The 55920-nt window shown below is 72.2% G+C and carries 51 protein-coding genes and 2 pseudogenes (2 of these 53 only partly in view); 27 read left to right on the top strand and 26 right to left on the bottom strand.

Going from position 1 to position 55920, the window contains the following annotated elements; genetic code table 11:
* Both purN and purH read left to right on the top strand, forming a co-directional pair.
* A protein-coding gene (gene purN / locus ACZ5WK_RS27505; RefSeq protein WP_465551083.1) for a phosphoribosylglycinamide formyltransferase crosses the window boundary here: on the top strand, positions 1-632 show its 3' portion. It extends 28 nt beyond the left edge of the window; 632 of the gene's 660 nt are visible here — the last part of the coding sequence; its start codon lies off the left edge, out of view; it ends in the stop codon at positions 630-632.
* Positions 629-2206: a bifunctional phosphoribosylaminoimidazolecarboxamide formyltransferase/IMP cyclohydrolase gene (gene purH, locus ACZ5WK_RS27500; protein ID WP_465551081.1), complete on the top strand. Its 1578-nt coding sequence runs from the start codon at positions 629-631 to the stop codon at positions 2204-2206. Before purN ends, purH begins: the two co-directional genes overlap by 4 nt.
* A gap of 74 nt (positions 2207-2280) precedes the next feature.
* Here the strand turns inward: purH and ACZ5WK_RS27495 are convergent, their stop codons facing one another.
* Positions 2281-3033 (bottom strand): RDD family protein, encoded by a 753-nt coding sequence (locus ACZ5WK_RS27495; RefSeq protein WP_465551079.1) that lies wholly within the window; start codon positions 3031-3033, stop codon positions 2281-2283.
* Between the two features lie 551 nt (positions 3034-3584).
* Between ACZ5WK_RS27495 and ACZ5WK_RS27490 the strand changes: the two genes are divergently transcribed.
* The 6 genes from ACZ5WK_RS27490 to ACZ5WK_RS27465 all read left to right on the top strand — a co-directional run bounded on the left by ACZ5WK_RS27490 (position 3585) and on the right by ACZ5WK_RS27465 (position 9106).
* Positions 3585-4439 carry a bifunctional methylenetetrahydrofolate dehydrogenase/methenyltetrahydrofolate cyclohydrolase gene (locus ACZ5WK_RS27490; RefSeq protein ID WP_396321401.1) on the top strand — a complete coding sequence of 285 codons (855 nt, stop codon included), beginning with the start codon at positions 3585-3587 and terminating at the stop codon, positions 4437-4439.
* 20 nt (positions 4440-4459) lie between these two features.
* Positions 4460-4882 (top strand): DUF3017 domain-containing protein, encoded by a 423-nt coding sequence (locus ACZ5WK_RS27485; protein WP_465551076.1) that lies wholly within the window; start codon positions 4460-4462, stop codon positions 4880-4882.
* 213 nt (positions 4883-5095) lie between these two features.
* Entirely contained in the window at positions 5096-6088 is a 993-nt protein-coding gene (locus ACZ5WK_RS27480) for a malate dehydrogenase (RefSeq protein WP_465551074.1), read from the top strand.
* 73 nt (positions 6089-6161) lie between these two features.
* Entirely contained in the window at positions 6162-7484 is a 1323-nt protein-coding gene (locus ACZ5WK_RS27475; RefSeq protein ID WP_396321398.1) for a hemolysin family protein, read from the top strand.
* A gap of 30 nt (positions 7485-7514) precedes the next feature.
* Positions 7515-8555, top strand: coding sequence for a tryptophan--tRNA ligase (trpS, locus tag ACZ5WK_RS27470; protein WP_465551072.1), 1041 nt, complete (start codon positions 7515-7517; stop codon positions 8553-8555).
* Positions 8552-9106 (top strand): 2'-5' RNA ligase family protein, encoded by a 555-nt coding sequence (locus tag ACZ5WK_RS27465; protein ID WP_396321396.1) that lies wholly within the window; start codon positions 8552-8554, stop codon positions 9104-9106. The genes trpS and ACZ5WK_RS27465 overlap by 4 nt, the downstream gene beginning before the upstream one ends.
* 7 nt (positions 9107-9113) lie before the next feature.
* Here the strand turns inward: ACZ5WK_RS27465 and ACZ5WK_RS27460 are convergent, their stop codons facing one another.
* Both ACZ5WK_RS27460 and ACZ5WK_RS27455 read right to left on the bottom strand, forming a co-directional pair.
* Positions 9114-11612, bottom strand: coding sequence for a CDP-glycerol glycerophosphotransferase family protein (locus tag ACZ5WK_RS27460; RefSeq protein ID WP_465551069.1), 2499 nt, complete (start codon positions 11610-11612; stop codon positions 9114-9116).
* A gap of 285 nt (positions 11613-11897) precedes the next feature.
* A complete protein-coding gene (locus ACZ5WK_RS27455; RefSeq protein WP_465551067.1) occupies positions 11898-15470 on the bottom strand; it encodes a bifunctional glycosyltransferase/CDP-glycerol:glycerophosphate glycerophosphotransferase in 3573 nt (1190 codons plus the stop codon).
* Between the two features lie 195 nt (positions 15471-15665).
* Between ACZ5WK_RS27455 and ACZ5WK_RS27450 the strand changes: the two genes are divergently transcribed.
* Positions 15666-16664, top strand: coding sequence for a glycosyltransferase family 2 protein (locus ACZ5WK_RS27450; RefSeq protein ID WP_465551064.1), 999 nt, complete (start codon positions 15666-15668; stop codon positions 16662-16664).
* Between the two features lie 68 nt (positions 16665-16732).
* Positions 16733-17731 (top strand): YihY/virulence factor BrkB family protein, encoded by a 999-nt coding sequence (locus ACZ5WK_RS27445; RefSeq protein WP_465551062.1) that lies wholly within the window; start codon positions 16733-16735, stop codon positions 17729-17731.
* Positions 17732-17753: 22 nt separating this feature from the next.
* Here ACZ5WK_RS27445 and ACZ5WK_RS27440 read toward each other — a convergent pair whose 3' ends face one another.
* Positions 17754-18983, bottom strand: a complete 1230-nt coding sequence (locus ACZ5WK_RS27440; protein WP_465551060.1) for a D-alanyl-D-alanine carboxypeptidase family protein — start codon at positions 18981-18983, stop codon at positions 17754-17756.
* Positions 18984-19127: 144 nt separating this feature from the next.
* Between ACZ5WK_RS27440 and ACZ5WK_RS27435 the strand changes: the two genes are divergently transcribed.
* A complete protein-coding gene (locus ACZ5WK_RS27435) occupies positions 19128-19385 on the top strand; it encodes an SCO4848 family membrane protein (RefSeq protein ID WP_396321389.1) in 258 nt (85 codons plus the stop codon).
* Positions 19386-19458: 73 nt separating this feature from the next.
* Here ACZ5WK_RS27435 and ACZ5WK_RS27430 read toward each other — a convergent pair whose 3' ends face one another.
* The 4 genes from ACZ5WK_RS27430 to sdhC are packed head-to-tail and all read right to left on the bottom strand — an operon-like array spanning position 19459 to position 22887.
* Positions 19459-20232: a succinate dehydrogenase iron-sulfur subunit gene (locus ACZ5WK_RS27430; RefSeq protein ID WP_396321388.1), complete on the bottom strand. Its 774-nt coding sequence runs from the start codon at positions 20230-20232 to the stop codon at positions 19459-19461.
* Positions 20232-21974 carry a succinate dehydrogenase flavoprotein subunit gene (gene sdhA, locus ACZ5WK_RS27425; protein ID WP_465551057.1) on the bottom strand — a complete coding sequence of 581 codons (1743 nt, stop codon included), beginning with the start codon at positions 21972-21974 and terminating at the stop codon, positions 20232-20234. The genes ACZ5WK_RS27430 and sdhA overlap by 1 nt, the downstream gene beginning before the upstream one ends.
* 32 nt (positions 21975-22006) lie before the next feature.
* Positions 22007-22498 (bottom strand): succinate dehydrogenase hydrophobic membrane anchor subunit, encoded by a 492-nt coding sequence (locus ACZ5WK_RS27420; protein WP_465551055.1) that lies wholly within the window; start codon positions 22496-22498, stop codon positions 22007-22009.
* Positions 22499-22506: 8 nt separating this feature from the next.
* Positions 22507-22887 carry a succinate dehydrogenase, cytochrome b556 subunit gene (gene sdhC / locus ACZ5WK_RS27415; RefSeq protein WP_360631421.1) on the bottom strand — a complete coding sequence of 127 codons (381 nt, stop codon included), beginning with the start codon at positions 22885-22887 and terminating at the stop codon, positions 22507-22509.
* A gap of 254 nt (positions 22888-23141) precedes the next feature.
* Between sdhC and ACZ5WK_RS27410 the strand changes: the two genes are divergently transcribed.
* Positions 23142-23906: a hypothetical protein gene (locus ACZ5WK_RS27410; RefSeq protein ID WP_465551053.1), complete on the top strand. Its 765-nt coding sequence runs from the start codon at positions 23142-23144 to the stop codon at positions 23904-23906.
* A gap of 7 nt (positions 23907-23913) precedes the next feature.
* Here ACZ5WK_RS27410 and ACZ5WK_RS27405 read toward each other — a convergent pair whose 3' ends face one another.
* The 3 genes from ACZ5WK_RS27405 to ACZ5WK_RS27395 form a co-directional block, all read right to left on the bottom strand.
* Entirely contained in the window at positions 23914-24399 is a 486-nt protein-coding gene (locus ACZ5WK_RS27405; RefSeq protein WP_396321384.1) for a 2-oxo-4-hydroxy-4-carboxy-5-ureidoimidazoline decarboxylase, read from the bottom strand.
* A gap of 293 nt (positions 24400-24692) precedes the next feature.
* On the bottom strand, positions 24693-26345 hold the full coding sequence (locus ACZ5WK_RS27400; protein ID WP_465551050.1) for an alpha/beta hydrolase: 1653 nt from the start codon (positions 26343-26345) through the stop codon (positions 24693-24695).
* A 65-nt stretch (positions 26346-26410) separates the two neighbouring features.
* The gene (locus ACZ5WK_RS27395) at positions 26411-27151 is read right to left on the bottom strand and encodes an SDR family oxidoreductase (protein ID WP_405360095.1); all 741 of its coding nucleotides are present in this window, start codon (positions 27149-27151) and stop codon (positions 26411-26413) included.
* 138 nt (positions 27152-27289) lie between these two features.
* Here ACZ5WK_RS27395 and ACZ5WK_RS27390 point away from each other — a divergent pair, with 138 nt between their 5' ends.
* The 8 genes from ACZ5WK_RS27390 to ACZ5WK_RS27355 all read left to right on the top strand — a co-directional run bounded on the left by ACZ5WK_RS27390 (position 27290) and on the right by ACZ5WK_RS27355 (position 37774).
* Positions 27290-28879, top strand: coding sequence for an acyl-CoA mutase large subunit family protein (locus tag ACZ5WK_RS27390; RefSeq protein WP_465551048.1), 1590 nt, complete (start codon positions 27290-27292; stop codon positions 28877-28879).
* A 191-nt stretch (positions 28880-29070) separates the two neighbouring features.
* Positions 29071-30345: an amidohydrolase gene (locus tag ACZ5WK_RS27385; protein ID WP_465551046.1), complete on the top strand. Its 1275-nt coding sequence runs from the start codon at positions 29071-29073 to the stop codon at positions 30343-30345.
* A 257-nt stretch (positions 30346-30602) separates the two neighbouring features.
* A complete protein-coding gene (locus ACZ5WK_RS27380) occupies positions 30603-31664 on the top strand; it encodes a BMP family lipoprotein (RefSeq protein WP_465551044.1) in 1062 nt (353 codons plus the stop codon).
* Between the two features lie 339 nt (positions 31665-32003).
* Positions 32004-33545: an ABC transporter ATP-binding protein gene (locus ACZ5WK_RS27375; protein ID WP_465551097.1), complete on the top strand. Its 1542-nt coding sequence runs from the start codon at positions 32004-32006 to the stop codon at positions 33543-33545.
* A gap of 4 nt (positions 33546-33549) precedes the next feature.
* Positions 33550-34704 (top strand): ABC transporter permease, encoded by a 1155-nt coding sequence (locus ACZ5WK_RS27370; RefSeq protein ID WP_465551042.1) that lies wholly within the window; start codon positions 33550-33552, stop codon positions 34702-34704.
* Complete coding sequence (locus ACZ5WK_RS27365; protein ID WP_465551040.1) at positions 34701-35966, top strand: ABC transporter permease; 1266 nt, start codon at positions 34701-34703, stop codon at positions 35964-35966. Before ACZ5WK_RS27370 ends, ACZ5WK_RS27365 begins: the two co-directional genes overlap by 4 nt.
* Entirely contained in the window at positions 35963-36361 is a 399-nt protein-coding gene (locus tag ACZ5WK_RS27360; protein WP_396321376.1) for a cytidine deaminase, read from the top strand. Before ACZ5WK_RS27365 ends, ACZ5WK_RS27360 begins: the two co-directional genes overlap by 4 nt.
* Positions 36362-36496: 135 nt before the next feature.
* Entirely contained in the window at positions 36497-37774 is a 1278-nt protein-coding gene (locus ACZ5WK_RS27355) for a thymidine phosphorylase (RefSeq protein WP_396321375.1), read from the top strand.
* 216 nt (positions 37775-37990) lie between these two features.
* Here ACZ5WK_RS27355 and ACZ5WK_RS27350 read toward each other — a convergent pair whose 3' ends face one another.
* Together ACZ5WK_RS27350 and ACZ5WK_RS27345 are read right to left on the bottom strand one after the other, a co-directional pair.
* Positions 37991-38665, bottom strand: coding sequence for an alpha/beta fold hydrolase (locus ACZ5WK_RS27350; protein ID WP_465551037.1), 675 nt, complete (start codon positions 38663-38665; stop codon positions 37991-37993).
* Between the two features lie 90 nt (positions 38666-38755).
* The gene (locus ACZ5WK_RS27345; protein ID WP_465551035.1) at positions 38756-40060 is read right to left on the bottom strand and encodes an MFS transporter; all 1305 of its coding nucleotides are present in this window, start codon (positions 40058-40060) and stop codon (positions 38756-38758) included.
* Positions 40061-40189: 129 nt separating this feature from the next.
* Here ACZ5WK_RS27345 and ACZ5WK_RS27340 point away from each other — a divergent pair, with 129 nt between their 5' ends.
* From ACZ5WK_RS27340 to ACZ5WK_RS27330, 3 genes are all read left to right on the top strand, one after another.
* Positions 40190-41140 carry a LysR family transcriptional regulator gene (locus tag ACZ5WK_RS27340; RefSeq protein WP_465551033.1) on the top strand — a complete coding sequence of 317 codons (951 nt, stop codon included), beginning with the start codon at positions 40190-40192 and terminating at the stop codon, positions 41138-41140.
* Positions 41141-41391: 251 nt separating this feature from the next.
* Positions 41392-42540 (top strand): adenosine deaminase, encoded by a 1149-nt coding sequence (locus tag ACZ5WK_RS27335; protein ID WP_465551031.1) that lies wholly within the window; start codon positions 41392-41394, stop codon positions 42538-42540.
* Positions 42541-42744: 204 nt separating this feature from the next.
* Complete coding sequence (locus ACZ5WK_RS27330; protein ID WP_465551029.1) at positions 42745-43095, top strand: hypothetical protein; 351 nt, start codon at positions 42745-42747, stop codon at positions 43093-43095.
* 82 nt (positions 43096-43177) lie between these two features.
* Here ACZ5WK_RS27330 and ACZ5WK_RS27325 read toward each other — a convergent pair whose 3' ends face one another.
* From ACZ5WK_RS27325 to ACZ5WK_RS27315, 3 genes are all read right to left on the bottom strand, one after another.
* Positions 43178-43360, bottom strand: coding sequence for a PspC domain-containing protein (locus tag ACZ5WK_RS27325; protein ID WP_396321369.1), 183 nt, complete (start codon positions 43358-43360; stop codon positions 43178-43180).
* 222 nt (positions 43361-43582) lie between these two features.
* A complete protein-coding gene (locus tag ACZ5WK_RS27320; RefSeq protein ID WP_465551027.1) occupies positions 43583-44176 on the bottom strand; it encodes a PASTA domain-containing protein in 594 nt (197 codons plus the stop codon).
* Positions 44173-44670 carry a SigE family RNA polymerase sigma factor gene (locus tag ACZ5WK_RS27315; protein WP_465551095.1) on the bottom strand — a complete coding sequence of 166 codons (498 nt, stop codon included), beginning with the start codon at positions 44668-44670 and terminating at the stop codon, positions 44173-44175. Before ACZ5WK_RS27315 ends, ACZ5WK_RS27320 begins: the two co-directional genes overlap by 4 nt.
* Between ACZ5WK_RS27315 and ACZ5WK_RS27310 the strand changes: the two are divergent.
* A pseudogene (locus ACZ5WK_RS27310) lies at positions 44621-45109 on the top strand (amino acid--tRNA ligase-related protein); the annotation flags it as partial. The gene ACZ5WK_RS27315 and the pseudogene ACZ5WK_RS27310 overlap by 50 nt on opposite strands.
* Positions 45110-45176: 67 nt before the next feature.
* Positions 45177-45745: pseudogene (locus ACZ5WK_RS27305) on the top strand (amino acid--tRNA ligase-related protein).
* A 114-nt stretch (positions 45746-45859) separates the two neighbouring features.
* On the opposite strand, the gene ACZ5WK_RS27300 reads toward ACZ5WK_RS27305, so the two are convergent.
* Positions 45860-46384: a hypothetical protein gene (locus ACZ5WK_RS27300; protein ID WP_465551025.1), complete on the bottom strand. Its 525-nt coding sequence runs from the start codon at positions 46382-46384 to the stop codon at positions 45860-45862.
* A 141-nt stretch (positions 46385-46525) separates the two neighbouring features.
* Here ACZ5WK_RS27300 and ACZ5WK_RS27295 point away from each other — a divergent pair, with 141 nt between their 5' ends.
* The gene (locus tag ACZ5WK_RS27295; protein WP_465551023.1) at positions 46526-47185 is read left to right on the top strand and encodes a PhzF family phenazine biosynthesis protein; all 660 of its coding nucleotides are present in this window, start codon (positions 46526-46528) and stop codon (positions 47183-47185) included.
* A 62-nt stretch (positions 47186-47247) separates the two neighbouring features.
* On the opposite strand, the gene ACZ5WK_RS27290 is transcribed toward ACZ5WK_RS27295, so the two are convergent.
* The 4 genes from ACZ5WK_RS27290 to ACZ5WK_RS27275 all read right to left on the bottom strand — a co-directional run bounded on the left by ACZ5WK_RS27290 (position 47248) and on the right by ACZ5WK_RS27275 (position 50518).
* Positions 47248-47787 (bottom strand): VanZ family protein, encoded by a 540-nt coding sequence (locus ACZ5WK_RS27290; RefSeq protein ID WP_465551021.1) that lies wholly within the window; start codon positions 47785-47787, stop codon positions 47248-47250.
* A gap of 138 nt (positions 47788-47925) precedes the next feature.
* The gene (locus ACZ5WK_RS27285) at positions 47926-48258 is read right to left on the bottom strand and encodes a hypothetical protein (protein ID WP_465551019.1); all 333 of its coding nucleotides are present in this window, start codon (positions 48256-48258) and stop codon (positions 47926-47928) included.
* Positions 48255-49766, bottom strand: a complete 1512-nt coding sequence (locus ACZ5WK_RS27280; RefSeq protein ID WP_465551017.1) for an ATP-binding protein — start codon at positions 49764-49766, stop codon at positions 48255-48257. The genes ACZ5WK_RS27285 and ACZ5WK_RS27280 overlap by 4 nt, the downstream gene beginning before the upstream one ends.
* Positions 49767-49840: 74 nt before the next feature.
* Positions 49841-50518 carry a response regulator transcription factor gene (locus ACZ5WK_RS27275; protein ID WP_148644494.1) on the bottom strand — a complete coding sequence of 226 codons (678 nt, stop codon included), beginning with the start codon at positions 50516-50518 and terminating at the stop codon, positions 49841-49843.
* 492 nt (positions 50519-51010) lie between these two features.
* On the opposite strand from ACZ5WK_RS27275, the gene ACZ5WK_RS27270 reads away from it, so the two are divergent.
* Complete coding sequence (locus ACZ5WK_RS27270; protein ID WP_465551015.1) at positions 51011-51793, top strand: SigE family RNA polymerase sigma factor; 783 nt, start codon at positions 51011-51013, stop codon at positions 51791-51793.
* Positions 51794-52032: 239 nt separating this feature from the next.
* Here ACZ5WK_RS27270 and ACZ5WK_RS27265 read toward each other — a convergent pair whose 3' ends face one another.
* The 5 genes from ACZ5WK_RS27265 to deoC all read right to left on the bottom strand — a co-directional run.
* Positions 52033-52668 (bottom strand): ATP-binding protein, encoded by a 636-nt coding sequence (locus tag ACZ5WK_RS27265; RefSeq protein WP_396321360.1) that lies wholly within the window; start codon positions 52666-52668, stop codon positions 52033-52035.
* 70 nt (positions 52669-52738) lie between these two features.
* The gene (locus tag ACZ5WK_RS27260; RefSeq protein WP_465551013.1) at positions 52739-53164 is read right to left on the bottom strand and encodes a hypothetical protein; all 426 of its coding nucleotides are present in this window, start codon (positions 53162-53164) and stop codon (positions 52739-52741) included.
* A gap of 217 nt (positions 53165-53381) precedes the next feature.
* On the bottom strand, positions 53382-54284 hold the full coding sequence (locus ACZ5WK_RS27255; RefSeq protein WP_396321358.1) for an aldehyde dehydrogenase family protein: 903 nt from the start codon (positions 54282-54284) through the stop codon (positions 53382-53384).
* Positions 54277-55758, bottom strand: a complete 1482-nt coding sequence (locus ACZ5WK_RS27250; RefSeq protein WP_465551011.1) for an aldehyde dehydrogenase family protein — start codon at positions 55756-55758, stop codon at positions 54277-54279. The genes ACZ5WK_RS27255 and ACZ5WK_RS27250 overlap by 8 nt, the downstream gene beginning before the upstream one ends.
* A 5-nt stretch (positions 55759-55763) precedes the next feature.
* A protein-coding gene (gene deoC, locus ACZ5WK_RS27245; protein ID WP_465551009.1) for a deoxyribose-phosphate aldolase crosses the window boundary here: on the bottom strand, positions 55764-55920 show its 3' end. It continues 830 nt past the right edge of the window; 157 of the gene's 987 nt are visible here — the last part of the coding sequence; its start codon lies off the right edge, out of view — the gene reads right to left on this strand; its stop codon occupies positions 55764-55766.

Raw genomic sequence — 55920 nt, 5'->3', positions numbered from 1 at the left:
CGCCCCGCACGCCCGGACCGGCCCGCCTGGTGGTGCTGGTCTCCGGCTCCGGCACCAACCTGCAGGCGCTGATCGACGCCGCCGCCGACCCGGCCTTCGGCGCCGAGATCGTCGCCGTCGGTGCCGACCGCGACGGGATCGCCGGCCTGGAGCGCGCCGAGCGCGCCGGCCTGCCGGTCTTCGTGCACCGGGTGAAGGACTTCCCCGACCGGGCCGGCTGGGACGGCGCGCTGACCGCCTCCGTCGCCGCGTACGAGCCGGACCTCGTGGTCACGGCCGGCTTCATGAAGATCCTCGGTCCCGGCTTCATCGAAGCCTTCTCCGGGCGGATCGTCAACACCCACCCCGCACTGCTGCCCGCCTTCCCCGGCGCCCACGGCGTCACCGACGCGCTCGCGTACGGGGTCAAGGTCACCGGCTGCACCGTCCACCTGGTCGACGCCGGTGTGGACACCGGGCCGATCATCGCGCAGGGCGTCGTCGAGGTCGCCGACGCCGATCACGCCGATGGCGGCGAAGCGCTGCACGAGCGCATCAAGACAGTCGAGCGCAAGCTGCTCGTCGACATCGTGGGCCGGCTGGCCCGCGAAGGTCACCGCATCGAGGACCGAAAGGTATGGATCCCGGCATGAGTGCCAGCTCCACCACCCCCCCTGTCTCCGAGAACGTCCGTCCGATCCGTCGCGCGCTGATCAGCGTGTACGACAAGACCGGTCTGGAGGAGCTGGCCCAGGGCCTGCACGCCGCCGGGGTCGCCATCGTCTCCACCGGCTCCACCGCCGGCCGGATCGCCGCCGCCGGCGTGCCGGTGACCGAGGTCTCCGAGCTGACCGGCTTCCCGGAGTGCCTGGACGGGCGCGTGAAGACGCTGCACCCCCGTGTGCACGCCGGCGTGCTCGCCGACCTGCGCCTGGAGTCGCACCGCGCGCAGCTGGCCGAGCTGGGCGTCGAGCCCTTCGACCTGGTCGTCGTGAACCTCTACCCGTTCAAGGCCACCGTCGCCTCCGGCGCCACCCCCGACGAGTGCGTCGAGCAGATCGACATCGGCGGCCCGAGCATGGTCCGCGCCGCCGCCAAGAACCACCCGTCGGTCGCCGTCGTGGTCGACCCGGCCCGCTACGGCGACGTGCTGAAGGCCGCTCAGGAGGGCGGCTTCGACCTGGCCACCCGCAAGCGCCTGGCCGGCGCCGCGTTCGCGCACACCGCCGCGTACGACGTCGCGGTCGCCTCCTGGTTCGAGGCCGGCTACGCGCCCAGCGACGAGCGCTTCCCCGAGTTCCTCGGCGCCACCTGGGAGCGGCAGAACGTGCTGCGCTACGGCGAGAACCCGCACCAGGGCGCCGCGCTGTACGTGGACGGCACCGGTGGCCTGGCCGGCGCCGAGCAGCTGCACGGCAAGGAGATGTCGTACAACAACTACGTCGACACCGATGCCGCCCGCCGCGCCGCCTACGACCACGCCGAGCCGGCCGTCGCGATCATCAAGCACGCCAACCCGTGCGGCATCGGGACCGGTGCGGACGTCGCCGAGGCGCACCGCAAGGCGCACGAGTGCGACCCGGTCTCCGCGTACGGCGGCGTGATCGCGGTCAACCGCCCGGTCACCGTCGAGCTGGCCGAGCAGATCGCGCCGATCTTCACCGAGGTCGTGGTGGCCCCGGGTTACGAGGAGGGCGCCGTCGAGGTGCTCGCCCGCAAGAAGAATCTGCGCGTGCTGCTCGCCCCCGAGGCGCCGGCCAACCGCCAGGAGGTGCGCCCGATCTCCGGCGGCGTGCTGCTCCAGGAGACCGACCGGGTGCACGCCGAGGGCGACGACCCGGCGACCTGGACGCTGGCCACCGGTGAGGCGCTCGGCGAGGCCGAGCTGGCCGAGCTGGCCTTCGCCTGGCGGGCCTGCCGGGCCGTCAAGTCCAACGCGATCCTGCTGGCCAAGGACGGCGCCTCGGTCGGCGTCGGCATGGGCCAGGTCAACCGGGTCGACTCCTGCAAGCTCGCGGTCGAGCGGGCCGGCGAGCGGGCCAAGGGCTCGTACGCGGCCTCCGACGCGTTCTTCCCGTTCGCGGACGGGCCGGCGATCCTGATCGCCGCCGGCGTCAGGGCCATCGTCCAGCCCGGCGGTTCGATCCGCGACGAAGAGGTGATCGCGGCCGCCGCCGAGGCCGGCGTGACCATGTACCTCACCGGCACCCGTCACTTCTTCCACTGATGACGGTGTGACAGACGGAGCGGCCCGGCTCCCCCTCGCGGGGAGCCGGGCCGCTCTGCTGCGTCCGGTGGGCGCTACTTCTTGATCACCACGGTGCCGGCGGCACGGTCGTGCCAGCCCTGCAGCTTCCCGGTGTTGTCGAAGAACGGGGACAGGTAGACCAGCAGCTGGCCGATGCCGCACAGCAGCGCGCCGACGCTCGGGATGATGAAGCGGATGAAGCCGCCGCCCACGCCGGGGTTCTGGCCGGTGTTCTCCTTCACGACCCGCAGGCCCATGGCGAACTTGCCGAGCGTCGCGCCCGTGAAGGCCACCAGCAGCCACTCGTAGAGCAGGCCGACCGCCATGAACAGGCCGAACAGCACCATCAGCGTGACGAACCAGCCGGCCGCCGCCTGCGAGTTCTGGTGCACGCAGTCGTAGTAGGCGGAGTTGGAGCCGCTGTAGGACGAGCCGTAGTCGAGCTTCGAGCTGCAGTCCTGCTGGTCCTTGGCCACGCCCATCGCGCCGACGACGCCGAACAGCGTGAAGAGCGCGTACAGCGCGCCGAAGAACAGGCCGTCGATCAGCCGGGCGGCGAACCGCTGACCCATGGTGGCGATCTTCACCGTGCCCAGCTGGGCGATGTTGATGTAGCCGTTGTTCGCCTGGATGGTGCCCGGCATCGGCGCGTACCCGTACGCCTGCTGCTGCGGCACGCCGTAGCCCGGGGCCGGGGGCTGCTGGGGGTAGCCGTAGCCGGCGGCCGGCGGGGCCTGCTGCGGGTAGCCGTAACCGGGCTGCTGCGGCTGGCCGTACGGGTTGTTCGGGTCGGGCGGGTAACTCATCGATGCCTCCGGGCAGGATGTGGGGACAGGGACGGGACGGCGGGGCACCCGGACCGGACCGGCGGTGTGGGGCACGCCGGACGGACGGGACGATAGCGGAGCGCGGTGACATCGGGGGCGCGCGGATTCGGGCGCCCGCCGTCGCGGCTCAGGACCGCGAGGACGGTGGGAGTCGGGGCGACGGTGTGAACGGGAGCATCGACGGCTGCGGTCCTGGCAACATGCGGCCGTAGTGGTCGGGCGGCACGGCGTGGTGTGGTCGGCTCACTCTGTTCTTCCCCCGGGTACGCCCCCGCCGGTGTGTGTCCGTCGGCCCGTCACCGGGCCGGAGGCGGCAGGGAATGCCCGCTCATCGTCAACCGGACGGCCCGGTGCTGTCCAGCCGCGCCCGCGCACCGGACCGGACTGTGGCGCAACCGCAACGTGGCCCGCACGTTCCGTACCGGAGCGGGGCCGTCGCGGCGGGGAGCAGGACGGGGAGCACGGCGCTGAGCGCGGCGGCGGCGCCGGGGCTGGCGCAGCAGGTTGCCGCGATCCGGGAGAATGGGGTCATGACTGCCCAGATTCTCGATGGCAAGGCCACCGCGGCCGCGATCAAGTCCGAACTCGCCGCCCGCGTGGCGGCCCTCAAGGCCAAGGGTGTCACGCCCGGCCTCGGCACCGTCCTGGTCGGCGACGACCCGGGCAGCCGCTGGTACGTCAACGGCAAGCACAAGGACTGCGCCGAGGTCGGCATCGCCTCGATCCAGCGCGAACTGCCCGCCACCGCCACCCAGGAGGACGTCGAGAACGTCGTCCGCGAGCTCAACGCCGACCCGGCCTGCACCGGCTACATCGTCCAGCTCCCGCTGCCCAAGGGTCTCGACCAGAACCCGGTCCTGGAGCTGATGGACCCGGACAAGGACGCCGACGGCCTGCACCCCACCTCGCTCGGCCGCCTCGCGCTGGGCATCCAGGGCCCGCTGCCGTGCACCCCGCTCGGCATCGTCGAGCTGCTGCGCCGCCACGACGTCGAGATCGACGGCGCCGAGGTGGTCGTGATCGGCCGCGGCGTCACCGTCGGCCGCTCGATCGGCCTGCTGCTCACCCGGCGCAGCGAGAACGCCACCGTCACCCTCTGCCACACCGGCACCCGTGACCTCGGCTACCACCTGCGCAAGGCCGACATCGTCGTGGCCGCCGCGGGCGTGCCGCACCTGGTCAAGCCGGAGGACGTCAAGGCCGGCGCGGCCGTCCTGGACGTCGGCGTCAGCCGCAGCGAGGGCAAGATCGTCGGCGACGTGCACCCGGGCGTGGCCGAGGTGGCCGGCTGGATCTCCCCGAACCCCGGCGGCGTCGGTCCGATGACCCGCGCCATGCTGCTGAACAACATCGTCGAGGCGGCCGAGCGCCGCGCCGGCATCTGACACCGGAGGGACGGCGAGCCATGAGCAATCGACCGGCGAGGTCTCGGCGCAGGCCGGTCAAGACCACCGGCACCCTGCCCCCCGAGGGCTCGGCCGCGGCGCTGGGGCGTGAGCACGCCCTGCCGGTGCGCCAGTGGCCGATAACGCTGGTCCTGCTGGTGGTCGGCGCCGGGCTCGCCGTGACCTGGTTCGCCGACTTCAAGGACGGCTTCAAGTACGGGCTGCTGATCCTCGGCGGCGGCGTGCTGCTCGGTGCCCTGCTCCGGCTGGTCCTGCCCGAGGTCGGCATGCTGGCGGTGCGCAGCCGGTTCACCGACGTGATCGTCCTGTCCTTCCTGGGCCTGTCGATCGTGCTGCTGACGCTGGTGGCCCAGCCCAACCCGTGGCTGGAGATGCCGCTGCTCGACAACATCGGCCAGCTGATCGGACGTCCGCGCCGCTGACGGCCGGACCGCGGCCGACCGGACCCTGACGGCCCCCGCCCGGAGACTCCCGGCGGGGGCCGTCCGCTGTGACCTATCAGCCACGACCGCACACGCGGCGTACGCTTCGCTTTGCGATAACCTGACGCGGGTCTCTCGATGTCGAGAGACCGTCCTCGGCTCCAGTGCGCCGGTGTGCCTGGGGCACCTGGCGATTTGCTGGAGAAGGTAGAAATGACCCGCACCCCCGTCAACGTCACCATCACCGGAGCGGCCGGCCAGATCGGCTACGCGCTGCTCTTCCGCATCGCCTCGGGCCACCTGCTCGGCGCCGACGTGCCGGTGAACCTGCGCCTCCTGGAGATCCCGCAGGGCGTCAAGGCCGCCGAGGGCACCGCGATGGAGCTCGTCGACTGCGCGTTCCCGCTGCTGCGCGACATCACGATCACCGACAACGCCAACGAGGCCTTCGACGGCGCCAACGTCGCGCTGCTGGTCGGCGCCCGTCCGCGCACCGCGGGCATGGAGCGCGGCGACCTGCTGCAGGCCAACGGCGGCATCTTCGGCCCGCAGGGCAAGGCCATCAACGACCACGCCGCGGACGACATCAAGGTCCTGGTCGTCGGCAACCCGGCCAACACCAACGCCCTGATCGCCCAGCGCAACGCCCCGGACGTCCCGGCCGAGCGCTTCACCGCGATGACCCGCCTCGACCACAACCGCGCCGTCGGCCAGCTGGCCCTGAGGACCGGCGCCGCCGTGTCCGACATCAAGCGCGTCACCATCTGGGGCAACCACTCGGCCACCCAGTACCCGGACATCTTCCAGGCCGAGATCGCCGGCAAGCCGGCCTTCGAGGCCGTCGGCGCCGACCAGGCCTGGCTGGAGGGCGACTTCATCCCGACCGTCGCCAAGCGCGGTGCGGCGATCATCGAGGCCCGTGGCGCCTCCTCGGCCGCCTCCGCCGCCAACGCCGCCATCGACCACGTCCACACCTGGGTCAACGGCACCGCCGAGGGCGACTGGACCTCCATGGGTGTCGTCTCCGACGGCTCCTACGGCGTTCCGGCCGGCCTGATCTCCTCCTTCCCGGTCACCACCAAGGACGGCAAGTTCGAGATCGTCCAGGGCCTGGAGATCTCCGACTTCTCCCGCGGCCGCATCGACGCCTCGGTCAACGAGCTGGTCGAGGAGCGCGACGCGGTCCAGGCCCTCGGCCTGATCTGAGCGAAGCCACGCTGACGCACCGGCCCGTCGCCTCCCCGGGAGGCGGCGGGCCGCGTGCGTAGGATGACCCCCCGTGAGCGAAACCATCGAGGACGCGGCGCTCGTCCTCGTCTTCATCATGCTGGGCGGCCTGTTCAACGTCGCGGAGATCTCGCTGATCTCGCTGCGCGAGGGCCAGATCCGGTCGCTGGAGGCACGCGGCACCCGGCGGGCCGCCCGCGCGGCGCACCTGGCGGCCGACCCGAACCGCTTCCTGGCCGCCGTCCAGGTCGGGGTGACCTGCATGGGCTTCCTGTCCGCGGCCTTCGGCGCGGACACCCTGGCGGGAAAGCTGGCCCCCGTGTTCGTCCGGGCCGGGCTCTCCGAGGGCGTCGCCGACGCGGTCTCGCTGGTCGGGCTGACCCTGGTGATCAGCTACGTCTCGCTGGTGCTCGGCGAGCTCACCCCCAAGCGGATCGGCCTGCAGCGCGCCGACTCCATCGCGCTGCTCGCCGCCCCGGTGGTGGACGTGATGTCGGTGGTGCTGCGCCCGGTGATCTGGCTGCTCGGCCACTCCACCAACCTGATGGTCCGCCTGTTCGGCGGGGACCCGGCCGCCGGGCGCGGTTCGATGAGCTCCGAGGAGCTGCGCGGGCTGGTCGCCGCCAACACCGAACTCGGCAGCGACGAACGGGCGTTGATCGCCGACGTGTTCTCCGCCGGGGAGCGCCAGCTGCGCGAGGTGATGGTCCCGCGCACCGAGGTGACCTTCCTGGACGCCGAGCGCCCGCTCGCCGAGGTGCGCGAACAGGCGAGCTCCTCGCCGCACTCGCGCTACCCGGTGGTCGAGGGCAGCTACGACGCGGTGACCGGCTTCGTCCACGTCCGCGACCTGTACGGGGCCCGCGCCGAGCAGGCCGTGAAGGTCCGCGACCTGGCCCGGCCGGTCAAGCTGCTGCCGGGCACCAAGCGGGTGCTGGAGGCGATGGGCGAGATGCGCCGGGAGGGCCACCACCTGGCGATCGTGGTCGACGAGTACGGCGGCACCGCCGGCATCGTCACCCTGGAGGACCTGGTCGAGGAGGTGATCGGCGAGATCCGCGACGAGTACGACTCCCAGGAGCCCAGCACCACCCGGCAGCTGGCCGGCGGCGGCATGGAGCTGGACGGCCTGCTGAACCTCGGCGACTTCACCGAGGAGACCGGCGTCACCCTGCCCGAGGGGCCGTACGAGACGGTGGCCGGCTGCCTGGTCGCCGCGCTGGGCCGGCTGCCGGCCGACGGCGACCAGGTCAGGATCCCGGTCGGTGCCGAGGAGGTCCGGCTGACGGTGGCCAAGCTGGAGGGCCGGCGGATCGCCCGGGTCAGGGTGAGTGCGGTCACACTGGCAGAACCTCCAGGCGAAGACGTTTCCTGACCGGTCGCTGTAACTGGAACAATGGCCCCCATGGTCAACGCAGCGGTCACTGGTCCGGTCAAGGACCGTCCCCGGGTTCTCTCCGGCATCCAGCCCACCTCCGGCTCGTTCCACCTCGGCAACTACCTCGGCGCGGTCCGCCAGTGGGTCGACCTGCAGAAGGAGAACGACGCCTTCTACATGGTCGTCGACCTGCACGCGATCACCGTGGCGCAGGACCCGAAGGAGCTGCGCGAGAACACCCGGATCTCCGCCGCCCAGCTGCTGGGCGGCGGCCTGGACCCGGACCACTGCACGCTCTTCGTCCAGTCGCACGTGCCCGAGCACGCGCAGCTCGGCTGGGTGATGAACTGCCTCACCGGCTTCGGCGAGGCCTCCCGGATGACCCAGTTCAAGGACAAGTCCAGCCGGCACGGTGCCGACAGCACCACGGTCGGCCTGTTCACCTACCCGGTCCTCATGGTCGCGGACGTCCTGCTCTACCAGGCGGACGCCGTCCCGGTCGGCGAGGACCAGCGCCAGCACCTGGAGCTCACCCGGGACCTCGCCGAGCGCTTCAACACCCGCTACAGCCCGACCTTCACGGTGCCGAAGCCGTACATCCTCAAGGAGACGGCGAAGATCCAGGACCTCCAGGACCCGGGCGCCAAGATGAGCAAGTCCGCCGCCTCGGACAAGGGCCTGGTCAACCTGCTCGACGACCCGAAGAAGAGCGCCAAGAAGTTCAAGAGCGCCGTCACCGACACCGGCACCGTCGTCTCCTACGACGAGGCGGAGAAGCCCGGCGTCTCCAACCTGCTGCGCATCCACTCCGCGCTCAGCGGCCAGTCGATCGACCAGCTGGTCGAGCACTTCGAGGGCAAGATGTACGGCGCCCTGAAGACCGAGCTGGCCGAGCTGTTCACCGAGTGGGTCACCCCCTTCCAGGAGCGCACCCGAACCTTCCTCGACGACCCGGCCGAGCTGGACCGGCTGCTGGCGATCGGCGCCGAGAAGGCCCGGGAGGTGGCGTCGCAGACGCTGGAGACGGTGTACGACCGGATCGGCTTCCTTCCGGCCGCCAAGCGGTGACGCAGCTGACGAGCCTGCCCGATGGTGGCGACCTCCCGGAGGTCGTCACCATCGGCGTGTCCGTGAGCGTCCCGGATCCGTACGGCTCGGCGATCCAGGACGCGCGGGCCGGGCACGGCGATCCGCTGGCCCGGTCGATACCCACGCACGTCACCCTGCTGCCGCCGACCGAGGTGGCGGCCGCGGAGCTGCCGAAGATCGAGGAGCACCTGGCGTCGGTGGCCGGCGCGCACCGGCCGTTCCGGATGCTGCTGCAGGGCAGCGGCACCTTCCGCCCCGTCTCCCCGGTGGTCTTCGTCCGGGTCGAGGAGGGCGCGCAGGAGTGCCGGCTGCTGGAGGCGGACGTCCGCTCCGGCCCGCTGGCCCGGGAGCTGGCCTTCCCCTACCACCCGCACGTCACGGTGGCGCACGGCCTGCCGGAGGACGTGCTGGACCAGGCGTACGAGCAGGCCCGGGGCTTCCGGGCGGCGTTCACGGTGCCGGGCTTCAGCCTCTCCCGGTTCGACGCCGACGAGGTCTGGCGGCCCTGGCGGGCCTACGCCTTCTCCTGACGCGGCTTCAGCCCCCGCCGCCGGCGCCGAGCATCCGGTCGACCACCCGGCGGGCGGCGCCGCCGTCGTCCAGCCCGCAGTGCGTGGCCCGGAACCGGCGGTAGCGCTCCTCGTACCCGGCGGGCAGCTCGGCGCCGCCGTCGGCGAGGCCGCGCAGCGCGGCGAGCAGTTCGGGCGAGCCGGGGACGAGCGGCCCGGGGGCCTGCGACTCGAAGTCGAAGTAGAAGCCGCGCAGGGTGTCGCGGTAGTGCTCCAGGTCGTAGGTGAAGAAGAGCACCGGGCGGCCGGTGATCGCGAAGTCGAACATGATCGACGAGTAGTCGGTGACCAGCACGTCCGCGACCAGCAGCAGCTCCTGCACGTCGGGGTAGTCACCGCAGTCGTACAGGAAGCCGTCGCCGGCGCCGCTCAGCGGCTCGCGGACGTGCACGTGCGGGCGGACGAGCAGCACGTGGTCGCGGCCGAGGGTGCTCCGGGCGTGGCCGAGGTCGATCCGCAGGTCCAGCCGGAAGCCGTCGCCGTTGCCGCGCTGCTGGTCCTCGCGCCAGGTCGGGGCGTACAGCACGACCCGCTTGCCCTCCGGGATGCCGAGCCGGCGGCGGACGGCCGTGGCGTGCCCGGCGTCCGGCCGGGCCAGGACGTCGCCGCGCGGGTAGCCGGCCTCCAGGATCTCGCCGTCGTAGCGGAACGCCCGGCGCAGGATCGGGGTGGCGAAGGCGCTGGGGGAGAGCAGCAGGCTCCACTGCGGGGTCTCCCGGTCGAGCGCCTCCAGGTAGCCGTGGTCGGCCAGCCAGGGGTTGTCGACGTCGTGGGCGATCCGCTTGAGCAGCGATCCGTGCCAGGTCTGCACGACCACCTGGCCGGGGCGGCGCTCCAGGAAGTCCGGGAAGTGCGTGTTGCCGACCAGGTAGCGGCTGGTGGCCAGCGCCCGGTACCACTCGGGGCTCCAGATCCGTACCGCGCGGACGCCGGCGGGCAGTGCGGCCTGGGCGTCGTCGACCACCCAGAGGTGCTCCAACGGGGCGCCCCGGCGGGCGAGTTCGGCATGGACGGCGCGCGGCGAGTCGGAGTAGCCACGGCCGCCGAAGACGTCGTACAGCACGGCCTCGCGCAGCGGTTCGCGGCGGGCGGCGGGGTAGCCGACGGTGCGCTGGCGCTCCTGGGCCCAGGCGCTGCGCTCGGTGGCGGTGAGCACCGGCGTGGAGTCGACCAGCAGGGTGTCGTGCCAGCGGCGCTGGAGCAGGATCCGCTTGCCGCCGGCCCGGGTGACGGCCGGCAGGGCCGGGAGGACGGCGGGGGCGGCGATCAGCTGGCGCTGCGGGCCGCTGCGGCCGGCGGGGCGCAGCGTGGCCTCCCAGATGCCCTTGCGCAGCGGCAGGGCGATGCCGTCCGTGCCGGTGCGGGTGGCGGGCAGCCGGATCCGGAAGCGGTCGTCGTCGCCGCGTTCGACCGGGTGGCGGACCTCGCCGCCGGTGCCGCTGTGGCGCAGGACGAGTTCGAGCGGCCCGGCGCCGGGGCAGCGGCCGGTGAGTTCGAAGCCCTCCGCCCGGACCGCGATCCGCTCGACGTGGCCGGCGGCGCGCCGGACGCAGAACTGGAGCCGGCCGTCGGCCAGGTGCTTGAGCTGGAGCGCCCGGTCGTGCGGCCCGGGCAGCGGGTGCTGGCCGGCCACCGGGCCGCCGCGCTCGTCCAGGGTGAGCTGCTCGGCGGAGCCGTCCGGGCGCAGCAGGTCGGCGTCCCAGTGCTCCAGGTCGCCGGTGCCGCACCCGTCGGCGGTGAACGGCCGGTTCGGCAGGTGGACGGCGAAGGTGTTGCCGGTGCGGGCCACCGGGCACAGCAGGACGGCGTCGCTCTCCCGGTGGCGCAGCCGCAGGACGGTGCCGGCCGGGCAGTGGTCGGCGGTGCCGCGCAGGTCGAGGCCGTCCTGGGCCGGGGCGGCGTGGGTGAGCCGGACACCGGGGCGTTCGAGCAGCAGCCGCAGCCGGCCGTCGGCGAAGTGCGGCTGGAGCCGGACGTCGTGGTCGACCCAGTGGGCGGGCGGGTACTCGCCGGAGCCGCACCAGTGCGGGGCGAGCGCGCCGTACTGGCGGCGCAGCCGGGTCGGGCGGGGGCGGGTGAAGAGGGTGGCCCCGATCCGCCAGTCGCCGAGGAGCCACTCCTCGCCGCGGCGCAGCCGGCGCGGCTCGATCAGGGCGGTGAAGCCGGACCAGTCGTGGTTGTGGTCGGGCTGGGCGCTGTCGTCGGTGACCTCGGGCAGCCGGCGGGGTCTGGACCGCAGGTGGACGGGCGGCTCGTCCTCGTCGCGGTGCAGGGTGAGCCACGTCCAGGCGGAGCCGGGCCGGGCGGTGTCCAGGTCGTGGGGGCGGGCGAAGCCGGTGAGTTCGAGACCGCGGGCGGTCCAGCGGGCGCGCAGCAGGCCGAAGGCGGCGTCCTCGTCACCGGGCGGCGGGCCCTCGCCCGCACGGGGGGCGGCGTGCGGCAGGACGAGCCGGGTGAGGACAGGCATGTGGTGGCCCTTCGGGAGGGGATCCCGGGCCGTGGCGGTGGCCCGGGGGCCTTCGTGCCGAGCGGCTGGTCGGACGGGGCCGATTCGATATCCCATACCGAAATGACATGCGGGGTCAACTGAACTGTCCGGCGGAATTGCTGAGAGATTCGCTCGCGAAACGTGAGTTCGAATGCAATGCGGCAGTAAAGGACAGGTTCCTTCCAGATAACTCCCAGAAAAGCCCGGAGGCGCCCGACGCGTGATGCGTCGGGCGCCTCCGGGGCGCTGCCGGTTTTCGGCGGACTACTGCTGGCGGAGCATCCCGTCCACCACGCGGGCCGCGGCCTGGCCGTCGTCGAGGTCGCAGTACGCCTCGCGGAAGGCCGTGTACTTGTCGGCGTACTCCGCGGTCACCTCGTCGACCCGGGCGAGCGCGGAGAGCAGCTCCTCCGAGGTGCCCAGCAGCGGGCCGGGCGCCTCCGACTCGAAGTCGAGGCTGAAGCCGCGCAGGTTGTCGCGGTAGTGCTCCAGGTCGTGCGTGAAGAACAGCACCGGCTTGCCGGTCGCGGCGAAGTCGAACAGCGTGGCCGAGTAGTCGGTGACGAGCACGTCGGCGATCAGCAGCAGCTCGGCCATGTCGGGGTAGCTGCCGACGTCCCAGATGTAGCCGTTGCCGGCTCCGGGGATCTGGCCGCACATCACGCTGTGCCGGCGGACCAGCAGCACCTGGTCGTCGCCGAGCGCGGCCTTCGCCGCGTCCAGGTCTATCCGCAGGTCGATCTGGTAGCCGCCGTTCGGGCGGCGCCGGTCCTCACGGAAGGTCGGCGCGTAGAGCACGACCTTCTTGCCCTCGGGCAGGCCGAGCCGCTCGCGGACCTGCTCGGCGGTCTTCTCCCGGTCGGGCGCGAACAGCAGGTCGTTGCGGGGCGAACCGCTCTCCAGGATCTCGCCCTTGAAATCGAACGCGCGACGCAGCACCGGCGCGGCCCAGGTGTTCCCGGCGACCAGCATCGACCAGTTCGGGACCTCCTTGGCGACGCCCTTCAGGTAGTTGGCGTCGGTGAACCAGACCTTCTCGAAGTCGTACCCGATCTGCTTCAGCGGGGTGCCGTGCCAGGTCTGCACGACCACCTGGCCGGGACGGCGGACGAAGAAGTCGGGCAGGTGCGCACTGGTGACGATGTACTTGGCGGTCGCCAGCGCCTCGAACCACTCGGGGCTCCAGAGCCGGATCGCGCCCGCCGTCTGCGGCAGCTCGGCCTGCAGGTCGTCGCTGCCCCACAGGTGCTCCAGCGGCAGGCCGCGGCGGACCAGCTCCTCGTGGATCGCCCGCGGCGAGTCCGCGTAGAGGCCGCCGAGCGCGACGTTGTAGAGCACGGTGTCGCGCACCGGCAGCCGGCGGGCCGCCGGGTAGTCGACGGTGCGCAGCTGCCGCTGCCGGTAACCGCTGCGCTCCTCGGGCAGCAGCGCCGAGTGCGACTCCAGCGAGAGGCCGTCGTAGTGGCGGCGCTCCAGCACGATCCGCTTGCCGCGCGACTCCACCTCCAGCGGCAGGGCGCCGAAGCACTCCGGCGAGATCAGCGCGTACCGGGTGGCGATCGTCTCGGCCGGCTCCCCGACCGGGCGGAAGAAGACGTCCCAGGTGCCCTGGGCGAGCGGCACCCGACCGGCGAAGGAGGCCGTCGGCACCGGCGGCAGCGCGGCCCGGAACCGGCCGTCGGCGATCTCCACCGGGTAGACGTGCTCCTCCTCGCGCCAGTTGTGGCGCACGACGAGCTCCCAGCGGTGGTTGCCGGGCAGCGGGAAGGCACCGCTGAGCAGGAAGCCGTCGGCGCCGCGGGCGGCGACCTCGTCCACCACCGGCTGCAGCAGCTGGTCGGAGAACTGCAGGTAGCCGCCGGGGGAGGGCTTGGAGTAGAGCGCGCGGCGCTCGGCGGCCGGGGCCTGCGGGTTGAGCGCCAGGTGCAGCTGCGCCGGGGCGTTGCGGTCGTCCCAGGCCAACGGCATGGTGCTGCCGTCGGCGAGCAGCAGGGTGGTGTCCCAGCGGTCGCGGGCACGCTCGGGGGCGATCGGGTCGAGCTCGGCCCAGGCCTCGCGGACGGCGGTCAGTTCGGCCAGCGAGACGGACGCCGAGAACGGCTGCAGCGTGCCGACCGGGGAGGCGAGCTCCAGCGGGTGGAGCAGCTCGCGGTCGGACTCGACGTGGGTGAGCTTCAGCCGGGCCCCGGCGAGGTCCGGGCCGGTGCGGGCCGCGCCGGACACCTCCAGCCGCCCGTCGTGCGTGGCCAGGCCGGTCACCCGCGCCCGGACGGTCTCCACCCGGAGGTAGACGTGGCCGTCCCGGACCCACGGCACGATCCGCACGTCCGGCTCGACCCACTGCGCGGGGATGTACGCGGAGGTGTCGCTCCACCCGGCCGAGACCCGGCCCTTGTAGACGCCGCCCTTGCCGGCGCCGGCCACCAGGACGCGCCAGTTGCCGTCCTTCCACTGGCCCCGGTGCTTGAGCTTCTTGGGGTCGAGGGAGACGGTGAAGCCGGCCCAGTCGCAGTTGTACAGGTCGTGCTTGGAGCTGGCGGTGGCCTCGGGGCTGTACTGGGTCTTCATCGGCACGGCGATCACCCGGCGGCCCTTGGTCTCGCGCAGCACCAGCGTGCGGACCATGTCGAGCTTGTTGGCGGCGCCCAGCTGCTCCGGGTACGCGTGCCCGGTCAGCTCCAGCCTGCCGCCGGCCCAGGCCGACTCGTAGAGCCGGCTGCGCATCACCAGCGAGTTGTCCAGCTTGAGCACGCCGGCCGGCACGCTCTTGCGCCCGCCGCGCAGGAACGGGTAGTCGGCGTACGGGCGCAGCAGGCCGCGGGCCGCGACACCGCCGTTGCTCTCGCCCTCGTACTTGATCTGCTCGACGAACTCGTCGATCCGGCCCGCCAGGGTCAGGTGGTACTTCAGCCGCAGCGGCGCGCGCAGCTTGCGGACCTGCTCGGGGCCGATCGCCCGGAGCAGCCGGCTGACGTGCTTGAGGTAGGCGTCCCGGTACTCCTTGTCGCCGTCCACGACGGACCAGAAGAACATCGGGATCTCCTCGACGAGGGTGTTCTCGTCGTAGGAGTGCAGGTACTGCGCGAAGCGCGGGTCGGTCTGCTTCTTCAGCCAGCCGCGGACCAGCTCCACCGAGGCGACGCGGTCGATCAGGCCCTTGGGGTTGGTGCGCATCTGCGTGATCGACATCTCGCCGACCTCGCGCTCGCGCCAGTGGTAGATCGGCTCGGCGAGCACGTCCACGCTCCTGGCGAGGTAGTGGTGCGGCACGCTGACCGGGGCGTCCTCGTACAGGATGCCCTCGGGGTAGAGCAGGCCGGCCGCGTCGAAGAAGGACCGGCGGTACACCTTGTTCCACGCCGTGCGGTCGGTGACCAGCGCGGGGATCTCGGTGATGTGGGTCTTGAGCCTGGTCTCCTTGAACGGCTTCACGTGCCCGCCGGACTGGTAGTAGCCCACCGCGCGGAACCGCAGCACGTTGCCGGTGACGAAGTCCGAGCCCGTCTCGTCCAGCGTGTTGATCATCAGCTCGTACGCGCTCGGCGGCATCGAGTCGTCGCTGTCGACGAAGCAGAGGAACTCGCCCTCCGGGTCGATGTGCCGGATGCCGGTGTTGCGGGCCGCGCCGAGGCCCTTGTTCACCTGGCGGACCAGCCGGAACCGGGAGTCCTGGGCGGCATACGCCTCGGCGAGTGCCGCGCTGCCGTCCTTCGAACCGTCGTCGACCATGACGCACTCGAAGTCCGTGAACGTCTGGGCGGCGATCGAGTCGAGGCATTCCACGAGGTAGCGCTCGACGTTGTAGATCGGAACGACGATGGAGAGGCGGGGAGCCATCGGCTACGCAGGCCTTTCTTGGGAAGGAGCGTGGCAGCCCGTTCGGGGTCTGACCGCACTTTGAACCGGTGCGTACGTGCCCACCGATCCTACCGTCCGGCTCCGGAGGCCCTCCGGAGCCGCCCGGGCGGCGGACGCGGGGCCCCGGCGGGCCCTCGCCGGACCGGCCGGGCGGGCGGCCACTACTCTGTGCCCATGCCCCGCTTCAGCGTCATCGTCCCCGTTTACCAGGTCCAGGAGTACCTCCCCGAGTGCCTCGACTCGGTGCTCGGCCAGGGCGGCCCGGACTTCGAACTGATCGCGGTGGACGACCGCTCCCCGGACGGCTGCGGCGCCCTGCTGGACGAGGCCGCCGCCGGCGACCCCCGGGTGCGGGTGCTGCACCTGCCGGAGAACGTCGGCCTCGGCCGGGCCCGCAACGCCGGCCTGGAGGTCGCCACCGGCGAGTACGTGATCTTCCTCGACAGCGACGACACGCTGACCCCCGGCCTGCTCAAGGCCGTCGACGACCGGCTCACGGCCGGCGGCGACCCGGACATCCTGGTCTACGACTACGCCCGCACCTACGCGGACGGCCGGATCACCCGGGCCGCCTCTGCCCACGTCTTCGGCGCCGACTCCCCGGACGTCTTCGACCTCGACCGCCGCCCCGACCTGCTCGACCTGCTCCAGGTGGTCTGGAACAAGGCCTACCGCCGGGGCTTCATCACCGAGCAGCGCCTCACCTTCCCCGCGGGCTACTACGAGGACACCCCCTGGACCTACCCGGCGCTGCTCGCCGCCGCGAGCATCACCCTGCTCGACCAGGTCGGCGTCCACTACCGCCAGCGCCAGGAGGGCGGCAACATCCTCGCCACCGCCAGCCGCAAGCACTTCGACGTCTTCGCCCAGTACGACCTGGTCTTCGCCTTCCTGGACCGCCGCCCCGACCTCGGCCACTGGCGGCCGGTGGTCTACGGCCGGATGCTGCACCACCTCAACACCGTCGTCTCCAGGGCCGGCCGCGTCCCGCCCGGCGACCGCCGCGAGTACTTCCGCCGCGCAGCCGCGCACTGCGCCCGGCTGCGCCCGGCCGGCTACCGCCCGCCCGCCGGAGTGGACGGGGTCCGCACCGAGCTGCTCAGCCACGGCCGCTACGGCGCCTACCAGGCCGTCCGCGCCCTGGCCCGCGCCCGCAGGCTCGTCAGGCGCTGAGGCGCCGAACCTCCGGGGCGCGGGGAGTCTGACGGCCGTTCGGGCGAACGGCCGGTATAACCGGTCGGGTGGACTTCCTGACCCGCCTCCCGGTGATCGGCCCGCTCGTGGCGCGGGTGCTGCGCAGCCGCCCGTACCGCGCGTACGAGCACTTCACCGCCGCCCGCGGCAACCGGCTGGCCGGCGCGATCACCTTCTTCGGGTTCCTCGCGCTCTTCCCGCTGCTCACCGTGGCGCTGGCGATCGCGGTCGCGACCCTCAGCGACACCCGGGTCGCCGAGCTGCAGAAGCGGATCTCCGACCAGCTGCCGGGCATCTCCGACGCGCTCAACCTGCCCTCACTGGTGGCCAACGCGGGCGCCGTCGGGCTGGTCAGCGGTGTGCTGCTGCTGATCTCCGGCCTCGGCTGGGTGGACACCATGCGCACCTCGGTCCGCGACGTCTGGCAGCTGCCCGAGGACGACGGCAACCCGGTGCTGCGCAAGGCCCGGGACTGCGTGGTGCTCTGCGGGCTGGGCCTGGTCTCGCTCTTCTCGCTGGCCGCCTCCGCCGCCGGGACGACCCTGGCCGGCCGGATCGCCGAGTGGATCGGCCTGGGCACCGGCGGGCCCGGCGGCTATCTGCTGACCGGCGTCGGCCTGCTGATCGCGGTGGCCTCCGACACGGTGCTCTTCGCCTACCTGCTGGCGCCCTTCCCCGGGATTCGCGGCCAGCACCGGGGGGACGTGCTGCGGGGCGCGCTGATCGGCGGGATCGGCTTCGAGCTGCTGAAGGTCCTGCTCGCCTCCTACCTCGGCTCGGTCGCCGGCAAGAGCCTCTACGGCGCGTTCGGCGTGCCGGTGGCGTTGCTGCTCTGGATCAACTTCGTCTGCCGGCTGCTGATGTACTGCGTCGCCTGGACGGCCACGGCCGACCCGGCCGCCGCCCGTGACCGGGCCCGCGAGCGCGCCCGGGAGATGGTGGCGGCGGCCGACGAGGCGGAGGCGGAGGCGGGCAAGGCGGAGGGCAAGGCGGATGCGGGCAAGGCGGAGGCGGAGGGTACGGGGGAGGCCCGGTCCCAGGAGTGAGACCGGGCCCCGCACGACTCCGTCAGCCGGACGACGGGCGGCCGCGCCGCCGCAGCAGGACCAGCGCGCCGACGCCGCCCACCGTCAGGGCGAGCGCGACCGCCAGCCAGCCGGCCGGGCCGAGCCCGTCGTCGTCGCCGCCGTCCCCGGCCGCGGCAGGGGCTGCGGCGGTCTGCGCCGTGGGGGTGGGCGAGGGGTGCGGTGGCGGCGCGGGCACCCCGGCGGTGCCGCCCGCCTGCCCGGTCGGCGTCGGCTCGGCGCCCCCGGCCGGGGCTTCGTCCACCAGGTGTCCGACCGGCGTGACCTTGTCGGCCGCCGCGAACCCCCAGTCCAGCAGTGCCGCCGTCTCGTCGTACACCTTCTGATACGTCGACGGGTGCATCACCGTCACCAGCAGGGTGCGCCCGTCCCGTTCGGCCGCCCCGACGAAGGTCGAACCGGCCTCGGTGGTGAAACCGTTCTTCACGCCGATCAGGCCCGGGTACTTGCCCAGCAGCCGGTCGGTGTTGGCGATCCCGAAACTGCCGCGCTGGCCGGTGTTCTTGTCCACCGCGCCGGGGAACAGCGCGTCCCGGGTGGCGCAGTACATCCGGAAGTCGGGGTTGCGCAGCCCGGCCCGGGCGAACAGCGTCAGGTCGTACGCCGAGGAGAGCTGGCCGTCCATGTCGTAGCCGTCCGGCGAGATCACCTTGGTGTCCTTCGCCTGGAGCGCGTCCGCGCGGGCCTGCATCTCGGCGACGGTCTGCTGGACACCGCCGTTCATGTGCGACAGGACGTGCACCGCGTCGTTGCCCGAGCTGAGGAACACGCCGCGCCAGAGGTCCTCGACCTTGTACTCCAGGTCCTCCTTGATGCCGACCAGGCTGCTGCCGGCGCCGATCCCCTGGATCTCCGCGTCCGCGACCTTGTGCACCGCGTTGCGGTCGAACTTGGGCAGCACGGTGTCCGCGAAGAGGATCTTCAGGGTGCTGGCCGGTGCGAGCCGCAGATGCGGGTTGCTGGCCGCGAGCACGTTTCCTGACGCCGCGTCGGCGACTATCCAGGACTGTCCGGTGAGGCCCCCCGGCAGTGCCGGGGCGCCGGCCAGCGGGGCCACCTGGACCCCGGAGAGTCCCAGCCGCTCGCCGCCGATCGCGGCCGCCGGGGGTGGCGGCTCGTGCGGGGCCGCGAGGGCCGCCGGGGCGGCGAGGAGAACCGGGAGGGCCGCGACGTACGCGGCGATCAGGTGTGCGAGCTTAGGACGTTTGGGCACTCGCAGACCGTACCCAGTCGGAGCCCCCGCCGTCCGCCCCTCCGGGCCCGTCCTCCGCAGGAGGGGGCAGACGTACGCCGAACGGACGCCTGCGCATACTGGGAGGGCACAGCATCTTCACGCCACCGCCCGTTGAGGACCCTCATGAAGCTCAGCCGCCGCACCTCCTGGTTCCTGACCGCCTTCGGCGTCTGGTCCATGATCATCTGGACCACCTTCGTCAAGAACCTCTGGAAGGACTCCGGCGGCCAGGCCTTTACCGACGGCGACCACTCCCAGCCCACCGCGTTCTTCTGGATCCACCTCCTGCTCGCCGTGACCTCCTTCCTCCTCGGCATCGCCGTCGGTGCCGTCGGCGTCCGCGGCCTGCGCGCCGCCCGCCGGGAGCCGGCCGCCGGCTGACCGGAAGCCGCCGGAGAACGACCGAGGGCCCGTCCGATCACAGGATCGGACGGGCCCTCGCTTCGGCGGTGGGTCAGAAGCGGCGGGTGACCAGCGCCCGCTTCACTTCCTGGATCGCCTTGGTGACCTCGATGCCACGCGGGCAGGCCTCCGAGCAGTTGAAGGTGGTCCGGCAGCGCCAGACACCCTCACGGTCGTTCAGGATCTCCAGCCGCTGCTCCGCACCCTCGTCGCGCGAGTCGAAGATGAAGCGGTGCGCGTTGACGATCGCGGCCGGGCCGAAGTACTGGCCGTCGTTCCAGAAGACCGGGCAGGACGACGTGCACGCGGCGCACAGGATGCACTTGGTGGTGTCGTCGAAGCGCTCGCGGTCCTCGGCGGACTGCAGGCGCTCGCGGGTCGGGTCGTTCCCCTTGGTGATGAGGAACGGCATGACGTCCTTGTACGCCTGGAAGAACGGGTCCATGTCCACGACCAGGTCCTTGAGGACCGTGAGGCCCTTGATGGCCTCGATCGTGATCGGCTTGTCCGGGTTGACGTCCTTGATCAGGGTCTTGCACGCCAGCCGGTTGCGCCCGTTGATCCGCATCGCGTCGGAGCCGCAGATGCCGTGCGCGCAGGAACGGCGGTAGGTGAGGGTGCCGTCCTGCTCCCACTTGATCTTGTTGAGCGCGTCCAGGACGCGCTCCTTCGGGTCCAGGGTCAGCTGGTAGTCGACCCACACCGGGTCCGGGTGCTCCTCCGGGTTGAACCGGCGGATCCGGAAGGTGACGGTGATCAGCTCGACACCGCCCGCCTCGACCGCGTCCAGAGCGGCCGAGTGCTTCTCCACAGTCGGAGTGCTCATCAGTACTTACGCTCCATCGGCTGGTAGCGGGTCGTGACGACCGGCTTGTAGTCGAGGCGGATGGAGGTGGTGCCGTCCTCGGCAACCTCCTGGTACGCCATGGTGTGCTGCATGAACTTCACGTCGTCACGGGTCGGGAAGTCCTCGCGGTAGTGGCCGCCGCGCGACTCCTCGCGAGCCAGCGCGGAGACCGCCAGCACCTCGGCCAGGTCGAGCAGGTTGCCCAGCTCGACGGCCTCCAGCAGGTCCGTGTTGTAACGGAAGCCCTTGTCCTGGATGGCGACGTTCTTGTACCGCTCGCGCAGCGCGGCGATGTCCTCGACCGCCTGCTTCAGGGTGGCGCCGGTGCGGTAGACCATGGCGTTGGTGTCCATGGTCTCCTGCAGCTCCTTGCGGATCTGCGCCACCGACTCGGTGCCGGTGGACTCGCGCAGGCCGTCGACCAGCGCCTGCACCTTCTCGGCCGGGTTCTCGGGCAGCTCGGTGAAGTCCACCGTCTGCGCGTAGTCGGCGGCGGCGATGCCCGCGCGCTTGCCGAACACGTTGATGTCCAGCAGCGAGTTGGTGCCCAGGCGGTTGGCGCCGTGCACGGAGACGCAGGCGACCTCGCCGGCCGCGTACAGGCCCGGGACGACGTCGGTGTTGTTGCGCAGGACCTCACCCTCGACGTTGGTCGGGATGCCGCCCATGGCGTAGTGCGCGGTGGGCTGGATCGGGATCGGGTCCGTGTAGGGCTCGATGCCGAGGTAGGTGCGCGCGAACTCCGTGATGTCCGGGAGCTTGGCGTCCAGCTGCTCCGGCGGCAGGTGGGTGAGGTCCAGGTAGACGTGGTCGCCGTCCGGACCGCAGCCGCGGCCTTCGCGGATCTCGGTGTAGATCGCGCGGGAGCAGACGTCACGGGACGCGAGGTCCTTCATGACGGGGGCGTAGCGCTCCATGAAGCGCTCGCCGTCCTTGTTGCGCAGGATGCCGCCCTCGCCGCGGGCGCCTTCGGTGAGCAGGATGCCCATGCGCCAGATGCCCGTCGGGTGGAACTGGAAGAACTCCATGTCCTCCAGCGGCAGGCCGCGGCGGTAGACCAGGGCCTGGCCGTCACCGGTGAGGGTGTGGGCGTTGGAGGAGACCTTGAAGAACTTGCCGGTGCCGCCGGAGGCGAACACGACCGACTTGGCCTGGAAGACGTGGATCTCGCCGGTGGCCAGCTCGTAGGCGACGACGCCGGACGTCTTGCCCTCGTTGATCAGCAGGTCGAGGACGTAGAACTCGTTGAAGAACTCGACGCCGTGCTTGACGCAGTTCTGGAACAGCGTCTGGAGGATCATGTGACCGGTGCGGTCGGCCGCGTAGCAGGAACGGCGGACCGGGGCCTCGCCGTGGTTGCGGGAGTGGCCGCCGAAGCGGCGCTGGTCGATCCGGCCCTGCTCGGTGCGGGAGAAGGGAAGGCCCATCTTCTCCAGGTCGAGGACGGCGTCGATGGCCTCCTTGCACATGATCTCGGCGGCGTCCTGGTCGACCAGGTAGTCACCACCCTTGACCGTGTCGAAGGTGTGCCACTCCCAGTTGTCCTCCTCGACGTTGGCGAGGGCGGCGCACATGCCGCCCTGGGCCGCGCCGGTGTGGGACCGGGTGGGGTAGAGCTTGGTGAGCACCGCGGTGCGGCTGCGCTGGGTCGACTCGATGGCCGCGCGCATGCCGGCGCCGCCGGCGCCGACGATGACGGTGTCGTACTGGTGAATCTGCATGGGGGTTCTAACTCGCCTCTGGCCTCTGCCGATTAGATGTTCGGGTCGAAGGTGAAGATGACCAGGGTGCCGAGCAGCACGGTGAAGACCGTGGCGGCGCCCATGAGGCCCTTCAGCCAGAGCCGGGTGGAGTCCCTCTCGGCGTAGTCGTTGATGACCGTCCGCATGCCGTTGGCGCCGTGCAGCATGGCGAGCCAGAGCATCAGGAGGTCCCAGCCCTGCCAGAACGGCGAGGCCCAGCGGCCGGCCACGAAGGCGAAGCCGATCTTCGAGACGCCGCCGTCGAGCACCAGCATGATCAGCAGGTGGCCGAGGATCAGCACCACGAGGACGATGCCGGACAGGCGCATGAAGAGCCAGGCCAGCATCTCGAAGTTGGTGCGGGTGCGGCGCGGGGTCCTCTTGGTCCGCTGGCGGGCCGGCTCGATGACGAACTCGTCCGCCGGGTTGCCGGTGCCGAGACCCTTGCCGGTGTGCGCCTGGGCGGAGGGGACCACCAGGGCGTCGGAGATTTCCGTGGACATGTCTCAGATCACTTCCCGAACCAGGAGGTCAGCGTGTGCTGAAGGATCGGGTAGAAGGCGCCGGCCATCAGGACGACCCACACCCCGACCACGGTCCAGAGCATCTGCTTCTGGAACTTCGGGCCCTTCGACCAGAAGTCGACGGCGACGACCCGCAGGCCGTTGAGAGCGTGGAACAGGATGGCGGCCACCAGGCCGTACTCCATCAGGTTCACCAGCGGCGTCTTGTACGTCTGAATGACGGAGTCGTACGCCTCGGGCGACACCCGCACCAGTGCGGTGTCCAGGACATGAGCGAACAGGAAGAAGAAGATGAGGACGCCGGTGACTCGATGAGCCACCCAGCTCCACATGCCTTCCCGGCCGCGGTACAACGTTCCAGCCGGCACGGAAAAACCCTCCGGAAGCGATTGGGGGCTCGGCCGGCTTCGGTGTCGGTCAGCCCGGCCGGGTACGGTCCACCGGCCGCGAGCATCCTATCGACGCCGTCTCGCCAACCGCCTCCGGGGGCCCGAGGTGTGATCAATCAGGCACGACTGGCCTAGTCGGGTGGGAACCCCGCCCGAAATCGGCACGCAGGGTGAGCGTCCGGTTGCGCTACCGTAGCGGCCCCCTCCCGCACCGACACCCTGCCGAGGCCGCCGTGCCGCTCCGACCGTCCCGCCCGCCCGCCCCCTTCGTCGTCTGCGCCCTGTTGCTCGCGGCGGGCTGCACCACGGTCGGCGGCTCGGCCGACCAGGCCGGGCCCGGGCGCGAGCTGTCCGCCGCCGAGCTGCGGGCGGCCGCGGTGGCCGACGCCGACCTCGGGCCCGGCTACACGGTGACGGTGATGAAGCCCGGTCACGGCGAGACCGGATCGGGCGGCGCACGGGAGACCGCCGACGTGCCCGCCTGTCAGCCGCTGCTGGACGCGGTGACCCCGGCCGCCTCGGTGGGCGGAACCGTGCCCACACCCGGGCCGGGGGATCCGTACGCCGAGACCGATCTGGGCGTGGCACGGGCGGCGGACCCGGAGGGCGGCGTGTACGGAGGGCTGCTCGGCTACCGGGCCGGGCGGGCGGCTCAGCTGCAGGCGGACCTGGAGAAGCTGTTCGGTCCGTGCGCCTCGTTCACCTCCACCGCACCGCCGCCGCCGGCGGACAGGTCACGGAAGGGGGTGCGGACCAGGCACCGGCTGACCCGGGCCGACACGCCCACGCCCGGGGGAGCCGACGCGGCCACCGGGTTCACTCTGACGAATGAATCGGGCTCGGTGGTGCTCTCCCAGCGTGCGGTGGTGGCCCGGGTCGGCCCGGCGCTGGCGGTCTTCACCACGGTGGGCGTCGGCGCGGAGCCGGCCACGGTGCCGGACGAGCGGATCGTCCGGCAGCAGGTGGCCAAGCTCCGCGCCGCGCAGGCGAAGAGGTGAGCCCGGTTCAGCGCGCTCCGGCCTCCGAGTGGGTGGCGACCAGGTGCTCCAGGCGGGTGAGGGCGATCCGGCGCAACTCGTCCGAGGCGATCAGCCGCTCCTCGTCCGGGTCGTTGGCCAGCCGGGTGCGGATCGAGCTGAGCACGGTGTCGAGCATCTCCTCGGGGGCGACGCCCTCCAGGCAGACCACGAAGACGTGCCCGAACCGGGCCTCGTAGGCGGCGTGGGCCGCCCGCAGCGCGGTGTGCGCGGCCTGGCTGCCGGGGGCGCGCATGCCGAGGAGTGGCTGCGGCATCCAGCTCTCGTCCGCCAGCGCCTCGGCCAGGTCGGCCGGGCGCAGGTCGTAGGAGGCCTCGCTGGCGGCGGCCAGCAGGGACTCTATGTCGGGGTAGGGCCGGTGCGCGGTGAGCCGCAGGGCCCAGCGGTGGCTTCCGCAGCAGGCGAGGAGGGCCTCCTCGGCGGCGCCGGCGTCGGCCTCGTTGAAGCGGTGCAACCCGAGGAGGGTCGGCTCGGAGCTGGGATCGAGCCGCTGTGACGGGATGTCGCTGGCCAGCGGGTCCTCCTCGTGAGGGCGGGAAGGTGCCGGTGAAAGGGAGGTGGAGCAGGTGAAATGTCAGACTGCGGGGCGGCGTCCAGCGCCCGCCGGGCAGCGGCTCAACGGTAGTTGAGCAGTCATCAGTTGGGGAGGGCGCACGCGGAATTCATCCGATCGAGCTATCAAGTTGTGACGTTGACACCTCGGTGTCAGTGCCCTCCCCGTCCTCGTCTGCTATTGACGCCGAGCGCTCAGGAGCAGCGCGTCCCGGCCGCCGGCAGCGTGCCCTCGACGAGATAGGCCTGCAGGGCCGCGTCGATGCAGGCGTTGCCCCGGCCGAACGCGCCGTGGCCCTCGCCCACCCGGGTCAGCAGGGTGGCGTTGGCGAAGCCCTTGGCCAGCGCCTCGGCGGAGGCGTACGGGGTGGCCGGGTCGCCGGTGGAGCCGACGACCAGGATCGGGTCGGCGCCCTCGGCGCGGATCGCGTGCGCCTTCTCCGGGGTCTTGAACGGCCAGTAAGCGCAGCCGGGCTCGCTGTAGTCGTCCACCGTGACGCCCCTGGAGAACAGCGGGGCCTCGGCCCGGAGCCTGGCCACGGCCTGCTGGGCGCGCTCGGGGCTCGGGGCGGCGGCGGCGTTGTCGGCGCACCGGATCGCGCCGTTCGCCTCCTCCATCGGGCTGTAGTGGCCCTTCTCGTCGCGGCCGTTGTACTCGTCGGCGAAGGCCAGCAGGACGTCGGGCTTGTTGCCGACCATCGCCCAGCCGAGCGCGTTGCGCAGGTACTGCCAGGTCGTCTTCTCGTCGCCGTAGAGCAGCTCGGTGGTGCCGGTCCAGGCGAGGTCCCGGCCGAGCTTGCGGCCGTCCTTGGCGGTCATCGGGTGGTCGTGCAGGCCGTCGATGAAGTCGGCCGCCTTCTTGGCCGCCTTGGCCGGGTCCTTGCCGAGCGGGCACTCGGAGGCGTGGTTCTCCACGCAGTCGGCGGCGAAGCGCTCGAAGGACTTCTCGAAGCCGACCTGCTGGTCGACGCCGTGGTCGAGCTGGTCCTGGGCGGGGTCGACGGCGCCGTCCAGGATGAGCCGGCCGGCGTTCTTCGGGAACTCCTCGGCATAGACCGCGCCGAGATAGGTGCCGTAGGAGACGCCGAGGTAGTTCAGCTTCTTGTCGCCGACGGCGACGCGCAGGACGTCCAGGTCCCGGGCGGTGTTGCGGGTGCCGACGAAGGGCAGCAGCCGGCCGGACCTGGCCTGGCAGGCCGCGGCGTGCTCGGTGGCGTTCTTGACGTGCTCGGCCTTTCGGGCCGCCGGGTCGAGCGGGTCGTCGGCCTCGTTGCGGGCGTCCATCTGCTGGTCGTCGAAGCAGACGACCGGCGAGCTCTCCCCGGTGCCGCGGGGGTCGAAGCCGATCACGTCGAAGCGGTCGTGCAGGGCGCCGTCGTAGTCCTTGGGGCTGTACTTGACCATCTCGACACCCGAACCGCCCGGGCCGCCCGGGTTGACCATCAGCGAGCCGATCTTCCGGTCCGGCTTGGCGGCCGGCAGCTTGATCAGCGCGATGTCGAGGGCGTCGGTGGCCGGGTTGGCGTAGTCGAGCGGGACGTGCAGCCTGCCGCAGAGCATCCCGGATATGTCGATCTTGGATTTCGCGGCCTGGGGGTCGGCCGGGCAGGCGGCCCAGGCGATCTGCTGGCCGTAGAAGGACTTGAGCGCCGGGTCGTCCGCCCCGGTGGGCTTGGGGGTGGGCGTCGGCGCCGCGGTGGGCGCCGGGGCGGACGCGGCCGGGGAGGTCCCCGCGGCGTGGTCCTGGGCGGGCTTGGCACTGTCGTTGCAGGCGGAGCTGAGGAGCAGGGCGCCGGCCGCGAAGGCGGTCAGCAGAACCCGCGGGCGGGCAGCCCGGAGAGATTTCATCGCACGTATGTATCACTGGGGGTGACACGTCCGATCACGGCCCCCCGCGCTGCCCGCGTCCGGCGTCAGGCCCGGTGGACCTTGTGGTTGGCGGCCTGGGCGCGCGGGCGCACCACCAGCAGGTCGATGTTGACGTGCGAGGGCCGGGTGACCGCCCAGGCGACGGTGTCCGCGACGTCCTCCGAGGTCAGCGGCTCGGCGACGCCCGCGTACACGGCGGCCGCCTTCTCCTCGTCGCCCCGGAACCGGGTGACCGCGAAGCCCTCGGACTTCACCATGCCCGGCGCGATCTCGATCACCCGGATCGGCTCGCCGCACAGCTCCAGCCGCAGCGTGGCCGCGATGGTGTGCGCCGCGTGCTTGGCCGCCACGTAGCCGCCGCCGCCCTCGTACGCGGCCAGCGCGGCGGTGGAGGAGAGCACCAGCACGGTGCCGTCGCCGCTCGCCCGCAGCGCCGGCAGCAGCGCCTGGGTCATGTGCAGCACGCCGAGCACGTTCACCTGGAACATCGCCAGCCAGTCGGCCGGGTCGCCGGTCTCCACCGGCTCCGCGCCGATGGCGCCGCCGGCGTTGTTGACCAGGACGTCCACCCGGCCGATCCCGGCCGCGAAGGCGTCCACGGCGGCCCGGTCGGTGACGTCCAGGGTGTACGCCCGGCCGCCGGTCTCCTTGGCCAGTGCCTCGATCCGGTCGGTCCGGCGGGCGGTCAGCACCACGTCGAAGCCCTCGGCGGCGAGCCGGCGGGCGGTCGCCGCGCCGATTCCGCTGCTCGCACCGGTGACCACGGCCACCTTCTGTTCGGTCATTGCCACTCCTCGGAAGCGTGGGGGTCGGAAGCTCTTCGGTCGCTCACCCGATCATCTCAACGGTGTCGGCGCCGCTCGCCACCGCCTACATTGCGAAGGGACGAGCACACCGCCCCGCCGATCCCCGCGGAGGACACCATGGCAGCCGAGCCACGCCGCACCGAGTCCGGTCTCCCCGTCGAACCGCTCTACGGTCCCGAGGCCCTGGCCGGCTGGGACCCGCAGGAGCGCCTCGGCAGGCCGGGGGAGTACCCGTACACCCGGGGCGTCTACCCGACGATGTACACCGGCCGGCCGTGGACGATGCGCCAGTACGCGGGCTTCGGCACCGCGGCCGAGTCCAACGCCCGCTACCGGCAGCTGATCGCCGGCGGCGGCACCGGCCTCTCGGTCGCCTTCGACCTGCCCACCCAGATGGGCTACGACTCGGACGCCCGGATCGCGTCCGGCGAGGTCGGCAAGGTCGGGGTCGCGATCGACAGCGTCGAGGACATGGGCGTCCTGTTCGACGGCATCCCGCTGGGCGAGGTCTCCACCTCGATGACCATCAACGCGCCCGCGGCCCTGCTGCTGCTCCTCTACCAACTGGTCGGCGAGGCCCAGGGCGTCCCGCCGGCCCGGCTGACCGGCACCGTGCAGAACGACGTCCTGAAGGAGTACATCGCCCGCGGCACCTACATCTTCCCGCCGGTGCCCTCACTGCGGCTGGTCGCCGACGTGTTCCGGTACTGCCGGGCCGAGATCCCCCGCTGGAACACCATCTCGATCTCCGGCTACCACATGGCCGAGGCAGGGGCCGACCCGGCACAGGAGATCGCCTTCACCCTCGCCAACGGCATCGCGTACGTGCGCACCGCCGTCGCGGCCGGCATGGCGGTGGACGACTTCGCGCCGCGGCTCTCCTTCTTCTTCGTGGCCCGTACGACGCTCCTGGAGGAGGTGGCCAAGTTCCGCGCCGCCCGGCGGATCTGGGCCCGTGTCATGCGCGAGGAGTTCGGCGCGAAGGACCCGCGGTCGCAGATGCTCCGCTTCCACACCCAGACCGCGGGGGTGCAGCTGACGGCGCAGCAGCCCGAGGTCAACCTGGTCCGGGTCTCGGTGCAGGCCCTGGCCGCGGTGCTCGGCGGCACCCAGTCGCTGCACACCAACAGCTTCGACGAGGCGATCGCCCTGCCCACCGAGAAGGCCGCCCGGCTGGCGCTGCGCACCCAGCAGGTGCTCGCCTACGAGACCGACGTGACCGCCACCGTCGACCCCTTCGCCGGTTCGTACGTGGTGGAGTCGCTGACCGACGGGGTGGAGGCCGCCGCCCTCGCCCTGATGGCGAGGATCGAGGACCTGGGCGGTGCGGTGGCCGCGATCGAGGCGGGCTACCAGAAGGCCGAGATCGAGCGCACCGCCTACCGCGTCCAGCAGGAGACCGACTCCGGCGAGCGGACGGTCGTCGGCGTCAACCGCTTCCAGCTGGACGCCGAGGAGCCGTACCAGCCGCTGCGGGTGGATCCGGCGATCGAGGCCCGCCAGGCCGGGCGGCTGGCCCGGCTGCGGGCCGGGCGCGACTCCCGGGCGGTCGCCCGCGCGCTCGGCGCGCTGCGCCGGGCGGCCGAGGGGCGGGACAACGTGCTGTACCCGATGAGGGAGGCGTTGGCCGCCCGGGCCACGCTCGGCGAGGTCTGCGACGCGCTGCGCGAGGTGTGGGGGACGTACACGCCGAGCGAGCGGTTCTGAAGGATCGTCACACTGCTGTCACGTGGCGCCCGTGACCCCCGGCGCGGGCGGTCGTTGCACAGGGCACGCAACCCGGGGAAGGCGGCTGAAACGAGATGTCATACCCACCTGCTCGGCCGGTATGCGCCCATCCGGGGACTACTTTCGGGGAAGTCGGGCCAAATCCCCCCAACAGGCCTACTCTTGTTGAGATGAACCGTCCTGACCCCGCCCAGCCGGCCGTCACTCTCACCGCTTCCCGCCCCGCCGCAGACCTGCGGGGCAGGGTCAGAGCGCTGGAGCCCGAGCTGATCGCCTTCCGCCGCGATCTGCACCGGCACCCGGAACTGGGCCGCCAGGAGTTCCGCACCACCGGCCTGCTGCGCGAGCGGCTGACGGCGGCCGGTCTGGCCCCCCGGGTGCTGCCCGGCGGCACCGGCATGACCGTCGACATCGTCCCGGACGGGACCGCGCCCGGCATCGAGTTCCTGGCCTTCCGCGCCGACATCGACGCGCTGCCGATCGACGACGCCAAGACGGACGTGCCCTACCGCTCGACCGTCCCCGGCCGGGCCCACGCCTGCGGCCACGACGTGCACACCTCGGTGGTGCTGGGCACCGCCCTGGTGCTGGCGGAGGCCGCCCGCACCGGCGAGCTGCGGCGCCCGGTCCGGCTCGTCTTCCAGCCGGCCGAGGAGGTCATGCCGGGCGGGGCGCTGGACGTGATCAACGCCGGCGGGATGGACGGCGTCGGCCGGATCTTCGCGGTGCACTGCGACCCCAAGGTCGAGGCCGGCCGGATCGGACTGCGCACCGGGGCGATCACCTCGGCCTGCGACCGGCTGGTGCTCCACCTGGACGGCCCCGGCGGCCACACCGCCCGCCCGCACCTGACCACCGACCTGGTGACCGCGATCGCGCGGATGGCCGCGGACCTGCCGGCCGCGCTGGGCCGCCGGATGGACCCGCGCTGGGGCGTCAGCCTGGTCTGGGGCCGGATCGCCTCCGGCTCCGCCCCCAACGTGATCCCGCAGCACGCCGAGCTGGAGGGCACCGTCCGCTGCCTGGAGCTGGACGGCTGGCGCGAGGCGCCGGACCTGCTGCACGAGCTGATCGCCAAGCTGGCCGAGACCTACCGGGCCAAGTGGACGCTCGACTATCACCGCGGGGTGCCGCCGGTGGTGAACGAGGCGGTCTCGGTGGGCCTGCTGGAGGCCGCCATGACGGCCCGGTTCGGGCAGGACGGCCGTCAGGTGGTGGAGGACACCGAGCAGAGCCTGGGCGGCGAGGACTTCTCCTGGTACCTGGAGCACGCCCCGGGCGCGCTGGCCCGCCTCGGCGTCCGCGCCCCCGGTGATGCCACCGTGCGTGACCTGCACCAGGGCCGGTTCGACGTGGACGAGCGGGCGATCGGGATCGGCGTGGAGCTGTTCGCGGCGCTGGCGCTGGACGCGGGGGCGGACGTGCGGCCGGCGGAAGGGGCGTAGGTCTCGCCGGCGGAAGGGCCGTAGGTCTCACCGGTGCCCGGTTTGTCGGAATTCAGGCTTTACATCCGGTTACGTAAACTGGGCCGGGCCAGTTCCGATCACCTGTGCGTGAGGAAGAGGGGCGCCGGGAGGGTTGTCAGACCACGGTTTGATAACAACCCGAATGCTCCGGCGGCCCGTAACCCAACCGTGTTCTACGCGCGTTACGGTGGCGTCCGACCACGCTAATCGGGTGCGTGTGAGAAGGAGATACTCCCTTGCGCCGTTCAACTAAGCTCGCCGCGGTTGTGCTCTCGGGTTCCCTGGGCATTGCCTCGCTCGCCGCTTGCGGCGCAAAGAGCAACGACACCAACGCCTCCTCGGGCGCATCCGAGGGCAGCCTGAAGGTCGGTATGGCCTACGACATCGGCGGCCGTGGCGACCAGTCGTTCAACGACTCCGCCGCCCGCGGTCTCGACAAGGCCAAGGCCGACCTGGGCGTCGCCGTCACCGAGGCCGACGCCAAGACCGGTGAGGCCGAGGCCGACAAGGAGACCCGGCTCAAGAACCTGGTCACCTCCGGGTACAACCCGATCATCGCCGTCGGCTTCGTGTACCAGGCCGCGGTCGAGAAGGTCGCCAAGGAGAACCCGAACACCAAGTTCGCGATCATCGACTCGGCCTCCGACACCCAGCCCAGCAACGTCACCTCGCTGACGTTCTCGGAGCAGGAGGGCTCGTACCTGGCCGGTGTGGCCGCCGCCCTCAAGTCGAAGGCCAAGCACGTCGGCTTCATCGGCGGTGTGCAGTCCGAGCTGATCAAGAAGTTCGAGGCCGGTTACGTCGCGGGTGTGAAGTCCGTCGACCCGAACATCGCGATCGAGACCACCTACCTGACCACGCCCCCGGACTTCTCCGGCTTCAACTCGCCCGACAAGGGCAAGGAGGCCGCGCAGGGCCAGCTGGACAAGGGTGCGGACGTCATCTACTCCGCCGCCGGCTCCTCCGGCAACGGCGCCATCGAGGCCGTCTCCAACAAGCAGGGTGCGTACGCCATCGGCGTCGACTCCGACCAGGCCGCCCAGCCGGCCCTGGCGAAGTACAAGAACAGCATCCTCACCTCGATGGTGAAGAACGTCGACAAGGCCGTCTACGCCTACATCGAGTCGGTCAAGAAGGGCTCCCCCTTCACCGGTGTGAAGAACTTCGACCTGAAGGCCGACGGCGTCTCGCTCGCCACCACCGGCGGCAAGATCGACGACATCAAGGGCAAGCTCGACGAGGCCTCCAAGGCGATCACCTCGGGTGCCACCACCGTTCCGACCGCGCCCGCCAAGTAAGGACGCAGCGGGACGTCGCTGCCGCTGCCACCTGCCCGGCAGCGCAATGATTGACACAGCATCAGGGAGGGGCCCGGCAGGGTGCGCTCAGTGCGCACCCCCGGGCCCCGTCCTGTACCTCACCGTTTTTTCTTGGCCCTCCAGCGCAACGACGCGCCTCCAGACCACCAGGAGATCGCCATCACCGCATCCGACCCCGCCCTCAGCAAGGGCGGTACCCCCAGCGCGGGGACGGCGACACCGGCCGTCGAACTGCGCGGCATCACCAAGCGCTTCCCCGGCGTCGTGGCCAACCACGACATCAACCTCACCGTCCGCACCGGCACCGTGCACGCCCTCATGGGTGAGAACGGCGCCGGCAAGTCGACGCTGATGAAGATCCTCTACGGCATGCAGAAGCCGGACGAGGGCACCATCGCGATCAACGGCGAACTGTGCGAGTTCAACACCCCGGGTGACGCGATCGCGCGCGGCATCGGCATGGTGCACCAGCACTTCATGCTCGCCGACAACCTCACCGTCTGGGAGAACGTCGTCCTCGGCGGCGAGAAGCTCCACGGCATCGGTGCCAAGGCGAAGGCGAAGATCAAGGAGATCTCCGACCAGTACGGTCTGGGCGTGCGCCCGGACGTCCTGGTCGAGGACCTCGGCGTCGCCGACCGCCAGCGCGTCGAGATCCTCAAGGTGCTCTACCGCGGCGCCAAGATCCTGATCCTCGACGAGCCCACCGCCGTGCTGGTTCCGCAGGAGGTCGACGCGCTCTTCGACAACCTGCGCGAGCTCAAGGCCGAGGGCGTCACCGTCATCTTCATCTCGCACAAGCTGCACGAGGTGCTCTCGGTGGCGGACGCGATCAGCGTCATCCGGCGCGGCACCACGGTCGGCGACGCCGACCCGGGCAACGTCACCGCGCGCCAGCTCGCCGAGATGATGGTCGGCGCCGAGCTGCCCTCCCCGGAGAGCCGCGAGTCCACCGTCACCACCAACGCGATGCTCGACGTCGAGGCCCTGCGGATCGCCAAGACCGACGCCGAGGGCATCGAGCGCGTGGTGCTGGACGACATCTCGCTGCGCATCCACAAGGGCGAGATCCTCGGCATCGCCGGCGTCGAGGGCAACGGCCAGGCCGAACTGGTCGAGGCCATCATGGGCATGCTCCCGCTGGACGGCGGGACGATCACCCTGGACGGCAAGGACCTCTCCGGCTCGCTCACCCGGGCCCGCCGCGAGGCCGGCATCGGCTACATCCCCGAGGACCGCCACCGGCACGGCCTGCTGCTGGAGGCCCCGCTCTGGGAGAACCGGATCCTCGGCCACGTCACCGAGGCCCCGAACTCCAAGGGCGTGCTGCTCGACCCGGCCGGTGCCCGCAAGGACACCCAGCGGATCGTCGAGGAGTTCGACGTCCGCACCCCCGGCATCGAGGTCACCGCGGCGTCGCTCTCCGGCGGCAACCAGCAGAAGCTGATCATCGGCCGCGAGATGAGCCATGACCCCAAGCTGCTGATCGCCGCCCACCCCACCCGTGGTGTGGACGTCGGCGCGCAGGCGCAGATCTGGGAGCACATCCGGGTCGCCCAGCGGGCCGGCCTGGCCGTCCTGCTGATCTCGGCCGACCTGGACGAGCTGATCGGCCTCTCCGACACCATCCGGGTGATCTACCGCGGCCGTCTGGTCGCCGACGCCGACCCGGCCACCGTCACCGCCGAGGACCTGGGTACCGCGATGACCGGTGCGGCCCGCGGCCACATCGAGTCCGACGCCGATGCGGTGGACCAGTTCCACGCGCTCAGCGCGGAGGGCACCGAGGCTGCCGCAGCCGAGGACGGCACTCCGTCCGACACCCCCACCGACACCGCCGACCCGCAGGCGGGGGAGTAGCCACATGACCAGTCCCAACCCCGCCGCCAAGCGCACCTTCGCGCAGCGGTTCGACGGCGAGAAGATCGTGCTCGCCCTCGCAGCTCCGGTGCTCGCCGTGCTGTTCTCCGTGGCGATCTGCTCGGTGCTGCTGGCGACCTCCGGCAAGAACCCGTTCGACGCGTGGAACGTGATGATCACGTTCGCCACCAAGTCGGACGGGCAGGTGCTGATCCTCAACCGGGCCACCACCTACTACCTGGCCGCCGCGGCCGCCGCCTTCGGCTTCCGGATGAACCTCTTCAACATCGGTGTCGAGGGCCAGTACCGGGTCGCGGCGCTGTTCACGGCCTTCGTCGGCAGCCAGCTCGACCTGCCGTCGTTCATCCAGATCCCGCTGCTGCTGATCACCGCCATGCTGGTCGGTGGCCTGTACGCGAGCATCGCCGGTCTGCTGAAGGTCTTCCGCGGCGTCAGCGAGGTCATCTCGACCATCATGCTGAACGCCATCTCGATCGCCATCGTCGGTCTGCTGCTCGTCCCCGGCATCTTCGCGCCGGAGAAGAGCGGTACCAGCAACTCGATCCAGACCGCCCCGGTCTCGGAGTCCAGCCACTTCTTCGCGATCAACACCGACGGTGGGCCGCTCTACGGCTTCCTCTTCCTCGCGATCGTGGTCGGCGTGGCCTTCCAGTTCACCCTGACCCGCACCCGCTTCGGCTTCGACCTGCGCGCCACCGGCCGCTCGGAGTCCGCGGCCAGCGCGTCCGGCGTGAACGTCAAGCGCATGATCATCATCTCCATGGCGGTCTCCGGTGCGCTGGCCGGTCTGATCGGCCTGCCCGAGCTGCTGCAGAACTCGTACTACTTCGGCCAGAGCTTCCAGCAGAACCTCGGCTTCCTGGGTATCTCGGTCGCCCTGCTGGGCCGCAACAGCCCGATCGGCATGGTCTTCTCGGCGCTGCTGTTCTCCTTCCTGGACACCACCGGCTCGGTACTGCCGAACCAGGGCGGATTCCCGTTCGAGATCGTCCCGGTCATGCAGGGCACCATCGTCATCTGCGTCGTCGTCGCGTACGAGCTGGTGCGCCGCTACGGCCTCAAGCGCCAGCAGCAGAAGGTCGGCGCCGAGCTCGCCGCCCAGGCCGCGGCCAACGTCAAGAAGGAGGTGTCCGCATGAGCACGGCCACCGCTGTTCGCGCGAAGGCGCCGGGCGCTCCCGCCAAGAAGCGCAAGCTGTCCTGGCCGGTGGTGCTGCTGCTGATCGCGGGCACCCTGGTCCTCTTCTCCGCCGTGGGCATGGCCACCGGCAACCACTCGCTTACCTCCTCCGGGCAGGTCACCGCCGCGCTCAGCGCCGCCGTGCCGATCGGCATGGCCGGTCTGGGCGGTCTCTGGTCCGAGCGGTCCGGTGTGGTCAACATCGGCCTCGAAGGCATGATGGTCGCCGGCACCTTCTGCGGCGCCTGGGGCGGCTACCTGGTCAGCCCGTGGTTCGGCCTGGTGGCCGGCATGATCGGCGGTGCGCTCGGCGGTCTGCTGCACGCCGTCATCACGGTGACCTTCGGCGTCGACCACATCGTCTCCGGTGTCGGTATCAACCTGCTGATCCCCGGCATCTGCGCCTACGTCAACCGGATCTACTACAAGGACTACATCTCCGTCGGTGCCGGGGCGAACCAGTCCCCGCCGGCCGATCCGCTGCCGTACATGACCATCCCCGGCCTCTCCTCGTGGCTGAAGGACATCGAGACCAACCACTGGTTCCTGGTCTCCGACGTCGCGGGTGTGGTCGGCGGCCTGGTCACCAACATCTCGGTGGTCGTGCTGCTGGCCGGCGCGCTGATCGTGGCCAGCTACTTCGCCCTCTGGCGCACCGTGTTCGGCCTGCGCCTGCGCTCCTGCGGTGAGAACCCGACCGCGGCCGAGTCGCTGGGCGTCAACGTCTACAAGTACAAGTACCTCGCGGTCATCGCCTCCGGCGCCTTCGCGGGCCTCGGCGGCGCGTACCTCTCGCTGGTCGCGGCGCACTTCTACAAGGACGGCCAGACCAACGGCCGAGGCTTCATCGGCCTCGCGGCGATGATCTTCGGCAACTGGATGCCCGGCGGCCTCGCCATGGGCGCCGGCCTGTTCGGCTTCACCGACAGCCTCCAGCTGCGCGACCCGGGGTCGGTGCACGTGCTGATCCTGGTCGTCGCGATCGCGATGCTCCTGCTGGCGCTCTGGAACGTCTACCGCCGGAAGCTGACCTCCGCGGTCATCACGTTCGTGGTCTCCGGCGGCCTCTTCGTCTGGTACGCGACCACCGACGAGGTGCAGCGTCCGCTGATCGTGGCCACGCCGTACGTGATCACCCTGGTGGTGCTCTCGCTGGCCTCGCAGCGGCTGCGGCCGCCGAAGGCCGACGGCCAGATCTACCGCAAGGGTCAGGGCAAGTGACGTCCGCGGCCCCGGAGGTCGACTGGGAGGCGCTGCGCGCGGCGGCGCGGGAGGCGATGACCCACGCCTACGCCCCGTACAGCAAGTTCCCGGTGGGCGCGGCCGCCCTGGTGGCCGACGGCCGGGTGGTCACCGGCTGCAACGTGGAGAACGCCTCGTACGGGCTCGGCCTCTGCGCCGAGTGCGGCCTGGTCTCCGCGCTGTACGCGAGCGGCGGCGGCCGGCTGACCGCGTTCACCTGTGTGGACGGGGACGGCCGACTGCTGATGCCGTGCGGGCGCTGCCGCCAGCTGCTGTACGAGCACGGCGGGCCGGAACTGCTGATCGAGCTGCCGTCCGGCGTGAAGCCGATGAGCGAGGTCCTGCCCGACGCGTTCGGGCCGGAGCGGCTCTAGTCTTTGCCTTTGTTACGCGCGTAGAGTGTCGCGAGTGGGCCACAATCCGGCCCACCCGCGACACTCTTCGCTTTTCACAGCTTTCCAGAGCTTCCCGAAGCTCTTTCGAACCCCTCCGGTAGCAATGGAGCAGCCATGGACGCCATCTCCGTCATCAGGACCAAGCGCGACCGCGGAGAGCTGAGCGACGCTCAGATCGACTGGGTCATCGACGCCTACACCCGCGGCGACGTCGCCGACGAGCAGATGTCCGCCCTGGCCATGGCCATCCTGCTCAACGGCATGAACCTGCGCGAGATCAGCCGCTGGACCGACGCGATGATCCGCTCCGGCGTCCGGATGGACTTCTCCTCGCTGGCCCAGCCCACCAGCGACAAGCACTCCACCGGCGGCGTCGGCGACAAGATCACCCTGCCGCTCGCCCCGCTCGTCGCCGCCTGCGGCGCGTCCGTCCCGCAGCTCTCCGGCCGCGGCCTCGGCCACACCGGCGGCACCCTCGACAAGCTGGAGTCCATCCCCGGCTGGCGCGCCCTGCTCTCCAACGAGGAGATGCTCCAGGTGCTGCACGACACCGGCGCGGTGATCTGTGCGGCCGGCGACGGCCTCGCCCCCGCCGACAAGAAGCTGTACGCGCTGCGCGACGTCACCGGAACGGTCGAGGCGATCCCGCTGATCGCCTCCTCGATCATGTCCAAGAAGATCGCCGAGGGCACCGGCGCGCTGGTCCTGGACGTCAAGGTCGGCTCCGGCGCCTTCATGAAGAACCTGGACAACGCCCGCGAGCTGGCCCGCACCATGGTCGGCCTCGGCACCTCGGCCGGCGTCAACACCGTCGCCCTGCTCACCGACATGTCCACCCCGCTCGGCCTCACCGCGGGCAACGCGCTGGAGGTCCGCGAGTCCGTCGAGGTGCTGGCCGGCGGCGGCCCCGCCGACGTCGTCGAGCTGACCCTCGCCCTGGCCCGCGAGATGCTCGCCGCGGCCGGCGTGCACGGCAAGGACCCGGCCGACGCCCTGCGCGACGGCTCCGCGATGGACCACTGGCGCCGCATGATCGCCGCCCAGGGCGGCGACGTCGACGCCCCGCTGCCGGTCGCCCGCGAGCAGCACGTCATCCCCGCCCCGGCCTCGGGCGTCCTCACCACGCTGGACGCGTACGCCGTCGGCGTGTGCGCCTGGCGCCTCGGCGCCGGCCGCGCCCGCAAGGAGGACCCGGTGCAGGCCGGCGCCGGCGTCGAGATGCACGCCAAGCCCGGCGACACCGTGGTGGCGGGCCAGCCCCTGCTGACCCTGCACACCGACACCCCCGAGCGCTACGACTACGCCATCGAGGCCCTCGCCGGCGGCATCGAGGTCTCCCCGGCCGGTACGGCGTTCACCCCGAACCCGATCGTGCTGGACCGGATCGCCTGATCATCCGTCCTGCGCACGTACGGCCGGTCAGGCGTACGTGCGCAGGACGCTGGTGTCGTGAGATCGTCATGACGATCTCGCCGTCGGCGATCTCGATCTTCCCTGTCCCCGGCACCTGCGGCAGCTGATCCGCGATCTCACGCAACCGGCGCGGACAGCAGGATCGATGCTCATGGCCCGGAGCATCTCGGAGGCCGCCGACCGTCGGGGTGCTCGTCACCCGGCCGCGGCGAGGGCGATCTTCAGGAACTCCTCGGGGGCCTCGCGGACGAGGTCGTGGCCGACGGGGAGGGTGTGGACGGTCCAGGCGGGGTCGGTGCGGACGCGGTCGACGGTCTCCAGGAACGGGGTGTCCTCGAAGCGCTCGGCGTGGATGTAGACGCGGCGGGTGACGCTCTCGGCCGCGCCGGTGAGGGTGACCGGCTGGAACAGGCTGGCCAGCGGGTGGACGGTGGCACGCGGGTCGAGGAAGGGGCTCAGGCCGACCACGGTGGAGCCGTTGCCCGCCGCGGCGCCGGCCAGGTAGCGCTGCTTCCAGACCTCGTTGACGATCCGGTAGGCCGACTCGCCGCTGCGCGGCACGAAGGCGTCCGCGTACACCAGCGCCCCGATCCGCTCCGGCGCCCGGTCGGCCACCCCGGAGAGGACCATCCCGCCGTAGCTGTGCCCGACCAGCACCACGTCGGTCAGCTGCTCGGCCTCCAGCGTCGCCAGCACGTCCTGGATGTGGGTGTCCAGGTTGACCGCCGCGTTGTTCAGGTGCCCGCGCTCGCTCACCCCGGTCAGCGTCAGGGGGTGGACGTCGTGCCCGGCCGCCCGCAGCCCGTCGGTGAGGGGCCGGTACCACCAGGCGCCGTGCAGCATGCCGGGGACGAGGACGAAGGTGGCCATGTCGGGTTCCTCTGGTCGGTCTGGCGGGACGAGGGGAAAACTACGGCGGATACCTGACACCCTGCGTCAGGTATCCGCCGTGAGGTGCCGTCAGTGGACGGCCCGGACGCTGCGGCGGGCGGTGTGGGCCTGCCGGGTGGCGTAGAGGGTGACGCCCGCGGCGAGGGTCATGGCGGTGAGGCCGACGGCGGCCGCGCCGGGCCAGCCGGTGGAGTGGTAGGCGTCGGCGCCGGCCGTCCCGCCCAGGCTGTTGCCCAGGTAGTAGGCGATCAGGTAGAGCGCGGAGGCCTGGGCGCGGCCCTCGGTGGCGGTGCGGCCGACCGCCGAGGAGGCGGTGGCGTGGCCGGCGAAGAAGCCGGCGGTGATCAGGACCAGGCCGAGCAGGGCGCAGAGCAGCGAGCCGGCCAGGGAGAGCAGCAGGCCGGCGGCGGTCACGCCGATGGAGACGTAGAGGGCGCCGCGGCGGCCGAGGCGCCCGGAGAGGCGGCCGGCGGCGGCCGAGGTGCCGGTGCCGACCAGGTAGACCACGAAGATCGAGGCGGCGACCGACTCCGGCAGGTGGAACGGCGCGGAGATCAGGCGGTAGCCGACGGTGTTGTAGACCGCGCCGAACACGGCCATGAAGAGCAGCCCGAGCGCGTACAGCCGGACCAGCAGCGGGTTGCTCAGGTGGCGGCCGACGGTGCGGGCGAGGGCGCGGGCGTCCACCGGGGCCGGGGTGAAGTGGCGCGCGGCGGGGATCAGCAGCCGGAAGGCCAGCGCGGCGAGCAGGGCGAGCGCGGCGGAGGCGGCGAGGCCCCAGCGCCAGCCGAAGCCGGCGGCCACCCAGCCGGAGACCAGCCTGCCGCCCATGCCGCCGATGCTGTTGCCCGCGACGTACAGGCCCATCGCGGAGGCGAGCGCGCTGGGGTGGACCTCCTCGGCGAGGTAGGCCATCGCGGTGGCGGGCAGCCCGGCGAGTGCGGCGCCCTGGAGGACGCGGAGGACGACCAGGGTGGTGAGGTCCGGGGCGAACGGCAGGGCCAGCGCGAGGGCGGAGGCGGCGAGCGTGGAGGCCGTCATCACCGCGGTGCGCCCGTAGCGGTCGGAGAGCGCGCTGGCCGGCAGCAGGGCGAGGGCGAGGCCGAGGGTGGCGGCGGAGGCCGTCCAGCTGGCCTGGCCGGGGGTGAGGTCGAGGTCGGCCGAGAGGACCGGCAGCAGGCCCTGGGTGGAGTAGAGGAGGACGAAGGTCGCGATACCGGCGGCGAAGAGCGCGAGGTTGGCGCGGCGGAAGGCGCGCTGCCCGGGGCGGTGGCGGTCGTCGCGGTGGCGGCCGTCGGTGCCGGCGGGGAGTGGGGACGGCTGGGCGAGGGCATCCGGAGTGGCCACGGATGCCCCGGTACTGGAGGGCTGCATGACGTCGACGTTAGGACTGCGCCGCTGATGCGTCCAATGCATGATCCATCGATAATGCATGCGTCAGGGTATGAGCAGAGGTCGTCGAGGTGAGGGCGGGGAAGAGTGACGGAGGGAACGGGCGGTACCGTGGGGTTCGAGCTCCCGCACCGGCTGGCCGAGCTGGGCCCGGAGCTGCCGGCCGTCCAACTGGCGCCCCGGCTGGCCCAGTTCGCGGCGGTGGCTCGGCTGGAGCACGTGACGCAGGCGGCCGCGGTGCTGGGCATGCCGCAGCCGACGCTGTCCCGGGCGGTGGCCCGGCTGGAGGCCGAGCTGGGCGTGGACCTGCTGGCCCGTCAGGGGCGGACGGTCCGGCTGACGCGGGCCGGCCGGCTGCTGCTGGCCTCGGTGGAGCGGGCGCTGGCCGAGGTCGAGCGCGGCGCCGAGGCGGCCCGGGCGGAGGCGGACCCGGCGGCCGGGCGGGTGGCGTTCGGCTTTCTGCACACGATGGGGACGGACGCGGTGCCGGCGCTGCTGCGGGGCTTCCGGGCGGCGCACCCGCAGGTGCGGTTCCAGCTGGTGCAGGACTACGTCGGCGCGATGCTGGAGCGGCTGCGCGCCGGTGAGCTGGACCTCTGCCTGGTCGCCCCGGTGCCGGACGACGATCCGGCGCTGGTGGCCCGCCCGCTGGACGAGCAGCGGCTGCACCTGGTGGTTCCGGCCGACCACCGGCTGGCCCGGCGGCGGCGGATCCGGCTGGCGGAGGTGGCGGACGACCCCTTCGTCGGGCTGGAGCGCGGGTACGGGCTGCGGGCGATCACCGACGGGTTCTGCGCGGAGGCCGGTTTCGTGCCGCGGATCGCGTTCGAGGGGGAGGAGGCGGAGACGCTGCGGGGGCTGGTCGCGGCCGGGCTGGGGGTGGCGCTGCTGCCGCCCGCGCTGGTGCCGCGGCCCGGGGTGGTGGAGTTGGAGGTGACGGCGCCGCGGACCAGGCGGGCGATCGGCCTGGCGTGGGCGGCGGGCCGGCCGATGACCCCGCCGGTGGCGGCGTTCCGGGACTTCGTGCTGTCCCGGCGCGGGCGGTTGCTGCAGCACGACTGAGGGTCGGTCGCCGCAGCACACCCGAGGGCCGGGTGCGGCAAACGCCCGAGGGCCGGGTGCGGCAACACGCCCGAGGGCCGGGCGGCGTCGCGGACGGGGCCGGACGGCGTGGTTCACCTAGGGCCGGACGGCTCGGCCTGCGAGGGTGGCGCGGCGCGGCTCGCCCCTTCGGTGGAATTCAGGGTGCACATTGGCCGAACCGGCCGTGTGGGGTGTGGCCTGTCTACGCGCGTAGGAGCTACACTCCCGCAATGGAGAACCAGATCCCCGTCACCACCGTGGGCACCGGCCCCCGGATCCCCACGCCCGACCAGATCGCCCGCGCCCCGAAGGTGCTCCTGCACGACCACCTCGACGGCGGGCTCCGGCCCGAGACCATCGTCGAGCTGGCCGCCGCGGTCGGCTACGAGGGCCTGCCCACCACGGACCCGAAGGCACTCGGCGAGTGGTTCCGCGAGGCCGCCGACTCCGGCTCGCTGGTCCGCTACCTGGAGACCTTCGCGCACACCTGCGCCGTCATGCAGACCCGCGAGGCCCTGATCAAGGTCGCCGCCGACTGCGCCGAGGACCTGGCCGCCGACGGCGTCGTCTACGCCGAGGTCCGCTACGCCCCCGAGCAGCACCTGGAGGCCGGCCTCACCCTCGACGAGGTCGTCGAGGCCGTCCAGGAGGGCTTCCGCCTCGGCGAGGCCAACGCCCGCGCCGCCGGCCACCGCATCCGGATCGGCACCCTGATCACCGCGATGCGCCACGCCGCGCGCTCGCAGGAGATCGCCGAGCTGGCCAACCGCCACCGCGACCAGGGCGTCGTCGGCTTCGACATCGCCGGCGCCGAGGCGGGCTACCCTCCCACCCGCCACCAGGCCGCCTTCGACTACCTCAAGGGCGAGAACAACCACTTCACGATCCACGCGGGCGAGGCGTTCGGCCTGCCGTCGATCTGGGAGGCCCTGCAGTGCTGCGGCGCCGACCGGCTCGGCCACGGTGTCCGCATCGTCGACGACATCACGGTGAACGAGGACGGCAGCGTCGAGCTCGGCCGGCTGGCCGCGTACGTGCGCGACAAGCGCATCCCGCTGGAGATGTGCCCGACCTCCAACCTCCAGACCGCGGCGGCCACCTCGTACGCCGAGCACCCGATCGGGCTGCTCAGCAGGCTGAAGTTCCGGGTGACGGTCAACACCGACAACCGGCTGATGAGCGGCACCAGCATGAGCCTCGAGTTCGGGCACCTGGTGGAGGCGTTCGGCTACACGCTGGGCGACATGGAGTGGTTCACGGTGAACGCGATGAAGTCGGCGTTCCTGCCGTTCGACGAGCGGCTGGCGATGATCAACGACGTGATCAAGCCGGGCTACGCCGAGCTCAAGGCCGAGTGGCTGTTCAGCGCCGGCGCCTGAGAGCGTGCGATGGGGTCGGATGAACGCCTTTGTCCCGTAAGGGCGTTGGCGTTCATCTGACTTACCGCTCGTGTGGGTTAACCGCCTTTGATCCTCGTGCGATCCAATCACTACGGTGTGCCAGTCATCGCCGACCGGCCGTGGCGGCGGAACCCGCCGCCTGCCGTGAATGTCGGCCACCGACGAGGATCCAAGGGGACGAACATGAAGCAGGCCAGTCTCAAGGCCGCCGGCACCGCCGTGCTCGGCATCGCCATCGCGGCGGTCGGCGTCGGCAGCGCGTCCGCCGACCCCGCCGCCGCCGGCGGCCTCGGGCTTCCCACCGGCGCGGTGAACAACCCCGCCGTCACCGGCGCCGTCGTCGACACCGCGAGCAAGCTGCCAGCCGGTGACAAGGTCGCCGGCACCCTCGGCACCCTCAGCCCGAGCGTCGGCCAGGCCGCCGCCCCGGCCGGCGACGCCACCCGCGCCGGTGTGCCGAGCGTCCCGGGCCTGGGCAAGACCCCGATCGGCGGGCTGACCCAGGCCCTCCCGCTGCCCGGCCTCGGCGGCTGACGCTCCCGCAGGCCGAACGGGCCGTCCGCGCACCCGGTGATCCCGGGGCGCGGACGGCCCGTTCGGCGTTCCGGGCGCCGGTTCACGGCTCCTGGGGCAGCACCAGCCAGAGCGCCAGATAGATCAGGAACTGCGGGCCGGGCAGCAGGCAGGAGGCCAGGAAGATGATCCGGACGGTCCAGGGCGTCAGGCCGAAGCGCTCGGCGATCCCGGCGCAGACGCCGGCGATGACGCGGTTGTGACGGGGGCGGGCGAGGCGGCTCATGACGTACTCCGTGGTCTTCGCGCCTGGTCCGGTCCCTCCGGTCGGCGTACTTCCATGCTCCGCCCCGCCCGCCGCCGAATCCTCACACCGGACGACGATCCCGACCCCGGTGTTCCTCACCGGGAGGGAGTACCCGTTCTAGGGGTTCTCCTCGGGGGCACCCCGGAGGAGAACCCGGCCGGAGGGGGAGCCGGTGGGCCCGCCACCTGCGCGGGAACGGCTTCAGGGCTTGCCCTTGGAGAGGAAGAGGGTCACGGAGGCGTTCGGGGCGACCATGGTGCCGGTGGCGGGCTCGGTGTTGATGGCGGAGCCGGCGGGGACCTTCCAGTCGGTGAACAGGTGGGTCTCGACGTGCAGGCCGAGGGCGGCGAGGACCCGCACGGCGTCGGCCTCGGGGAGGCCGACGACGGGGGGGACGACGACCCGCTCCGTGCCGGTGGCGGCCGTGGCGGGGGAGGGCTGCCCCTGGCCCCCGGTGGCGGAGGCGGTGGGGGCCGAGGCGGACTCCCCCCGGCCGGTGGTCGCGGTGGCGGTGGGCATGGGGGCGGACGCGGCCGTGGGGACGCCGGGCACGGCCGGGGCGAGCGGGCGGGGCGGGGCGGGGTCGGGGCCGTGGAGGAGGAAGGCGCTGGTGGCGATGACGGCGACGGCCGCCGCCGAGGCCGCGCCGGCGAGGACGCCCCGCCGGCGGCGCGTGCGGCGGAGGATGGCGGGGGCGTCGAAGACGGGGGCGGGGGCGGAGCCGGCGTAGCTGTCCATGGCCTGGAGGAGGTCCCTTTTCAGATCGGGGTCGAGGTCGGTGTCGTCGGTCGTCATCGCGCACCTTCGGGGGTCGGCCGGGCGGCGGCGGTGCGGAGTTTGGCGAGTCCGCGGGCCAGTTGGGAGCGCACGGCGCCGGGGGTGATGTTCAGGACGTCGGCGATCTGGCGGTCGTCCAGGTCGTGCAGGTAGGAGAGGACGACCACGCTGCGCATCCCGATCGGGAGGGCGTGCAGTGCGTGGATCAGCTCGTCGCGAAGGTCGACGCTGCCGTACGGGTCGCTGCCCGGGTCGGCGAGCGCGTCGAGGTCGGACTCGACGCGCAGGCCGTTGCGGGTGAGCCGGCGCCAGCGGTCGTTGGCGAGGTTGACGACGATCCGGCGGACGTACGCCTCCGGAGAGTCGGTGGCGGCGACGCGCTTCCAGTGGCGGCAGGCCTTCTCCAGCGCCTCCTGGAGCAGGTCCTCGGCGAGGTGGCGGTCACCGGTCAGCAGGTAGGCCGTGCGGAAGAGGGCGGCGGAGCGCCGGTGCACGAAGTCGGCGAAGCCGATCTGCGGGTCGGCCGGGGTGCCGGTGCGCCGTCGTAGCCTCACCGGGTGGTGCCGGTGGGTGCGCTGTCGGTCATGGGGTTCCTCCTCGGCGTGTTCCTGCCCCCAAGACGGCGGGTGGGCGCCGCCTGCTGCACGGGGGCCGCGGAAGTGGCCGGCGTCACACCCGGGGCCGGGAGTCCGCGTGGGGGGAGCCGATTGCGCGAGGGTTCGGGCCCGGCCTACTCGTCTCCCTCAACGCGTCGAGGGAGACGAGTACCTCGCCGCGCCCGACGGGCTCCGGTTCACCGAGATCCGGACGCCGAAGGTGGTCTCCTCGGCGACCGAGTCCGGCGCCGACCTCTTCGACCAGTCGCCGCCGTTCTTCGAGCAGGCCATGGTCGGCGTCTTCGAGCGCGTCTACGAGACCGGGCCGGTCTTCCGCGCCGAACCGCACGACACCGCACGTCACCGGGGGCAGTACACCAGCCTCGACGCCGAACTCGGCTTCATCACCGACCACCGCGGTGATGGCCGTGCTCCGCAGGGCCGTCGCCGGGATGCTGGAGGCCGTCGCCACCCGTGCCGCGAGCGCCGTCGAGCTCCTGGAGGTCAAGCTGCCCGCCGTGCCGGCCGAGATCACGCAGATCCACTTCGCCGAGGCGATGCGGCTGCTCGGCACCGACGAGCCGGACCTCGCGCCCGCGCAGGAACGGTGGCTCAGCGAGTGGGCGCTGCGCGAGCACGGCAGCGAGTTCCTCTTCGTGGTCGGCTACCCGATGCGCAAGCGGCCGTTCTACACCCACCCGGAGCCGGGCCGGCCGGAGTACTCCAACAGCTTCGACCTGCTCTTCCGCGGGCTCGAACTGGTCACCGGCGGCCAGCGCCTGCACCGTCACGAGGACTACCTCGCCGCGCTCGCGGCCCGGGGCGAGCCGGCCGAACCGTACGCCGCCTACCTGCGCTCCTTCGCCCACGCATGCCCCCGCACGGCGGCTTCGCCCTCGGGCTGGAGCGGTGGACGGCACGGCTGACGGGGGCGGACAACGTCCGCCGCACCACGCTCTTCCCCCGCGACCTGCACCGGCTCACGCCCTGATCCGCGCGCCGGGGCCGCGGCTTCGTGCCGCGGCCCCGGTGCAACGGCCGGAGCGCCTCCGCGGGACACCGCGCCCGGCGGCGTGGCGGGGACTCCCCGCCCTGACGGGGCAGGTCAGCCGGCCGGGTACTGCGGGGCCTGCGGCGCCTGCGGCGCCTGGGGGTACTGCGGGGCCTGGGGCTGTCCGGGCTGGGCGACCGGGGCGGCAGGGGCACCCTGCGGCGGGACGGGCGCCGACTGGGCGTACGGGTTGTACTGGGCGTCGGGCTGCTGCGGGGCGTTCGGGTCGTACTGCGCGTTGGGGTTGTACGGCATGTTCGGGTTGTACGGCGCGGCCGGGACTGGCTGCGGGGCCGGCGCGCTGCGGGCCAGCAGCGCCTTCACCGCGTTGGCTATCAGCAGCAGCGGCAGGATGAACGCCTGGAAGAACATGCGGTACTCGCCGCCCTCGAAGACGAACGCCAGGTAGTACGCGTAGCCGGCGAACGCCATACCGGCCAGCACGTTGATGACGCGCCAGCCGCCGCTCAGGCCGCCACCGAGGTTGATGGCGCCGAGGACGACCATCGCGATGCCGCTGATCGCCAGCAGGACGACGTACCAGGAGAAGAGCGGCTCGGCGCTGAAGTCGAGATTCACTGAGGCATTCCTGTGGGGAGTGAGGAAGAACTGCTGATGGGGACGAGTGCGCACAGTACTGGAACGCGCCGACATCCGTCCCCGCCTTTTCGTCACGGAGTCATTGCTGAATCCCCACCACACCCGTGGTTGGGTGGGCGGATGACTGACTATGAGGTCCTTCGTGTCTTTTGCGGCCCCGACGGTGCGCACGGCAACGAACTCGGCGTGGTCCGCGACGGCGCCGCCGTCCCCGGCGAGGCGGACCGGCTGGCGTTCGCGTGCGAACTCGGCTTCAGCGAGACCGTCTTCGTGGACGACGCCGGGAGCGGCGCGATCGACATCTACACGCCCGGGGTCCGCCTCCCCTTCGCCGGCCACCCGTGCGTCGGCGCGGCCTGGCTGCTCGGCGCGGACCGGCTGGTCACCGCCGCCGGCGTGGTCGGCGTGCGCCACGACGGCGAGTTCACCCGGATCGCGGCGCGCCCGGAGTGGGCTCCGGCGCGGACGACTCGGCAGTACGGCTCGGCCGCGGAGGTGGACGCCCTGGAGGTGCCGCCGCCGGGCGAGTGGATCTACGCCTGGGCCTGGCAGGACGAGTCGGCCGGCACCGTCCGGGCGCGGGCCTTCCCGGGCCGCGGCGACGGGATCGACGAGGACGAGGCGACCGGTGCCGCCGCCCTGCTGCTGACCGCCGAGCTGGGCCGCGACCTGACGATCACCCAGGGGCTCGGCTCGCAGATCGCCACGGCGGTGCGGGCCGGCGGCCTGATCGAGGTCGGTGGCCGGGTCCGCACGGCCGGGTGGTCGGGCGGCCGGTAGCCGGGTGGTCGGGCGGCGGAGGACCGGGCGGCCGAGGGCGGGGTGGGGGCGGGCGTGACCCCTCAGCGGCCGGAGGAGGAGACCGTCTCCGCGTAGACGGCGGCCGGTGCGGCCGGGGCCGGGCGCGGGGTTGCCGGGGGCGCGGGCGCCGGGCGGCGGGTGGTGTGGAGGGCGAGCGAGCGGGAGGCGGGCACCAGGGCCAGGTGGGTGGCGGCCACGCCGGCGACGGCGAACAGGATGTGGTCGACGTCCAGGACGTGCCCGGGGGTCCAGGAGGAGAGGAACTCCAGCGCGGTGGCCAGCAGCGCCGAGGCGCCGGTGGTGCGGAGGAAGGACGGCAGCCAGGGGGCCCGGATCCGGCCGCCGGCCAGCGGGAGCAGCACGCCGAGCGGGGCCAGCAGCAGCAGTTCGCCGAGGACCTGCCCGGCGGTGGAGAAGCGGAGCGAGGCCAGCGGCGTCAGGTTGGCGTCGTAGACCCACGCGACCGGCAGGGGTCTCAGCACGAGCCAGCCGGCCAGCACCAGGTGGAGGGTGAGTCCCAGGAGGCCCGCCATGCGGAGGGAACGGTGGACGGCCGCCGCCGGCCCGGTCTCGGTCCGCACGCCGGAACGCTCGTCGCGTGTCCTGGTGCCATCTCGCTGCACGCGGGGAAGGACGTGAGCCGGTGGCGCGGCGGTTCCACGGCGGGCGTGAACATTCCGGCGCACGCCCGCGAGGCCGCCGGAACCGGCCCCGCAGGGTCAGCGGCAGGTCGCGGACACCGGGGCCGACGGCGTCGGCAGCGCGCTGAACGGGTTGTCCGCCGGCGAGGCGGAGACGACGGACGGCGAGGGCGACGGCTTCGCGCCCGCCTTGGCCGAGGCGTGAGCCGCGGGCGCCGTCGGCCCGGCGGGCGAGGACGTGGGCAGCGCGGTGGGTATCTGCGGCGCGGTCGGGCAGGCGGTCCGGCTGGCCGGCGCGCCCGCGTCCACCGGCACGGGGGTCGGGCGGATCCCGCAGCCGGTGGCGAGCGCGAGCAGCAGCACCGCGCCGACGGCGCAGCAGGCGGGAAGACGGAATGAACGGGCGCTCACTGCGCACTCTCCTCGGAAGCGGCGGCCGGCGGGGAAGGCGGGGTCAACGGCAGCGTCAGTGTGAACACCGCCCCCACCTCCCCGTTGGCGGCCGTGATCGTCCCCCCGTGGATCTGTGCGTTGGCCATCGCGATCGACAGGCCCAGCCCGCTGCCCTCCGAACGCGCCCGCCCCTTGTCGGCCTTGTAGAACCGGTCGAAGACGTGCGGCAGCACGTCCTCGGGAATGCCGGGACCGCTGTCCGAGACCTCCACCGTGATGGCGTCGTCCGACTCGCGGACCTTCACCCGCACCGGCGAGCCGCCGTGCTTGAGGGCGTTGCCGATCAGGTTGGCGAAGACGACGTCCAGCCGGCGTGGGTCGACGACGGCCCGGACGCCGCGCGGGGCGTCCAGCTCGACCGCGTCGTACCAGGCCCGGCCGTCGATGCAGGACATGATCAGGTCGGCGATGTCCACCTCGTCGGCGACCAGCTTGGCGGTGCCGGCGTCGAAGCGGGTCACCTCCATCAGGTTCTCCACCAGGTCGGAGAGGCGCCTCGTCTCGCTGACCACCAGCCGCACCGCCGGTTCTATCATCGGGTCCAGCGACTCGGCCTCGTCCTCCAGGATGTCGGTGACGGCGGTCATCGCGGTCAGCGGGGTGCGCAGCTCGTGCGACATGTCGGCGACGAACCGCCGGCTCTGTGCCTCGCGCGCGCTCAGCTCCTCGACCTGCTCGTGGAGCGACTCCGCGGTGCGGTTGAACGTCCTTGCCAGGTCGGCGAGTTCGTCCGACCCCTCGACCTCCAGGCGGGTGTCCAGGTGGCCCTCGCCGAGCTGCCGGGCGGCCTCGCCGAGGCGCTTGACCGGGCGCAGCACCGTCGCGGACGCGGCCTGGGCGAGCAGCGCCGAACCGATCAGCGCCAGCAGCGTGGCGATGGCCAGCGACCAGCCGAGCGTGTTGAGGTCGGCCCGCTCGTTCTCCAGCGACTTGAACATGTACGCGGTCGGGCCGGTCGGCACCACCTTGGTGCCGCCGATGACGTACGGCCGGCCCTCCAGGTTCTGCCGCTGCCAGTACAGGTGGTACGGGTACGGGTTGCTCTCGGTGATGTCGCGCGGCTTGGCGACGATGTCCTGCAGCTTGGCCGGGACGTTGGCGAGCGTGTAGCGCGTCGGGTCCGAGGACGCGGTGCACTCCGGGTGGGCGGTGTCGGTGACCACCACCTCGTAACTGAGCCCGGAGCTGGCGACGTTGGAGGCGAGCTGGGCCAGTTCGGCGCAGGTGGCGTTCAACGGCAGTTCGGAGACGTTGCGGCTGAGCGAGACCCGGAAGTCGTTGAGCGCGGTGTCCTGGGCACGCTTGAGGACGGCGTCCCGGTTGAGCCAGTAGGCGATGCCGGAGGCCGAGACGGCGGTGAGCAGCGCGACCGCGGCGAACACCGCGATCAGCCGCACCCGCAGGGAGCGCAGCCGCCGCCACGGGCCCGAGGAGAACCGGCGGGTCGTCGTCTGATGGTCAGTCACGGGAGCCTGTCGTTGCGAACCGGAGGATCAGAAGATCGGAGGGGATATCAGGGAGAGCGGGCGGGCGGCGGCGGTCACGCGGGCGGGTCCAGCCGGTAGCCGACCCCGCGCACGGTGCGGATCAGCGTCGGCGCCGAGGGGACGTCCTCGACCTTGGCCCGCAGCCGCTGCACGCACGCGTCCACCAGGCGGGAGTCGCCCAGGTAGTCGTGCTCCCAGACCAGCCGCAGGAGTTGCTGCCGGGAGAGCGCCTGCCCCGGCCGGCGGCTCAGCTCCAGCAGCAGCCGCAGTTCGGTCGGGGTGAGCTGGAGGTCCTCGCCGTCCTTGGTGACGGTCATCGCCGCGCGGTCGATCACCACGCTGCCGTACGCGGAGGAGTCCGAGCTCTCCCGCTCGCCGCGGCGCAGCACGGCCCGGATCCGGGCGTCCAGGACGCGCGGCTGCACCGGCTTGACCACGTAGTCGTCCGCACCGGACTCCAGGCCGACGACCACGTCGATGTCGTCGGACCGGGCGGTGAGCAGGATGATCGGCAGCTGGTCGGTCCGGCGGATGCGGCGGCAGACCTCGAAGCCGTCGATTCCGGGCAGCATGACGTCCAGCACGATCAGGTCCGGCCGCTGCTCCTTGAAGAGCCTCAGACCGTCCTCGCCGGAGGCGGCGGTGGCCACTTTGTGGCCCTGGCGGGTGAGGGCGAGTTCGAGGCCGGTGCGGATGGCGTCGTCGTCCTCGATCAGTAGGAGGAAAGGCACGGCCTCATTCTGGCTCACCCGGGGCGCCGAATCACCCCCCGGCCCGGACCGGCCCGTCACCCGTCGGCCGTCCGGGAACCGGAATGCGTGCTACCGGCGTCCGTGACGGCAGATGGGAGTGCGGGACGAAAGGCCCGCCCCTGTGACACCCCTGTGACAGTCGGCGGACAGCGCCATCACAACCGGCGGGCAAGATTTTCCATGTCGCCGCAGGACAGCGGGCCAACCGGCCGGCTGGAAGGCGGCAACAGGAACCGCTCGTACCGACCAAGGGGGCGCACGATGAACGCCATGCTTCAGGCCCGGACCAACCCGGCTGACCGCACCGCGCGTTCCTCAGCGACCACCCACCGGACCCGGTACGAGGTCAGGACCGACGAGACCTCCGGTGCCGTGATCGTACGGGGGTGCGCACACAGCACCGGTGGAAACACTGCTGCATGCCGGGTGAGCGGCGGCGGCAGGCAGGGGGAGCTGTACGGAATCGGCCGGATGGGGAGTCCGGTCGACTCCGCCAACACCCTCACGCTGCGGGGGATCCTCCCCGTCCGCGTCGAGGGCAAGGACGCCCTGGGGGGTAACGGGGGAACCAGGGGGATCGGGGGAACCGGCCTGCGGAAGGCCGACTCGGGGGAGTCGGCCGGCCGCGAGGCCGCCGGTGCGACGCTGCTGCGGCTGAACCCCGCAGCAGCCCGCACCACCGAGGCGGGACAGGGAGACGCGCAGGGGGAGCACCCGGCCGTCGCGGAGGACCACACCAAGGAGTTCACCGCGTACGTGCGCGAGCGCCGCGCCTCCCTGTACGCCACGGCGTACCACCTCACCGGTGACCGCTACGAGGCCGAGGACCTGCTGCAGAGCGCGCTCTTCAGCACCTACCGGGCCTGGGGCCGGATCACCGACAAGGCCGCGGTCGGGGGCTACCTCCGCCGCACCATGACCAACCTGCACATCTCCGCCTGGCGGCGCCGCAAGGTCAGCGAGTACCCGACCGAGGAGCTGCCGGAGACGGCCGGCGACACCGACGCGATGGGCGGCACCGAGCTGCGCGCCGTGCTCTGGCAGGCGCTGGCCAAGCTGCCGGAGAACCAGCGGACCATGCTGGTGCTGCGGTACTACGAGGGCAAGACCGACCCGGAGATCGCCGACGTGCTCGGCATCAGCGTCGGCACGGTCAAGAGCAGCATCTGGCGCGCGCTGCGCCGGCTGCGCGACGACGAGCAGCTGAACAACTCGGGCGACACCGTCCGGGCGTTCGGCGAGCTGGTCGCGTAACGACCGTAGGCACGGAGGAACACAGAGGACTCCCGTCGGGGGACGGGTGAGGACGGTCAGGGACTGGTGGCGCCGGCTCGGGGGAGCGGCGCAGCCGGGGGAGCCCTACGGCCGTCCGGGAAGGCGACGGGCCCGGTGCGGGGGAGACGCACCGGGCCCGTCGTTCGTTCGTGTCCGCCGCGGTTCGGCAGCGGTACCGCCCTGTCCGGACCGGCGGCCCGGGCGGCGGCGGACGGCGCTCAGACCGCCGACAGCTCCCGCGAGGCCGCCGCGCGGATCCGCCGGTCCGCCTCCGGGCCGGTGCACGGGTGGGCGCCCAGGCCGACCTGGCGCCCGACGATCGACCGCTCGGCCCGCATCAGCCGCCAGCCGCGGCGCAGCAGCACCGGCAGCGACTTGCGGCCCTCGCGGACGTCCCGGCGCAGGCGGCGCCAGGCGGTGGTGAGGGCGCCGTTGCGCAGGCAGAGCGCGTCGCCCAGCACGCCCTCGGCGGCGCAGTCGGAGGTGATCTCGGCGGCGAAGATGCCCTCGGCGATGAACGCGGGGGCGCCGGCCAGGTCCAGGACCCGGGTGGAGACGCGGCCGTTGTCCGGGATCGAGTACACCGGGACGTCGGCGCGGCCGGTCTCGTGCAGGCGGCGGATGGCGGCGACGGCCTGCTCGCGGTGCCAGGCGAGCGGGGAGTCCCAGTCGACCGCGCCGTCGGGCAGCAGCGGGAGGGTGGGGTCGTCCCCGTCCTTGTAGAAGTCGTCGAGCTGGAGCACCGGCAGGCCGCTGCGCTCGGCCAGCGAGGACTTCCCCGAACCGGAGGGCCCGGACAGCAGGACCACCCGGGCGCGGGCTATCGGCACAGGGTTCAGCGGGGAGTCACTCACGAGACACCAGTCTGACGCATCCGGGCCGGATGCCGAAACCGGTCGGACCGGACCTTTTCCCGGGCTCTGTTCAGACCTCGGCCGCCGAGTCCGCCACGGCGGCCGGCGCGGTGAGCGCGGCGTGCAGCAGCGGCAGGTAGCCGCTGTCCACCTGGAGGAAGACCGGCTCCTCTGCGCCGGGCACCAGGTAGGCGGTGGCGGCCCAGTCCTGGTCGTGCCAGGTGTCGGGCTCGGGCTCGTGGAAGGTCCCGCCGGCGGGCAGTTCGAGGGCGGCGCCGCCGCGGACGGTGAAGACCACGACCGGTCCGCCCGGGGTGACCCGCAGCTTGCCGTTGACGTACCGCCCGGAGGGCCAGCCGGGCCGGTGGGACCGGGCGGAGCAGGGGATCCGGACCGTCCTGCGGGCGGCCAGCCTGCGCCGTGTCCGGGCCAGGTGCAGCCGGCGGACGAACCCGTCCGCGAACAGCGCCATCAGCTCGCCGGCGATCTCTCCCACGTGCGTCCCCCTCGGTGTGCGGTGTGATCACAGTCTGCTCGGGCGGCGGGGCGGCCGGGAGCGCCGAAAGACGGACGTGCACGGCGACGAAAGTCGACGGACCCGCGCCAGGGGGGGAGAGGCGCGGGTCCGTCCAATGACCGTCCGGGCCCTGGGGGGGAGAGGGCACTGGGGACGGCCAGCTTGTGGAGTTGTTACTCGGTGGCCGACGGGACGGTCAGATCCCCATCGGGTGCCAGACCGTCTTCGTCTCCAGGAAGGAGAGTAGCCGGTCGGTACCGGGAGCATTGGTCCAGTCCTGGGCGAACGGGTCCAGCTCCGGACGGACCACCCGCTTCAGGGTATCCGCGGCAGCGGCCTCCAGCGCGCCCGCCGCGCCGGGACCGTCGGAGGCGATCGCCCCGGTGAGGTCCAGCGCGTTGACGTCCTGGTGCGAGGCCAGGGTGGGCGCGATGTCGGCGGTGCGGCCGGAGATGATGTTGACCACGCCGCCGGGGACGTCCGAGGTGGCCAGCACCTCGCCCAGCGACAGGGCCGGCAGCGGGGCGTCGGCCGCGGCCGCGACCACCACGGTGTTGCCGGTGGCGATCGCCGGGGCGATCACCGAGACCAGGCCGAGCAGCGAGTGCCCGTAGCCGGCCTGCGGGGCGACGATCCCGACCACGCCGGTCGGCTCCGGGGTGGAGAGGTTGAAGTACGGCCCCGCGACCGGGTTGGCGCCGCCCGCGATCTGGGCGACCTTGTCCGTCCAGCCCGCGTACCAGACCCAGCGGTCGATCGCCGCGTCCACCAGGGCGGCGGCCTTCTTCGGGCCGATGCCCTCGGAGAGCGCCACCTCGGCGGCGAACTGCTCGCGCCGGCCCTGGAGCATCTCGGCGACCCGGTAGAGCACCTGGCCGCGGTTGTACGCGGTGGTGCCGGCCCAGCCCTTGACCGCCGCACGGGCGGCCAGGACGGCGTCGCGGGTGTCCTTGCGGGTGCCCAGCGGGGCGTTGGCGAGCCACTCGCCGTTGGAGTCGGTCACCTCGTACACCCGCCCGCTCTCGGAGCGCGGGAACTTCCCGCCGACGTACAGCTTGTAGGTCTTGAGGACATCAAGACGGCTCACGACATCAGACATCGAGGTAGGCCTCCAGACCGTGGCGGCCACCCTCGCGGCCGTAGCCCGACTCCTTGTAGCCGCCGAACGGCGAGGTCGGGTCGAACTTGTTGAAGGTGTTGGCCCAGACCACACCGGCCTTGAGCCGGTTCGCGGTCCACAGGATCCGCGAGCCCTTCTCCGTCCAGATGCCGGCGGAGAGGCCGTACGGGGTGTTGTTGGCCTTCTCGACCGCCTCGGCGGGGGTGCGGAAGGTCAGCACCGACAGGACCGGGCCGAAGATCTCCTCCTGGGCGATCCGGTGGGCCTGGCTGACGCCGGTGAAGATGGTCGGCTTGAACCAGAAGCCGGTGCCCGGCAGCTCGCAGGCGGGCGACCAGCGCTCGGCGCCCTCGGCCTCGCCGGCGTCGGTCAGCGCGGTGATCCGGGCCAGCTGCTCGGCGGAGTTGATGGCGCCGATGTCGGTGTTCTTGTCCAGCGGGTCGCCGACCCGCAGGGTGCCCATCCGGCGCTTCAGGGCGTCCAGCAGCTCGTCCTGGATCGACTCCTGGACCAGCAGGCGCGAGCCCGCGCAGCAGACGTGGCCCTGGTTGAAGAAGATGCCGTTGACGATGCCCTCGACCGCCTGGTCGATCGGCGCGTCGTCGAAGACGATGTTGGCGGCCTTGCCGCCGAGCTCCAGCGAGAGCTTCTTGCGGGTGCCGGCCAGCTGCTTGGCGATCGCCCGGCCGACCGGGGTGGAGCCGGTGAAGGCGACCTTGTTGACGTCCGGGTGCGCGGTGAGCGCGGCGCCGGTGCGGCCGTCACCGGTCACGATGTTGACGACGCCCTTCGGCAGGCCCGCCTGGCGGCAGATCTCGGCGAAGCGCAGCGCGGTCAGCGGGGTGGTCTCGGCCGGCTTGAGGACGACCGTGTTGCCGGTGGCCAGCGCCGGGGCGATCTTCCACGCCAGCATCAGCAGCGGGAAGTTCCACGGGATGACCTGGCCGGCCACGCCGAGCGGCTTCGGGCTGGGGCCGTAGCCGGCGAAGTCCAGCTTGTCGGCCCAGCCGGCGTAGTAGAAGAAGTGCGCGGCGACGAGCGGCAGGTCGACGTCGCGGGTCTCACGGATCGGCTTGCCGTTGTCGATCGACTCCAGCACGGCGAGCTCGCGGCTGCGCTCCTGGATGATCCGGGCGATCCGGAACAGGTACTTGGCGCGCTCGCTGCCCGGCAGCGCCGACCAGTCGGCGAAGGCCCTGCGGGCGGCGGCGACCGCGCGGTCGACGTCCTCGTCGGTGCCCTGGGCGAACTCGGCGAGCACCTGCTCGGTGGCCGGGTTGACCGTCTTCAGGGCCTCGCCGCCGGAGGAGTCGACGAACTCGCCGCCGATGAAGTGGCCGTAGGAGGTGGCGATGTCACCCGCGGCGGCGGGCGACTCGGGGGCCGGGGCGTACTCGAAGAGGCCGCCGCGCTTGGGGGCCACGGGCTCCTCGATGGTCTTCTTCTTGGCCATGGTGATCAGTCCACCGTCACGTAGTCGGGACCGGAGTACCGTCCGGTGGTGAGCTTCTGACGCTGCATCAGCAGGTCGTTGAGCAGGCTGGAGGCGCCGAAGCGGAACCAGTGCGGGGTGAGCCAGTCGTCGCCGAGGGTCTCGTTGACCATCACCAGGTAC

It is taken from the genome of Kitasatospora sp. NPDC032757, assembly GCF_055579305.1.
This window is presented reverse-complemented; position numbering and strand designations above follow the sequence as displayed.

Excerpts from the sequence above, each read along its gene's own strand:
- purH (WP_465551081.1), top strand. The coding sequence starts at position 629 with ATGAGTGCCAGCTCCACCACCCCCCCTGTCTCCGAGAACGTCCGTCCG.
- ACZ5WK_RS27495 (WP_465551079.1), bottom strand. The coding sequence starts at position 3,033 with ATGAGTTACCCGCCCGACCCGAACAACCCGTACGGCCAGCCGCAGCAG.
- ACZ5WK_RS27490 (WP_396321401.1), top strand. The coding sequence starts at position 3,585 with ATGACTGCCCAGATTCTCGATGGCAAGGCCACCGCGGCCGCGATCAAG.
- ACZ5WK_RS27485 (WP_465551076.1), top strand. The coding sequence starts at position 4,460 with ATGAGCAATCGACCGGCGAGGTCTCGGCGCAGGCCGGTCAAGACCACC.
- ACZ5WK_RS27480 (WP_465551074.1), top strand. The coding sequence starts at position 5,096 with ATGACCCGCACCCCCGTCAACGTCACCATCACCGGAGCGGCCGGCCAG.
- trpS (WP_465551072.1), top strand. The coding sequence starts at position 7,515 with ATGGTCAACGCAGCGGTCACTGGTCCGGTCAAGGACCGTCCCCGGGTT.
- ACZ5WK_RS27460 (WP_465551069.1), bottom strand. The coding sequence starts at position 11,612 with ATGCCTGTCCTCACCCGGCTCGTCCTGCCGCACGCCGCCCCCCGTGCG.
- ACZ5WK_RS27455 (WP_465551067.1), bottom strand. The coding sequence starts at position 15,470 with ATGGCTCCCCGCCTCTCCATCGTCGTTCCGATCTACAACGTCGAGCGC.
- ACZ5WK_RS27450 (WP_465551064.1), top strand. The coding sequence starts at position 15,666 with ATGCCCCGCTTCAGCGTCATCGTCCCCGTTTACCAGGTCCAGGAGTAC.
- ACZ5WK_RS27435 (WP_396321389.1), top strand. The coding sequence starts at position 19,128 with ATGAAGCTCAGCCGCCGCACCTCCTGGTTCCTGACCGCCTTCGGCGTC.
- ACZ5WK_RS27430 (WP_396321388.1), bottom strand. The coding sequence starts at position 20,232 with ATGAGCACTCCGACTGTGGAGAAGCACTCGGCCGCTCTGGACGCGGTC.
- sdhA (WP_465551057.1), bottom strand. The coding sequence starts at position 21,974 with ATGCAGATTCACCAGTACGACACCGTCATCGTCGGCGCCGGCGGCGCC.
- ACZ5WK_RS27420 (WP_465551055.1), bottom strand. The coding sequence starts at position 22,498 with ATGTCCACGGAAATCTCCGACGCCCTGGTGGTCCCCTCCGCCCAGGCG.
- ACZ5WK_RS27400 (WP_465551050.1), bottom strand. The coding sequence starts at position 26,345 with ATGAAATCTCTCCGGGCTGCCCGCCCGCGGGTTCTGCTGACCGCCTTC.
- ACZ5WK_RS27395 (WP_405360095.1), bottom strand. The coding sequence starts at position 27,151 with ATGACCGAACAGAAGGTGGCCGTGGTCACCGGTGCGAGCAGCGGAATC.
- ACZ5WK_RS27390 (WP_465551048.1), top strand. The coding sequence starts at position 27,290 with ATGGCAGCCGAGCCACGCCGCACCGAGTCCGGTCTCCCCGTCGAACCG.
- ACZ5WK_RS27385 (WP_465551046.1), top strand. The coding sequence starts at position 29,071 with ATGAACCGTCCTGACCCCGCCCAGCCGGCCGTCACTCTCACCGCTTCC.
- ACZ5WK_RS27375 (WP_465551097.1), top strand. The coding sequence starts at position 32,004 with ATGGGTGAGAACGGCGCCGGCAAGTCGACGCTGATGAAGATCCTCTAC.
- ACZ5WK_RS27370 (WP_465551042.1), top strand. The coding sequence starts at position 33,550 with ATGACCAGTCCCAACCCCGCCGCCAAGCGCACCTTCGCGCAGCGGTTC.
- ACZ5WK_RS27365 (WP_465551040.1), top strand. The coding sequence starts at position 34,701 with ATGAGCACGGCCACCGCTGTTCGCGCGAAGGCGCCGGGCGCTCCCGCC.
- ACZ5WK_RS27355 (WP_396321375.1), top strand. The coding sequence starts at position 36,497 with ATGGACGCCATCTCCGTCATCAGGACCAAGCGCGACCGCGGAGAGCTG.
- ACZ5WK_RS27350 (WP_465551037.1), bottom strand. The coding sequence starts at position 38,665 with ATGGCCACCTTCGTCCTCGTCCCCGGCATGCTGCACGGCGCCTGGTGG.
- ACZ5WK_RS27345 (WP_465551035.1), bottom strand. The coding sequence starts at position 40,060 with ATGCAGCCCTCCAGTACCGGGGCATCCGTGGCCACTCCGGATGCCCTC.
- ACZ5WK_RS27335 (WP_465551031.1), top strand. The coding sequence starts at position 41,392 with ATGGAGAACCAGATCCCCGTCACCACCGTGGGCACCGGCCCCCGGATC.
- ACZ5WK_RS27330 (WP_465551029.1), top strand. The coding sequence starts at position 42,745 with ATGAAGCAGGCCAGTCTCAAGGCCGCCGGCACCGCCGTGCTCGGCATC.
- ACZ5WK_RS27325 (WP_396321369.1), bottom strand. The coding sequence starts at position 43,360 with ATGAGCCGCCTCGCCCGCCCCCGTCACAACCGCGTCATCGCCGGCGTC.
- ACZ5WK_RS27320 (WP_465551027.1), bottom strand. The coding sequence starts at position 44,176 with ATGACGACCGACGACACCGACCTCGACCCCGATCTGAAAAGGGACCTC.
- ACZ5WK_RS27295 (WP_465551023.1), top strand. The coding sequence starts at position 46,526 with ATGACTGACTATGAGGTCCTTCGTGTCTTTTGCGGCCCCGACGGTGCG.
- ACZ5WK_RS27270 (WP_465551015.1), top strand. The coding sequence starts at position 51,011 with ATGGGGAGTCCGGTCGACTCCGCCAACACCCTCACGCTGCGGGGGATC.
- ACZ5WK_RS27255 (WP_396321358.1), bottom strand. The coding sequence starts at position 54,284 with ATGTCTGATGTCGTGAGCCGTCTTGATGTCCTCAAGACCTACAAGCTG.
- ACZ5WK_RS27250 (WP_465551011.1), bottom strand. The coding sequence starts at position 55,758 with ATGGCCAAGAAGAAGACCATCGAGGAGCCCGTGGCCCCCAAGCGCGGC.